The 46,335-nt window shown below is 58.0% G+C and carries 40 protein-coding genes, 1 tRNA gene and 3 pseudogenes; 24 read left to right on the top strand and 20 right to left on the bottom strand.

From position 1 onward, the window contains the following. Window positions 1–167: 167 nt before the first annotated feature. From ACVWZG_RS11375 to ACVWZG_RS11355, 5 genes are all read right to left on the bottom strand, one after another. Window positions 168–572, bottom strand: coding sequence for a universal stress protein (locus ACVWZG_RS11375; RefSeq protein ID WP_457407075.1), 405 nt, complete (start codon window positions 570–572; stop codon window positions 168–170). Window positions 573–787: 215 nt separating this feature from the next. Beyond that, entirely contained in the window at window positions 788–1,531 is a 744-nt protein-coding gene (locus tag ACVWZG_RS11370) for an alpha/beta fold hydrolase (protein ID WP_457407076.1), read from the bottom strand. A 237-nt stretch (window positions 1,532–1,768) separates the two neighbouring features. Continuing rightward, on the bottom strand, window positions 1,769–3,349 hold the full coding sequence (locus ACVWZG_RS11365) for a chlorophyll a/b binding light-harvesting protein (protein WP_414374509.1): 1,581 nt from the start codon (window positions 3,347–3,349) through the stop codon (window positions 1,769–1,771). A gap of 47 nt (window positions 3,350–3,396) precedes the next feature. After that, window positions 3,397–3,906: a flavodoxin FldA gene (fldA, locus tag ACVWZG_RS11360; protein WP_414407903.1), complete on the bottom strand. Its 510-nt coding sequence runs from the start codon at window positions 3,904–3,906 to the stop codon at window positions 3,397–3,399. A gap of 73 nt (window positions 3,907–3,979) precedes the next feature. Continuing rightward, a complete protein-coding gene (locus ACVWZG_RS11355; protein ID WP_457407078.1) occupies window positions 3,980–5,014 on the bottom strand; it encodes a chlorophyll a/b binding light-harvesting protein in 1,035 nt (344 codons plus the stop codon). Between the two features lie 390 nt (window positions 5,015–5,404). Here ACVWZG_RS11355 and ACVWZG_RS11350 point away from each other — a divergent pair, with 390 nt between their 5' ends. After that, window positions 5,405–6,637, top strand: a complete 1,233-nt coding sequence (locus tag ACVWZG_RS11350) for an imelysin family protein (RefSeq protein WP_011433843.1) — start codon at window positions 5,405–5,407, stop codon at window positions 6,635–6,637. 45 nt (window positions 6,638–6,682) lie between these two features. After that, window positions 6,683–8,056 carry a di-heme oxidoreductase family protein gene (locus ACVWZG_RS11345; protein ID WP_011433844.1) on the top strand — a complete coding sequence of 458 codons (1,374 nt, stop codon included), beginning with the start codon at window positions 6,683–6,685 and terminating at the stop codon, window positions 8,054–8,056. On the opposite strand, the gene ACVWZG_RS11340 is transcribed toward ACVWZG_RS11345, so the two are convergent. Next, complete coding sequence (locus ACVWZG_RS11340) at window positions 8,053–8,727, bottom strand: Fe2+-dependent dioxygenase (RefSeq protein ID WP_011431398.1); 675 nt, start codon at window positions 8,725–8,727, stop codon at window positions 8,053–8,055. The two genes, ACVWZG_RS11345 and ACVWZG_RS11340, sit on opposite strands and share 4 nt — an antisense overlap. Before the next feature lie 133 nt (window positions 8,728–8,860). Between ACVWZG_RS11340 and ACVWZG_RS11335 the strand changes: the two genes are divergently transcribed. After that, window positions 8,861–9,748 (top strand): TVP38/TMEM64 family protein, encoded by an 888-nt coding sequence (locus tag ACVWZG_RS11335; RefSeq protein ID WP_228375352.1) that lies wholly within the window; start codon window positions 8,861–8,863, stop codon window positions 9,746–9,748. Here ACVWZG_RS11335 and ACVWZG_RS11330 read toward each other — a convergent pair. Both ACVWZG_RS11330 and ACVWZG_RS11325 read right to left on the bottom strand, forming a co-directional pair. Further along, window positions 9,745–10,077: a cupin domain-containing protein gene (locus ACVWZG_RS11330; protein WP_011433845.1), complete on the bottom strand. Its 333-nt coding sequence runs from the start codon at window positions 10,075–10,077 to the stop codon at window positions 9,745–9,747. The two genes, ACVWZG_RS11335 and ACVWZG_RS11330, sit on opposite strands and share 4 nt — an antisense overlap. After that, window positions 10,077–10,853: pseudogene (locus tag ACVWZG_RS11325) on the bottom strand (SAM-dependent methyltransferase). The gene ACVWZG_RS11330 and the pseudogene ACVWZG_RS11325 overlap by 1 nt, the downstream one beginning before the upstream one ends. A 75-nt stretch (window positions 10,854–10,928) precedes the next feature. Between ACVWZG_RS11325 and ACVWZG_RS11320 the strand changes: the two are divergent. Then, a protein-coding gene (locus ACVWZG_RS11320) for an IS630 family transposase (RefSeq protein ID WP_414381552.1) occupies window positions 10,929–11,860 on the top strand; the annotation gives its coding sequence in 2 pieces (ribosomal slippage) (window positions 10,929–11,265 and window positions 11,265–11,860; 933 coding nt in all). A gap of 114 nt (window positions 11,861–11,974) precedes the next feature. On the opposite strand, the gene ACVWZG_RS11315 is transcribed toward ACVWZG_RS11320, so the two are convergent. Continuing rightward, entirely contained in the window at window positions 11,975–12,637 is a 663-nt protein-coding gene (locus tag ACVWZG_RS11315) for a DUF3386 domain-containing protein (RefSeq protein ID WP_011431401.1), read from the bottom strand. Between the two features lie 326 nt (window positions 12,638–12,963). Between ACVWZG_RS11315 and mutL the strand changes: the two genes are divergently transcribed. Next, a complete protein-coding gene (mutL, locus tag ACVWZG_RS11310; RefSeq protein ID WP_457407079.1) occupies window positions 12,964–14,700 on the top strand; it encodes a DNA mismatch repair endonuclease MutL in 1,737 nt (578 codons plus the stop codon). 36 nt (window positions 14,701–14,736) lie between these two features. Further along, window positions 14,737–15,588, top strand: coding sequence for a vitamin K epoxide reductase family protein (locus tag ACVWZG_RS11305; protein WP_457407080.1), 852 nt, complete (start codon window positions 14,737–14,739; stop codon window positions 15,586–15,588). Here the strand turns inward: ACVWZG_RS11305 and ACVWZG_RS11300 are convergent. From ACVWZG_RS11300 to ACVWZG_RS11280, 5 genes are all read right to left on the bottom strand, one after another. Next, the gene (locus tag ACVWZG_RS11300) at window positions 15,564–16,622 is read right to left on the bottom strand and encodes a diguanylate cyclase (RefSeq protein ID WP_457415382.1); all 1,059 of its coding nucleotides are present in this window, start codon (window positions 16,620–16,622) and stop codon (window positions 15,564–15,566) included. The two genes, ACVWZG_RS11305 and ACVWZG_RS11300, sit on opposite strands and share 25 nt — an antisense overlap. Before the next feature lie 76 nt (window positions 16,623–16,698). Further along, window positions 16,699–17,586, bottom strand: a complete 888-nt coding sequence (gene btpA, locus ACVWZG_RS11295; protein WP_457407084.1) for a photosystem I biogenesis protein BtpA — start codon at window positions 17,584–17,586, stop codon at window positions 16,699–16,701. A 31-nt stretch (window positions 17,587–17,617) separates the two neighbouring features. Next, window positions 17,618–18,763 (bottom strand): quinone-dependent dihydroorotate dehydrogenase, encoded by a 1,146-nt coding sequence (locus ACVWZG_RS11290; RefSeq protein WP_457407086.1) that lies wholly within the window; start codon window positions 18,761–18,763, stop codon window positions 17,618–17,620. Window positions 18,764–18,885: 122 nt separating this feature from the next. Beyond that, window positions 18,886–20,223: an O-antigen ligase family protein gene (locus tag ACVWZG_RS11285; protein ID WP_457407087.1), complete on the bottom strand. Its 1,338-nt coding sequence runs from the start codon at window positions 20,221–20,223 to the stop codon at window positions 18,886–18,888. Further along, entirely contained in the window at window positions 20,223–20,606 is a 384-nt protein-coding gene (locus ACVWZG_RS11280; RefSeq protein ID WP_457407089.1) for a 2Fe-2S iron-sulfur cluster-binding protein, read from the bottom strand. Before ACVWZG_RS11280 ends, ACVWZG_RS11285 begins: the two co-directional genes overlap by 1 nt. Before the next feature lie 193 nt (window positions 20,607–20,799). On the opposite strand from ACVWZG_RS11280, the gene ACVWZG_RS11275 reads away from it, so the two are divergent. Then, entirely contained in the window at window positions 20,800–21,243 is a 444-nt protein-coding gene (locus ACVWZG_RS11275) for a phosphomannose isomerase type II C-terminal cupin domain (protein ID WP_011433853.1), read from the top strand. A gap of 50 nt (window positions 21,244–21,293) precedes the next feature. Here the strand turns inward: ACVWZG_RS11275 and ACVWZG_RS11270 are convergent, their stop codons facing one another. Together ACVWZG_RS11270 and ACVWZG_RS11265 are read right to left on the bottom strand one after the other, a co-directional pair. Beyond that, window positions 21,294–23,675, bottom strand: coding sequence for a M48 family metalloprotease (locus ACVWZG_RS11270; RefSeq protein ID WP_457407091.1), 2,382 nt, complete (start codon window positions 23,673–23,675; stop codon window positions 21,294–21,296). 201 nt (window positions 23,676–23,876) lie between these two features. Next, on the bottom strand, window positions 23,877–24,323 hold the full coding sequence (locus ACVWZG_RS11265) for a Fur family transcriptional regulator (RefSeq protein WP_011433855.1): 447 nt from the start codon (window positions 24,321–24,323) through the stop codon (window positions 23,877–23,879). A 356-nt stretch (window positions 24,324–24,679) separates the two neighbouring features. On the opposite strand from ACVWZG_RS11265, the gene ACVWZG_RS11260 reads away from it, so the two are divergent. Together ACVWZG_RS11260 and ACVWZG_RS11255 are read left to right on the top strand one after the other, a co-directional pair. Continuing rightward, window positions 24,680–25,060 carry a hypothetical protein gene (locus ACVWZG_RS11260; RefSeq protein ID WP_457407093.1) on the top strand — a complete coding sequence of 127 codons (381 nt, stop codon included), beginning with the start codon at window positions 24,680–24,682 and terminating at the stop codon, window positions 25,058–25,060. 198 nt (window positions 25,061–25,258) lie between these two features. Next, the gene (locus tag ACVWZG_RS11255; RefSeq protein ID WP_457407095.1) at window positions 25,259–26,464 is read left to right on the top strand and encodes a D-alanyl-D-alanine carboxypeptidase; all 1,206 of its coding nucleotides are present in this window, start codon (window positions 25,259–25,261) and stop codon (window positions 26,462–26,464) included. Between the two features lie 56 nt (window positions 26,465–26,520). Here ACVWZG_RS11255 and ACVWZG_RS11250 read toward each other — a convergent pair. Continuing rightward, window positions 26,521–26,593, bottom strand: a tRNA-Ile gene (locus ACVWZG_RS11250). A gap of 98 nt (window positions 26,594–26,691) precedes the next feature. Between ACVWZG_RS11250 and ACVWZG_RS11245 the strand changes: the two genes are divergently transcribed. The 11 genes and pseudogenes from ACVWZG_RS11245 (at window position 26,692) to ACVWZG_RS11195 (ending at window position 35,420) form a co-directional block, all read left to right on the top strand. After that, window positions 26,692–27,231 (top strand): TMEM165/GDT1 family protein, encoded by a 540-nt coding sequence (locus ACVWZG_RS11245; protein WP_457407097.1) that lies wholly within the window; start codon window positions 26,692–26,694, stop codon window positions 27,229–27,231. A gap of 57 nt (window positions 27,232–27,288) precedes the next feature. Beyond that, window positions 27,289–27,624, top strand: a complete 336-nt coding sequence (locus ACVWZG_RS11240) for a TMEM165/GDT1 family protein (RefSeq protein ID WP_011433859.1) — start codon at window positions 27,289–27,291, stop codon at window positions 27,622–27,624. 115 nt (window positions 27,625–27,739) lie between these two features. Further along, the gene (locus ACVWZG_RS11235; protein ID WP_011433860.1) at window positions 27,740–27,889 is read left to right on the top strand and encodes a hypothetical protein; all 150 of its coding nucleotides are present in this window, start codon (window positions 27,740–27,742) and stop codon (window positions 27,887–27,889) included. Between the two features lie 98 nt (window positions 27,890–27,987). Next, window positions 27,988–28,749 (top strand): UMP kinase, encoded by a 762-nt coding sequence (pyrH, locus tag ACVWZG_RS11230; RefSeq protein ID WP_011433861.1) that lies wholly within the window; start codon window positions 27,988–27,990, stop codon window positions 28,747–28,749. 102 nt (window positions 28,750–28,851) lie between these two features. Continuing rightward, the gene (mltG, locus tag ACVWZG_RS11225; protein WP_457407098.1) at window positions 28,852–30,036 is read left to right on the top strand and encodes an endolytic transglycosylase MltG; all 1,185 of its coding nucleotides are present in this window, start codon (window positions 28,852–28,854) and stop codon (window positions 30,034–30,036) included. Window positions 30,037–30,168: 132 nt separating this feature from the next. Further along, window positions 30,169–31,398, top strand: a complete 1,230-nt coding sequence (locus ACVWZG_RS11220; RefSeq protein WP_457407113.1) for an RNA-guided endonuclease InsQ/TnpB family protein — start codon at window positions 30,169–30,171, stop codon at window positions 31,396–31,398. A 24-nt stretch (window positions 31,399–31,422) separates the two neighbouring features. Continuing rightward, window positions 31,423–31,896: a YqeG family HAD IIIA-type phosphatase gene (locus tag ACVWZG_RS11215; protein ID WP_414329713.1), complete on the top strand. Its 474-nt coding sequence runs from the start codon at window positions 31,423–31,425 to the stop codon at window positions 31,894–31,896. 450 nt (window positions 31,897–32,346) lie between these two features. After that, window positions 32,347–32,994, top strand: a complete 648-nt coding sequence (locus ACVWZG_RS11210; RefSeq protein ID WP_457392735.1) for a thermonuclease family protein — start codon at window positions 32,347–32,349, stop codon at window positions 32,992–32,994. 144 nt (window positions 32,995–33,138) lie between these two features. Next, window positions 33,139–33,322, top strand: a pseudogene (locus ACVWZG_RS11205) (hypothetical protein); the annotation flags it as partial. Between the two features lie 48 nt (window positions 33,323–33,370). Then, the gene (locus ACVWZG_RS11200; RefSeq protein ID WP_414383566.1) at window positions 33,371–34,321 is read left to right on the top strand and encodes a LysR substrate-binding domain-containing protein; all 951 of its coding nucleotides are present in this window, start codon (window positions 33,371–33,373) and stop codon (window positions 34,319–34,321) included. 184 nt (window positions 34,322–34,505) lie between these two features. After that, entirely contained in the window at window positions 34,506–35,420 is a 915-nt protein-coding gene (locus ACVWZG_RS11195; RefSeq protein ID WP_457407101.1) for an alpha/beta fold hydrolase, read from the top strand. A gap of 117 nt (window positions 35,421–35,537) precedes the next feature. Here the strand turns inward: ACVWZG_RS11195 and thrC are convergent, their stop codons facing one another. After that, window positions 35,538–36,617 (bottom strand): threonine synthase, encoded by a 1,080-nt coding sequence (gene thrC, locus ACVWZG_RS11190; protein ID WP_457407115.1) that lies wholly within the window; start codon window positions 36,615–36,617, stop codon window positions 35,538–35,540. A 149-nt stretch (window positions 36,618–36,766) separates the two neighbouring features. Further along, window positions 36,767–38,413, bottom strand: a complete 1,647-nt coding sequence (locus ACVWZG_RS11185; protein ID WP_457407103.1) for an isochorismate synthase — start codon at window positions 38,411–38,413, stop codon at window positions 36,767–36,769. A gap of 280 nt (window positions 38,414–38,693) precedes the next feature. On the opposite strand from ACVWZG_RS11185, the gene menA reads away from it, so the two are divergent. The 4 genes from menA to ACVWZG_RS11165 all read left to right on the top strand — a co-directional run bounded on the left by menA (window position 38,694) and on the right by ACVWZG_RS11165 (window position 46,255). Continuing rightward, window positions 38,694–39,635, top strand: coding sequence for a 2-carboxy-1,4-naphthoquinone phytyltransferase (menA, locus tag ACVWZG_RS11180; RefSeq protein ID WP_457407104.1), 942 nt, complete (start codon window positions 38,694–38,696; stop codon window positions 39,633–39,635). Between the two features lie 154 nt (window positions 39,636–39,789). Next, a complete protein-coding gene (locus tag ACVWZG_RS11175) occupies window positions 39,790–41,583 on the top strand; it encodes an LptA/OstA family protein (RefSeq protein ID WP_457407106.1) in 1,794 nt (597 codons plus the stop codon). Between the two features lie 77 nt (window positions 41,584–41,660). After that, window positions 41,661–42,839 carry an LptF/LptG family permease gene (locus tag ACVWZG_RS11170; protein ID WP_457407108.1) on the top strand — a complete coding sequence of 393 codons (1,179 nt, stop codon included), beginning with the start codon at window positions 41,661–41,663 and terminating at the stop codon, window positions 42,837–42,839. A gap of 44 nt (window positions 42,840–42,883) precedes the next feature. Continuing rightward, the gene (locus ACVWZG_RS11165; RefSeq protein ID WP_457415379.1) at window positions 42,884–46,255 is read left to right on the top strand and encodes a hypothetical protein; all 3,372 of its coding nucleotides are present in this window, start codon (window positions 42,884–42,886) and stop codon (window positions 46,253–46,255) included. On the opposite strand, the pseudogene ACVWZG_RS11160 reads toward ACVWZG_RS11165, so the two are convergent. Then, window positions 46,210–46,335, bottom strand: a pseudogene (locus ACVWZG_RS11160) (RNA-guided endonuclease TnpB family protein); the annotation flags it as partial. The gene ACVWZG_RS11165 and the pseudogene ACVWZG_RS11160 sit on opposite strands and share 46 nt — an antisense overlap.

Here is a 46,335-nt window from a genome sequence, read left to right as displayed (position 1 = left end):
TGAAGTCGTTGCACCGCTCAATCGTATTCTTGGCCTATGCGTGATGACAACGATATTCACATGGCCGGCACTGCGTTTTTAAAGGGCGTCGGCTACGGTCGGCGCTATCCTTCCCCGCCCTGAAGGACGGGGCTTGCCGCGCCTTTTGGTCAATGGGATCCCTCTCCTCAGGGCACGACCAACACCGGGCAGGGGGCAAGATCGATCACGCGGTGGCTGACAGAGTTATTCTGCCCCTCTCCGGAGAGGGTGAGGCCGCGGGATCCCATTACAATTAGGCTAATCTCCAGCTCGTCTGCCACATCACAGATGACAAAAGGCACCTTTCCCTCTCGATACTCACTCTTGACGCTGTTGAGGCCGATTTGATGCAGGCCAGACTCCGTTTGCTTGAGCAGGTTGCGGATGTTTTGCCGAGCTTGTTCCGCCCTCTCCGCGTCCAGCTCCGCGGCATCCAGTACAGAGAGCAAGTACACCTGACTTTTGTAGCGCTGCGCTATGTCTGCCACCAAGGGCAAGGCGTGGCTGGTCTCACGCGAGTTGTCGATGGGAAAGAGCAGCTTGTCGAACATAGTCGCGGATTCCGCGGTTAAGCCCATTCCCTATCCAAGTTGGGGGCTTGCCCTATTCTATCAATTTTACCGGGAGCTCAATGGCCTCATTCCACCCCTGCCCGTTTTCCTGTTGTCAGGGGCTCCACCTGGGCTGCTTCGCCCTAGCTGCAAACGGAGCTCCTCTGCTGTTTGGATGAGTAGCCATTCTATCATCCCGCGAAAGTCCAGCCGCCCTAAGCCATGCTGGGCTGAAGTTTACGCAATTCCTGCCAAAAATCCATTATTTTCAGATTGACCAAACTTGGAAAAGAATAATGAAAAAAGTGTCGCCCCCCAGGGCAAAACCACATTTGATCCCCTGGCTTTAGGTGGTTTCTCCACTTCTCGAGCGAAGCAGGATCCACAATGGGGTCATCCTTGCTGGCGCAAACCAACATCGGCACCGACACTTTCTGGGCTGGAATCGCTATCGCCTGAAATAGGGAGTGAGGTATGGGAGAAGTATCCAAATCTTTAGCCAGAGCATAGGAGAGTGAGCGTGCTCGCCACTGTTCTGAAGTAGGTAGAAGGCTCTGGGCTATACGCACCAAGAGTTGTTCCCGACTCCAGCAAAAGATTTTTCGCTGCACATAGAAATGGGCATGCCAAGTGGTAGCAGGCCAACCTCCCACGGCCAGCAAGGTCAGAGACTGTACCCGCTGTGGGTAACGGCAGGCAAAAAGATAAGCGGCCACCCCGCTCAAGCCGTGGCCGATAAGATGAACGGGTCGATCCCAAGCTTTGAGATATTCGTATAGCAGCGTGATTACAGTCTCCAGGCTACAAGGCTCATCCTGGGTTTGGTGGTACTCCCAGTAGGCTATCCGAAAGCATTTCCCCAGGGATCCTAATAAAGGCTGATCAAAGAGCTTGAGACTGGGAGAAATGCCCAGATACAGGGCCTCAAAAGCGAGCGCAGAAGCGGAGCTTAAACTCATATTCGCTATTCCATCTCGACTGTTAAAACCATCAAGGCTGCTAGCCAAACAAAAGATCTACAAAGTCCAGTAGCCAGAAACCAACCGGCAAAGTGCGGTTGAACCATGCAATTGTGAACAGTGCAATTGCCATTGGAAAATGCGGCCCAAAGGATCCGAGCCGATCTGGATAGAGGAGAGGGGACAATACCCCTCTCCTTTCTGCAGATCCCCGAACCAGGGAGCCTCAAACCTCATTCACAGCCCAGGCAAAATCTGGGCCAACACGTCCGCACTGTTCAGGAGCATGTAGGCAAACAGGGCACCGCCAACGCCGCCCACCAGAAACCCTCCCGCCAACTGGCTCCAGCCGGCACGGGTGCGCAAGTTTTCGGGCAAGTCCTCCGATCCTGCCGGTACTCGCACCGGCTGAGGGGATCCCTGCGATTCCGCCATCAGTTGCACTCCCGGCGTCGGATAGGCCACCTCTCCATAGGGGGTGTTCACCACCGCCACCAGCCGCGAGCGCGGAAAAGAGACTCGTCCATAGATCGAAAGACAAACCGTTAGGATCAGCACCAGACCAATGGCCGCCAGCGTACCTGCCGTCAGGGCTTGCTCCGAATTCCGCAGCGGACTCAACTTGTAAAACGGCCCCACCAGGAAGTACCCATGAGCCATGCCGATCTCCAAACCGCGCAGGAAAGGCGACAAGCCCTCCCGGTAGATGGGCAGGTTTTGCAGCAGCAGCAGGGTGAGATCGCCCTGGTTTACCGGCGTGTCCAAGTTGCCCACCTGGGGATCTGTGGCTCGCACCCAGCCCCCGCGCTGGAAGTCAAAGCCGCTGGCCGCCGCCCGCGCCCGGATGGCATGCCAGATGTGCCCCGCCAAAAACAGGATCCCCAAGACAAAGTGGGCTGTAGCCAACCAGGTACGGCTGCTTACAATTCCCCTTTCGTCAGCGGCCAGCCCCAGCGGCCCGTAAAAAGCCGCAGGGTAGGCGATCTCATTGACGCTGACAAAATAGGCCGCCAAGATGCCCATGTAAGCCAGGGCCCCCAGGCTGTAGGAGAGGTAGGCTTCGCCCGAGTAGATCAAGACTTGCTTGGCCCAGGCAAAGGGGCGCGTGGCTATGTGCCACCATCCCCCCAGCACGCAGAGCAGGCCCACGTAGATGTGTCCCCCCACCAGGTCTTCCAGGTTGTCCACGGCGGCCATGCCCTGCTGACCCATCAGCGGCGTCAAGTAGGCGAAGATCCGCAGCGGATTGAGGGTGGGATCCGCAACGATCCGCACGCGGCCCAGGTTGGCATCGTACAGCCCTCCCCAAAAGAGAGCCTTGGCCACCAGCAGCCATGCACCCAGCCCCAGCAGCAGCAGGTGGATGCCGAGGATGGTGGTCATCTTGTCGTCATCTTCCCAGTCGTAGCCGAAAAACTCGGCAAAGGTTTTCCCCTTGCTCAGCACCTCTGGTCCCAAAAGGGCATGGAAGATCCCTCCTGCCCCCAGCACTGCCGAGGCAATTAGGTGCAGAACGCCCACGACAAAAAAGGGATAGGGATCCGTAACCACCCCTTCTGCGTTGACGCCGATGCCCAAGCTGGCCAGATGGGGCAACAAAATCAGCCCCTGGCTGTACATAGGTTGATTTGGATCCCAGTGGGCCACCTCGAACAAGGTCATGCCGCCGGCCCACAGCATGATCAGCCCCGCATGGGCCACGTGGGCCCCCAGCAGCTTTCCGGATAGGTTGAGCAAACGAGCATTCCCTGCCAACCAACTGACCTGAGGGGATCCCTCAGCAGAAGTAGGCGATGAAGATAGAACTGCGCCGGTCATGACAAACTCCCACAGTATCAATGACAAGTTAAGAAGCCGGGTTTGAATTACAGATTGAAGAGCGTTTTTAGTTTAGCCGTCCACTCTTTAATTCGTTTTTCCGTCAGCTCTGGTTGGTTATCTTCGTCCAGAGCAAGGCCGACAAACTCACCGTCAACCACTCCCTTAGACTCGTTGAACTCGTAGCCTTCTGTAGGCCAGGAGCCGACATTTTTGCCGCCACGCTCGGCAATTTTTTCGGCCAGGATCCCCATGGCATCTTGAAAGTTGTCGGGATAGCCCAACTGATCCCCAACTCCAAAGTAGGCTACCGTCTTACCGGAAAAATCGATCTCATCCAAATTTGGGAAAAAACCATCCCAATCAGCCTGAAGCTCCCCAATATTCCAAGTTGGACAGCCGATGATTAAGTAGTCGTACTTCTCAAAGTCCTCAATGTTGGCCTCGGCAATGTCAATTAAATCTACATTGTCTTCGCCCAGCTCTTTTTGAATCATCTCGGCAGCTCTTTCGGTATTTCCGGTTTGAGTGCCGAAAAATAGACCTATTTTTGCCATTGCTCCTACCTCGAAACTGCAAGTGCGAAGCTCAAAATCAGATGGCTAGATAGTCAATGCCTTCAGCGTGCCGTTAGGCCTGCTGTGCAGCGAGCTCTACTCTGCCGGTACGGAAATTGAATCCTCGGGCTTTCAGGGCATGGAAAAGGTGGCCCTGAAGGAAGAAAAAGGCCAGCCAAAAGTGGGCATTGGCCAGCCAAACCCTAGACGTGAGAGCCTCTCCTTGCTCAAAAAAGGGATAGCGATCCAAGCCCACCTGAAGCAGCGGCCCATAGAAAACTTCGGGATAGACCACTGGGTTAACGGCAACGAAATAGGCGGCAATAAATCCCATCAAGGCCAAAGCTCCCAAGCTGTAGGAAAGATAAGCTTCCCCAGACCAGATAAAAATCCGTTCTGCCCAGGCAAAAGGCTTGGTCGCGATATGCCAAACCCCACCTGCCACCAGGAGCAAGCCCAGCCAGAGGTGGCCGCCCACCACGTCTTCTAAAGTGTCCACCCCGGCGATCCAGTGGCGCCCTTCTATGCCCAACAGGTGGCCAAAGGGGTTCCAGTTGGGAGACACCAGGCGCACCTCTCCTGCCACCGGGTCGAACAAGCCGCCAAACACCACTGCCTTGAGCACCAAAAGCCAGGCTCCCAATCCCAGCAGCACCAGGTGGATCCCTAGGATGGTGGTCATCTTGTTTTTGTCTTGCCAGTCGTAGCTAAACAGGGGAAAGGCTTTGGGATCCAGCACCGCCGGCCCGCGCAGGGCATGAAAAATGCCGCCAAACCCCAAAAAGGCAGAGCTGATGAGGTGGATCGCTCCCACCGCAAAGTAGATATCCGTATCCAGGACTTCCCCGCCGGATCCCACCCCCAGCCCCAAGCTGGCCAGGTGGGGCAAGAGAATCAGCCCCTGCTCATACATCGGTCGGCTGGGGTCAAACTTGGCCAACTCGATCAGGGTCATCGCCCCTGCCCAGAGAACGATCAGCCCGGCATGGGCCACATGCGCCCCCAGCAGCCGGCCAGAAAGATCGGTCAAACGGGCGTTGCCCGCCCACCACGGGATCTGTTGTTGCGAGCTAGATCCCCCTTCTTGCTTGAGTGTCGTCGCTGTCATCTCCGCTCCTCTTGCGTTTCTAAACAAGCTTTTCTAGGAAAAGGCCAGAGACCTTGCCCCAGGCCCGCCTCTGGCCGCACGGACACATCCTTTCGAGACACGTAACCAAATGTTGAGAGTAAATCTCAACAGCGAGCTGTGACCTACTCTAGGCTTCTTGCAAACAAATATCAATGTCTTTAGAGTTAAGTTTTGTTAAGAGTCGGACTTGTATCCGCCCATAGCCCCACCTGGGGAAGCTGCAGATGGAAGCTGGCCCGCAGAGGGACGAGCCGGGCGATCCGGTGGCAGCCGGTGATAAAAATCTCTCCCTTCTTAAGATTGAGTCGCAATAGCTGGATTACAATCAAGCCAAAGTTGGCCAAGTCGAGGGCAAAGGAGTCGGAGGAGATGTCGAGGTATCTGAAGCTGTGGACGGGGATAGGGCTTTATGTTCTGGTCAGCGGGGCCGCTTGCGGGGAAACCCAAAAGGATCCCTCGGCTGCGGGCGGCGGGGATCCACCGGCCCTGAGCCAGGCTTCGCCTCAGCAGGCAGCTCAAATGAACCCGGAGTGTCGGCCTATCCCGGTGGATGGCGGCGGCGAGGGTGGGGAAGAAGGGGCAGGCTCTCGCCGGCCAGCCGTTGTGCTCTCTCCTGAGCAGCGGTTTCAGGATCGGCAGATTTTGCTCGACTTTGCCGATCAGGTGGTGATCCCTGCCTATGAGCAGTTGGTCGCCGATACCCAGGCCCTGTCTCAGGCCATCCAGGCCTTCGTGCAAGATCCCAATGCCCAGACTTTGCAAGCGGCTCGCCAGGCTTGGTCTGTTGCCCGCATCACTTGGGAGGAGAGCGAGGCTTTTGCCTTTGGGCCGGCGGCTTATTTGGGGCTGGATGCGGATTTGGACGAATGGCCCCTGAACGAGGTGGAGGTGCTGGAAGTTCTCAACAGCGGCGATCCCCTCACTCCAGAGACCGTGGCCGAGTTGGAAAGCGGGCAAAAGGGATTTCATGCCGTGGCCTTCTTGCTCTTTGGCGTGGATAACAACAAGTCTTTGCAAGACTTTACCGAGCGGGATCGGGAGTACTTGGCTGCCCTTGGCCCAGTTTTGGCGGATACGGCGGCAAAGCTGCTCAAAAGCTGGACAGAGGGAGTGCAAGGGCTGCCTGCTTTTCGCGAAGAATGGGTAAAAGCCGGCGAGGGCAGCAAGAGTTATCTCACGCTGCAAGCTGCTGCTGAAGAAATAGCCCAAGGTATTCTCGGCATGTTGGACGAGCTGGGCAAGGTCAAAATTGGCGAAGCCTTCGCCCAGCAAAATCCTTTTCTGCTGGAAAGTCGCTTTGCCCACCATTCGCTGCCGGAGTTCCAGGCCAATGTGCGCAGCGTTCAGTATGCTTACTTGGGCGGATTTAGAGATAGAAAAGGTCGTGGCCTGAGCCAATTTGTCCGGGACATCAATCCCAATTTGGATAGTCAAATTCAGTCGGAGTTACAAGCAGCGGCGGCGGCTCTCCAGGGGATCCCTGCCCCTATCGAAAAAAGCCTTTGCGATGCCAATGCCCGTGGATCTATTACTGCCGCTATGGAAAAAATTGAAGACGCTTTCGACAGCTTTGCTCAGGAAGTTGTGCCGCTCCTGCAGTAGTAAGAAAGTCCCAAAAGAGCTGAGTTGCCGATATTTTGATAGCCGATGCGTCGTCTTCTCCAGATTTTCATGCTGGGATTGGCCTCTCTTTGGGCGGCGAGCTTTCTGGCTTTCCCCGCTGCCCCAGAGGGATCCCAGCCATTGCCCCCTCGAGCGGGTGGCGAAACAACCCTTTGGAACCGCACCTCAACAGCCTACGAGCAGCCGGCTCCCAACTTGGATCCCCGCTGGGCCAGGTTGCATGCCCTGGGGGACATCGCCTTTGAGGCTCGCTTCGTCACCGCTCCGGCGCCTGTTAACCCCGGCCTTGGGCCTCTGTTCAACAACAACTCCTGCGCCGGTTGTCATGTTAAAAACGGCCGAGGTTTTCCTGACAAGGGGCAGCGGGTCGTCAGAGTCAGCCAGGTTGGATCCCTGGATAGAAGCGGGGATCCCCAGCCTTTTGGATGGGAGGCCATTGCTCCTCATAGCAACACTCCCCCTGTGGCCGGCATCGGCACGCAGGTTCAAGAAAAGGCCGTTCGGGGCTATCGGCCAGAGGCCAAGGTGGAGTTGCACTGGGTAGAGCAGACCAGAGAGTACGCCGACGGAACTCCCTACAGGCTGCGTTCTCCTGTTGTAAAGCTGTTAACTCTGGAGGGATCGCCCATCGATCCTGTCCTCATCTCCCTGCGGATCCCCCAGCCGGTGTTTGGAGCGGGCCTACTGGAGGCCGTTCCCGCTTCTAGGATCCTGGCAGCAGCCGATCCTGACGACGCCGATGGGGATGGCATCTCTGGCCGCCCCAACTTGGTTTGGGATCAAGAGCAGCAGCGTCTGGTGCTGGGACGGTTTGGTTGGAAAGCCAATACCCCCAACCTCAGGCAACAAACTGCGGCCGCCTACGCCAACGACATGGGTGTCACGAATCCTCTTTTTCCGGCCGCGGATGGCAGCCAAGATATCGACGAGGCCACTCTCCAAGCGACAACCGTTTACGTGCAAACCCTGGCCGTGCCTGGCCGCGCCCTTTGGCAGGATCCCCAAGTTCAGCGAGGGGAAAAGCTCTTCGTCCAAGCCCAATGCGCCAAGTGTCACCGACCAGAGCTACAAACCGGCATTCATGAGATCCCTGCCCTGGCCAACCAAGTCATCCACCCCTACACCGATTTGCTGTTGCATGACATGGGCGAAGGACTAGCAGATGGCCGCGCTGACTTCGAGGCCACGGGCCGAGAATGGCGCACCCCCCCTTTGTGGGGCATCGGCTTGTCGCAGACAGTTCTGCCCTCCTCCGGCTATTTGCACGATGGCCGCGCCCGCAGCCTCGAGGAGGCCATTCTCTGGCATGGGGGAGAAGCTGAACGCTCCCGCGAGATCTTTAAAAATATGGCTGCTGAAGACAGAGAAGCCCTGCTCTATTTTCTTCGATCCCTCTAGAGCTCTGCCCATTTCCGCAGCAGGTTCGCGTAAACTTTGGAGATCAAATCAAAGTGGCGTGTCTTGCCCGATTCCTGAAACATCTGCTGCCGCACAGTCTGTAAATCAAAGAGGATCTCGCGTTCTTGCGGATCCCTAATTAGGCTTTGAACCCAACTGACGGCAGCATAGCGGATCCCACGGGTTACAGGCTCAACTCGGTGCAAGGTGGAAGCAGGATAGAGGATCAAAGCACCCGCCGGCAGCTTGTAGGCTTGCTCCCCCTCGCTACTCTCGATCTTCAGCTCACCGCCATCATAGTCTTCAGGGGCACTTAGAAATAGCGTAAAGGAAATATCCGTGCGCATCAGCTGATGCCGATCGAGCATCAGCGCATCGTCGGTATGAGTGCCATAGGACATTCCCGCTTCGTAGCAGCTAATTAAAATGGAATGAATGAGCTTGGGCCGGGCAGCCATCTGGAACAACAAATTACGCTCTAGAGCTGCCAAGATAATCTCCTCTATCTTCCGTTGCTGAAGGGATCCCTTTGGCATTTGCCTATTGTTTTTGACAAGCCTGGCATTCCAGCCTGCCGTCAGAGCACCATCCACAAATTCAGCATCGGCTATGAGGGACAGAATCTGTTGCAATTCTGCTAAACTAAGAACATCGCCAATACACAAGATCATTATCAACCTCTAAAAAGCAAAATACATGACACCTTCTACACTAGCAAAACAAGCCTTATGAAAATCATGCCTACTTCGAGCATCCCTCGGAAACCTTAAGCATCTAGCAGAGAAAGTAGAGATCTTTTGCCCTATGCAGCCACCTTCTGGTATTCGACAAAAAGAGCTCTGCGAGCTATTGGGCTTAGACTACAAGGCTGTTGCCACCGAGGCAAAGCGTCTGGGCTTGAGCACACATGCCTATCTGCAACAGAAAACAGGTTGGATCCTGAAGGATGAACTCTATTATCCGCCCGGCACTACCTTTGACAAGTCAGCAGATGGCGAGTCAGTAGGATCGTCCCCTACCCCCTCAGAGGATTTGTCCTCTAGCAGCAAAATCAATTCCAGAAAAAGGAAAGACATCCTCTCACTGCTGTTGTTGCTTGTTGTCCTGTTAGCTGCCATCTTGCTGGCCCGTCGCTTAGATCCAGAGGCAACTCGAGAATTTATAGCAAAACTAGGCCCCTGGGCACCCCTTGCCCTGATTGGATTACGCTCCCTGAGTATTATTATTCCTGCCATACCCAGCACCCTTTACTCCATCTTGGCAGGAGCCCTCTTTGGATTTGGATCGGGAATCCTTTACATTGCAATTGCTGATTTTATCTCTTGTACACTTAACTTCTACCTAGCCAGAAAGTTTGGTAGAGACCTAGTACAGCGAGTAGTTGGGCGACAATGGATGTACAAAGTCGATGCCCTTTCAGCTAACTATCTGGAAAACAATATTTTTCTTACAGCTGGTTTTTTAATGACGGGCCTATTCGACTTTGTCGCCTACGCCGCCGGCCTAACCCAAATAAAATGGCAGAACTTTCTTCTCGCCCTAGCTTTGGGCATTGCCGTCTCTACACCCCCAGTAGTGGCTCTGGGGGCAGGGATCCTAGAGCAGGGAAGGTGGCTGCTGGGCTTTGCTTTGCTGGGAATGTTTGCTTTGGCGATGTTAAGCGGCTGGCTGAGTAAAAGGCGGCGTTCTTAACTTGCCTTTGATAAAGTCAGAACAAAAGCAAGGTCAGCAGTGGCTTCTAACTCATGGGGAACATTTGCCGAAATTAAGACAAATATGCCCGGAGATAGAGAGATCTTCTCACCTGCAAGGGTTAAGACTCCAGTTCCTTCAATGACGTGGAGAGTAGCGTCCCTTGTGGAGGTATGCTCGGAAATACTTGTGCCTCCCGCCATACAGAAAAGAGTATGTTGGCAGACTTCACTTTTCCAAATGATCTTGCTGAGAACTCCTTCCACAGAATAAGCAATGTGATCTTTGAGCTGCAAAAAAGGTGACTCAGGGGAGACAAGAGACATCATTAAGCCTCCTTCTTGGCAATCAGTATGATGTAGCCTAGGTTATTTCGATATCGGCTAAAGATTTGCTTCATAGATAAGATCCGCTGCCGGATTACAGGACGTGTAAGCACATTCCACACCATAGTTAAGAGCGTCGGCAATCCTTCCTCTGTAGCAATAGCAACGGGATTGAGCAAAGTTAAGGGGCCGGTGGCATACTGGACAACCGTAAGATTTGCTTGCTGAACAGTTGCAAGCCAGCTGTCAGTAGATAAAGGATTGGCATTGACATGGATTACGGAGGATAACTCCTTGCGGATAGCGTCGCTGTTGGATCCCTCAACTCGCAGCTCATGGCTGAGGAACTTACCCCCTGGCTTGAGGCAATTGTAAATCCCTGACAAAATCTTAGATTTTCCTGCATCGGACTGCATTGTTAAAATAGCTTCCGCCAAGACATAGTCAAATTTCTGATCGATTTGATCTAGGTGAAAGATATTGCCCTCGAGGATCTCAACTTGGCCGGCTAGCCCTGCTGCAGAAACATTAGCGCGAGTGCGAGCAATGTTATCTGGATTTTTCTCAATGCCGGTAACATGTATGCCATAGCGCTTTGCCAATCGAATAGCCGTGTAGCCAAGGCCTGAAGCAAGTTCCAGCACAGTTTCTCCTCGACGGAACTCGGCAAACTTGAAGAGCCGTTCGGTAGCGCCAAAGCCCCCCGGTCAAAGTGCCTTTTTACCTGCCGCAGCCAGTACCTGGTGTCCAGGTGCATTTTTTGAGTCCAGCTTAGACATAGGTAACTCCAAAAAAGATACAGCCTTTTAATTTAAAAATAGGGTACAGGTATTCAAGAGGAAGGAGAGAAAGGAATGCCGACTCATTCTTTGGATTTGCGGCAAAGAGTTGTAGCAGCCTATCAGGCAGGTAACACCTCCATCCGCCAGGTAGCTAAACGCTTCATGGTTACCAAAAGAACAGTACACCGCTGGGTGCGACAGTACCAACAAACTCAAGATTTAGCCCCTAAGAAAGCAGGCACCAAGCGAGTGGGCATTTTGGAACAACATCGGCAGGAAGTGATGGCAATTATTACAGAACACCCAGACTTCTACCTGTGGCAGTATCAAGAACTGTTGCGCGAGCGCTTAGGAATCAATGTAAGCATCGTCACGATACATAATTTCTTGAAAAAGCAAGGAATGACTCTAAAAAAAAGACCTACCGCAGTGCAAAAGTCAAAGAAGAGGAGGTGCAAAGGGAACGACTAGCTTATAGTCAAGAAGTCAGGAATATTCCAGCGGAGGATTTGATTGCCATCGACCAGACGGGAGTCTGGGAGGGAATGGAGCGGAGAGTATCTCGGAGTTTACGTGGTCAAATGGCTTATCATTATCGTCAGAGATACAAGGGTGAAAAGTATACGGTTATTGGAGCTATTTCCTTGAGAGGTGTAGTTGGCTGTCGTGTCATCAAGGGTGGGATGAAGAAAGGAGACTTTTTGGAGTTTTTGAGAAGCGAGCTATGTCCGAAGCTAGATGCGAGGAAGGATTTAAATATCCACAAGAGTCGGGAAGTTGAGGAATTGATTAGGGGGACAGGAGCACGAATCCTATACCTGCCTGTGTATGCGCCGGAGTTGAATCCCATTGAGATGATGTGGTCGGTGTTGAAGCATTTTATTCGGCAGCTTTGCAGAATTGGGAAATATAGCATGGAGCAGATAGTGAAGACTTCTTTACTACTGATCAATCCATCCTCCTTCCGAAGTTGGTTTGCTAAGTGCTGCTATTGTACCCCTTGAGTCCTTAACAGGCTGTACCCTGTGGCCATCTGTTTTGAGCTTGGCTGTGAGCACCTCATCACCTTCTATAATGAGAGATGCCCACAGCCGCAAAGAAAAACTTATTTTTCTCAGCTATTCGAAAAATCGAATATTAGAGAAGAGGAAAAGTTGAGGGGATGAACTTTTTTGGCCATCCTGCTCTTCCCAAATTCTTCTCTCAACCAGAATCCAATACCGACCTATTTTTTGATAACGATCTTCGTAGATCATCTTTGCTTGAGTTTTTTCTCCAGTTCCTGGGCTACAATACTCAGCAGTGTAGTGAGTGGGTAGGTAGCCCTCACCTGTATCGTAAAACTCTTGAACTGAGACTGTAATTGTCCGATTGGCAAGATGGCGATGTACCATTTGAATGTGCTTGCCCTGAACCCAGTACCTATCGGTAGAAGATAAGCCCGAAACAAGAACTTCAGTGATGTCTGAATTTTGTGGCTCTCCATAGGCAAAGGTGTGGCCACCGTGTTCCTCGTCGAAGGAATGACGAACGCGATGCACCATGACTTCCCACATCTGTTCCCGTATTTTCTGGCGGATCTCCTCGTCCTCGACGCCGGCAACATCGATCTTCATGTTGCGGTCAATACTCACAACTCCTGAGAAGGAGAGGCTGCTGTCACCTTCTTTGGGAAAGTAGGTTATCTCAGCTCGGTAGCCAGGAAAGTCTTTGTCCCAGGTGTAGCGATTCTCAAAAGCCTCCTTGAATAGCTCTCGGGCCGGAGCTTGCTGTGCTGCCATAATCTCCTCCTTAATGAGAAATTTTACTATTTAAATCCTAGTAGAGGCTGATGGCTGGCCTTGGGATTTTAAGGTTTCCTTATGACTGGCCACCCGCTCAGCTCTCTTGTTCTCGAAGTTTCTCGAAGTTCTTGGCGGTTACCGATGGGCAGGAAGGCGGAACCTCAATCCTTCACTTGGCCTGAGGGGAGCCTTGAAGTTAATGAAAACCATTGGCAAGGCGCTGTCCACTGGCAACAGAGGGAGAGAGCTAAGCTAAAGCTCGGCGCTGTTGGCCTTTTGGCGACAAGCTGGCAGGAAGAGAGTCTGCTTTCTCAACTCACTCCATGTCCAAAATCCAACCCCTGACTCCAGAACGGATTGCCCGTATGGCGGCAGGAGAGGTGATCGACTCTCTGGGGGCTGCTCTGCGGGAATTGCTGGAAAATGCCCTCGATGCCCAGGCCACCCGCATTCAAGTGGAGATCTGGCCGACTTGCTGGCAGGTGCGGGTGGGGGATAACGGCCACGGCATCCCGGCTTCGGAACTGGAGCAGGTGGCCCGTCGCCATACCACCAGCAAACTGGAAGGTCGCAGCCTAGGGTTTCGTGGGGAAGCCCTGCACAGCCTGGCCCGCTTGGGATCCCTGGCTATCCAAACCCGCCACGTTTCTGATGCTCACGGCTGGCTGGCCGCCTACGACCGACAGGGGGAGCTGATCCACAAGCAGCCGGCAGCCACTGCCTTGGGAACGGTGGTCACGGTTGCGGATTTGTTTGCCGACTGGCCTCTGCGCCGTCGGGCCTTGCCCCAAACTCGCCCGCTCCTGACCCTGGTGCAAAATGCGGCCCTAGCCCATCCCTGGGTCAGTTGGCAGGTGCATCAGGAAGGGCAATTGCTGCTCAGCCTCTGGCCGGGAAAATCTCTGCAAGATCTGCTGCTGCAGGTGTTGCCGCAGTTGGATCCCACGGATCTGCGCTATCGGCGGATCCAGGATGGGGATAGCGATTGGGAAGTGGTGCTGGGCCTGCCGGATCGCCTGCATCGCCCCCACCCCGATTGGATCCGTGTGGCCGTAAACGGACGGTTTGTGCAGATGCCCGACTGGCAACGGCTGATCCAGTCGGTTTTTCACCACGCGTTGCCTCGCCACCGTCATCCACTGGTGGTTGTTCACCTGCGCCTGCCCCCAGAGCAGGTGGATTGGAACCGTCATCCTGCCAAAAGCGAGCTCTACCTGGAGAATCTGACGGCCCGCCAGGAGCAGTTGCGCCAACACCTGCACTCCCTTCTGCAATTGGGATCCGGGCAAGCCAGCCGCCGCTCTGTGCATCTGATCCGGGCCAGCGAGGCCAAGGTGGTCTATCGAGTCTCGCCCGATTTTCAGAGCCATCTTCCTCCCTCTGACCGCCCAACTTCTCTCCTGCCCCCCCTCAAGGCGCTGGCCCAACTGCATCGGACCTACATCTTGGCAGAGCACCCCCAGGGGTTATGGCTGGTGGAGCAACACCTGGCCCACGAGCGAGTTCGCTATGAGTACATCCAGCAGCATTGGCAACTGGTGGCACCGGCGACGCCCGTAACGCTGCAAGGACTATCGCCCCAAGCCCTGGAGCGGTTGGAGCAGTTGGGGCTGGAGCCAGAACCCTTCGGCCCCAATACCCATCTCATTCGACGCATCCCTCTGGCTTTAGGGTCGGAAGATCCAGAAGAGGTGCAGGGATCCCTGCTAGAGCTCAGCCGCTGTCAAGATTTGCAGGCAGCTCAGGTGGCGGTGGCCTGTCGAGGGGCCTTGCGCAATGGGATCCCGCTGACCTTGGAGCAGATGCAAAAGCTGTTGGAAGCTTGGCAGCGCACCGCCAATCCCCACACTTGCCCTCATGGTCGCCCGGTCTACCTGACCCTGGCAGAAAGAGATCTAGCCCGCTACTTCCGCCGCCGTTGGGGCCTCTGTGACCGGCCTATCTCCGACTCCAAACTGGGGTCCCTATGGGAGCTGGATCCGCTGGGAGATAGGTTTGCCGCCCAGGTGCGCTCTTCTGCGTCGGATCCCACGGACGAGCCCAGCTCCACCCCACTATAATCGGGGGTGTCCAACTGCTGAAGCCCCTGAAACTCCATGGCCTCCTATCTCAAACTCAAAGCCCAAGAAGAGACCTGGCTGCAGCGCCATTCCCGTCTGATCTTGGCGATCTTGGCCAGCCTGGGATCCCTGCTGACGGCCTATCTCACCTACACCAAGCTGACGGAGCAGCCCGCTGCCTTCTGCACGGGGGATGGGGGGTGTGACCTGGTGCTCTCCAGCCGTTGGGCAGAGTTTTTGGGGATCCCGACAGCGGCTGTTGGCCTGCTGGGGTTTCTGGGAGTCTTGGCGCTGGCGGTGCTGCCGGATGGGATCCCACTGGTGAAGCGGTGGCGCTGGCCGGCCCTGTTTGGCTTGGTTTCCGCCATGACCGCCTTTGAGATGTACATGCTTTACCTGATGGTGGCGGTGCTGCGGCAATTCTGCATGTATTGCACCACCGCGATCATCTTGGTGGCGGGGCTGGGGCTGGTGACCGTGCTGGGCCACCGCTGGTTGGATTGGGGCAAGCTGGTCTTTGGCTACATTCTCATAGGCTTTCTCACGTTGGTGACCACGATTGGGGTGTACGCCAACCAAGTTCCCCCGCCTAGCCCCCTGGCGGTAGGGTTGGCAGCCCACCTGCGGCAGATCGGCGGCACCATGTACGGGGCCTATTGGTGCCCCCATTGTCAAGATCAGAAAGAGCTGTTCGGGGCAGCTTTCGACCAAGTGCCCTACGTGGAGTGCTCCCCCAACGGCCCCGGCACTCCCCAAGCTCAAGAATGCACAGAAGCGGGGATCACCAGCTATCCCACCTGGATCATCAATGGCCGCACCTACACAGGCGTTCGCTCTCTGGAAGCCTTGGCAGTGGCCTCTGGCTATCCGCTGGAAGAGGGCAGATAAACCTCTGGGGTTGGGGTGAGGATGTGAACTCGGTTGCGCCCCGCCTGCTTGGCCTGGTAGAGCGCGCTATCCGCCTGCTGCAAGGCAGCTTCCGGCTCCAGGCGGTAGTCTTCGCTGAGCACGATCCCACCAATGCTGAGGGTAACCGGCAAGCTGCGCTTGGGGGAGATGTCAATGGGCCGTTTGGCGATAGCCTGCCGCAGAGACTCTGCGTAGCGACCACAGCGAGAGGGGCTAAGTCCGGGCGTAAGGCAAACAAATTCTTCCCCACCATAGCGGTAGAGCAGGCTGGAGGGCCGCAGTTGATTTTGCAGCCGCCCGACGATGGCCTGCAGCACACAGTCGCCAATGTAGTGGCCGTGGCTGTCGTTGACCTGCTTGAAATGATCCACATCCATCATCAGCAGGCAGAGATAGCGGTAGCGAGCCTCCCCGCGGGGCCCCACCTGCTTGAGCAAATGGGGCAGCGCCTGATCCAGAGCTCGCCGGTTCAACGCCCCGGTCAAGGGATCCGTCAAAGACAAAGACTCCAACAACTCATTGCGGGCTCGCAATTGCCGGTTGGCCTGGGCCAAAGCTTGGGTGAGCCGCTGGAGACGTAACCCTGCCCGCACCCGCGCCCGCAGCTCCTCAGGATCGACCGGCTTGGTGATGAATTCATCCGCCCCCGCATCCAGCCCCTCTACCCGAGCCTCAACTTCAGAACGGGACGTGAGCAAAATGAAATAGACGAACTGCCCTGCTGCGGATCCCTTGAGACGGCGACAGAACTCTACCCCCGACATCTCAGGCATGACCCAGTCGCAGATCACCATGTCGGGCCACTCGCTCTCTTCCAAGCTTTGCAAGGGATCCCAAGCTGCTCGGCCGCTTTCCCAGCTTTCCACGTGGTACTGGGAGCCTGTGAGAGCATCGACAATATAGCGACGGACTACTGGGTCATCATCGACAACCCAAATGCGGGGAGTCCGGGCCGGAACAGAGCTCCAAAAGGTTTCTTCTGCTGAACCAGAAGGGTGGTACGCAGAATCCAAGCCCTCCAGATCAAGGGATGGCATAGCTAAAGAGGAATCGCCCATTGTAGTCGGATCCCAATCTTAGCGCCAACAGCTAGTTGGAACCAGAACCGGGAGCGGCCAGACAAGCATGGTTGGAGGCCCGCTCACGGAGCGCAAGGTGCAGTGCTTCCACAAACTGCCGCACCCGAATCGGGTCGATCATGGGAAAGGGATCCGAATAGCCTGTCGGCATGCCTGCAGAACGGGAAGACCGCTTCAGAGAACTGGCCACAATTACTCCATCTGCCCGCCGGATCAGGCTGCCGATGTTTTCAGCAGTAGCCCCCGAGCCGATGAGCAGCGGCACCTGAGGAGCAACTTTGCGGGCCAGCTCCAGCTCCTCCAGAAGGGGTGGCTTGCCGGTGGCCCAGCCGGAAAGGATGATGGCATCGGCCAGGCCACGTTCCACCGTGTCGGTAATAGCCGCATCCAGGCTGATGGGACTTAGGGGTTGGGCGTGTTTCACCAGCACATCGGCGAAAATCTTGATGTTAGCCCCCAGCTCCCGGCGATAGCGCAGCAGGCGGTAGGCATTCCCCTCGATAATGCCTTGGTCGGTCACCATCGCCCCGCAGAGCACATTCACCCGGATGAACTGCGCCCCCACGCAGGCGGCAATTGCCAGAGCACTGCAGCCATCGTTGCGCAAGACATTGATCCCAACCGGCAGCGAGACCAGGGTTTTCAGCCGCTGGACGATGACGGTCATGGCGCTGACCACCGCTGCGTCCACCCGATCCTTGGCAAAGGGGGCATCGTAAAAGTTCTCGACAAGGATCCCGTCTACCCCTCCTGCAGCCAGGGCAGTAGCTGCCTGTTCTGCCTGAGCGATCACCCATTCCAAGTCCCCCCCCCAGCGGGGTGAGGTGGGCAGCGGCAACAAATGAACCACCCCAATGACCGGATGGGGGGTTTTGAAGAGGTGTTGCAGCAGGTTCACCGGCAAGCTTCCTCAGGGATCCCTAACGATCTTACGCCTGGATCTGACCCACAGGGGTATTCTCTGGGGGAAGTGTAACATCAGGGCTGGGGGGAGAAGAGCGGGCTAGGCCTCGGAGCAATTGCGGCACCATACCCGGCCCTTCGTAAACCCAGCCGGTGTAGACCTGCAGCAGGCTGGCTCCCGCTTCCAGTTTCTCCAAGGCGTCGGCCAAGGTGAAGATGCCCCCCACTCCGATGATGGGCAATTTTCCTTGGGTGGAGCGGTGGATGTAGCGGATGACTTGGGTGGAACGCTCCCGCAAGGGGGCACCGCTGATCCCGCCGGCTTCTGCAAGGATTGGCCTAGACTCCGCTGGTGCGAAGGGGATCCCGCGGCCAGGCAGGAAACGGGTTTTCAGGTTATCGCGGCGCAGGGTGGTGTTGGTGGCCACAATCCCGGCCAGTTGATGGTCTTGGGCCAGCTCCAGGATGCTGTCGATGTCGGGCCAGTCCAGATCGGGAGCGATCTTCACCAGAAGGGGTTTTCGCTTCTGATTTTCCTGCTGTAAGGCAGATAGGATGGGCTCCAGTTGCTCAGCAGCTTGCAGGGATCGCAGCCCCGGCGTGTTGGGGGAGCTGACGTTGACCACAAAGTAGTCCCCCAGATCCTGGAGCAGCCGGAAGCTGGCCAGGTAATCGGCAGCCGCTTCTTCTAGGGGGGTGATTTTGGCTTTGCCCAGGTTGATTCCGATGGGGATGGGACGTTGGTGTAGCCGACGCAACCGTTCGGCCAGAGCCGCCGCCCCTTGGTTGTTAAAGCCCATGCGATTGAGGGCAGCGCGATCTTGGGGCAGTTGAAACAGGCGAGGTTTGGGGTTGCCCGGTTGGGGCTGAGGAGTGACGGTGCCCACCTCTACAAAACCAAACCCCAGGCTGGGCCAGACGCCCAGAGCCAGGCCATCTTTGTCGAAGCCCGCAGCCAACCCAAGGGGATTGGGAAAGGTAAGGCCCCACAGCGACACCGATAGCCGGGGATCCCGGTAGCAAAACAGTCGCTCCAGAGCCGATAGGATCCCGGTGGCCTGGGTGGTATCGATCCAGTGCAAGGCGCGCAGCAGGGCCATCTTGACCGCTTCCGGGTCGGCTCTCAGCCCAGAAAAAAGCAGAGGCCACAACACATCTCGGTACAGGTTCACCGCAAAGACCCTCTACAGGTAAACTGCCCCTTGGCTGTAGCTTGCTTCCGCGTCGCAAAAATCGGTGAGCAACTGATGGACTCCGGGCTCACTGCCAGCTAAGGGATATCCCATTGCAGCACTCAACGGTAACCTCTCTGGGCTTGCTCTTTGCCGGAGATGGAGTCCCTTTGCCGCTCAAGGCTGGCTCCCCAAACTGCCCCCAAGAGTAAGGTTACCAGCAGGTGAATGCGGCCATCCAACATCACCACGTCCAAAAGCCCTGAGGCAAAAAATGCCGTCAAGGCCAGCAGCATCCCCAACAGGACGCTTTCTTGCGAGCGCCGCCAAGCTTGCCATCCCCGCGCCAAAATCCAGCCCCACAGGATCAGATGGCCCAGCAACAGCGGGATCCCACCCTCAGCCGCCAGGTGCAGGTACAAATTGTGGCAATGGCCCAGCAGCTCCGGCGGATCTTGAGCATTGTAAAGAGCGGCAAAGCTTTGCCAGCCCCAACCGGTCAAGGGCCGCTCTTGCACCATCTGCAGGGCGAATTGCCAAGCATCCAGCCGGTTGGCGGTGGAACTAAAGTAGAGCGCTTGAGGATCGAAGGTGTCTGCCAGACGGCTCCAAATCAATCGGGGCACTACGGCCCGCCAGCCCGGCCAATCCCAAGCAGCAGCCAAACCGGCCAATCCCAGACCGGCCAAGATCCCGATCCCCCACCAACAGCGCCGCAGGGCCAGCCCCATCATCAGCGCCAGCCCCCCCACTCCCCAGCCGTTGCGAGAGGCTGTCAGCAGCAACAAGAGGGATCCCAGCCCCAACACAGCTCCCAGCCCTACTGCCTGTGGCCAGTCTCTATCGGCTCGATCCAGCCACAGCCCTGCCGCCAAACACAGGTGGATCACCAGGTAGATGGCCAGGATATTGGGGGAAGTAAAAGCTGCCGCCGGTCGCTCTCCCCCGGCAACCCCCGTAATCCAAACCGGCCCCCAGAAGAAGTGCCCCTGCCATCCCCACAGCACTTCTCCCCAACCCAAAAGCAGCATCAGCCCGCTGCCCAGCACCAACACCTGGGCCAAACGCCGACGGCCTACAGGACAGGACTCCGTCCCGCTGACGCGAAAGGACTCCGTCCCGCTGACGCGATCGGCCAGAACAGCGGCAAAGGCCGGCAGCATCAATAAAAAAGGCCAGTAGTTGAACATCCCTGGCAGGCTCAGCCGCCAATCTTCCCCCAAAAAAGCCACTCCCACTGCCGCCAGGCTCAGGAGAGCCGCCAGTCCAAACAAGGGATCCCGCAGGATCGCCCCACCATAGCGGGTATAACCCTGAATCGTTCCCACCAAAGCCAACAGCAAGCTGGGGGCCAGATTCACCGGGATCAGCGCCGCTGCCGCCAGCAGCCAGCCCCTCGGCTGAGAGGGCAAGGGATCCGGCGACAGCTCGGGAGACAAAACCGGTGCCGAAGAAGACATCACTCATCCTCAAGGGGGATCCCTGGCCTTACCCGCGCCTGGCCGAAGTAACGCCCAAATTGCAGCTCGTACACCTCATCCTCATCCTGGGTTTCTACCCAGAGCTCCGAGCGGGCATAGCCCACGCACAGCAGCCCATACCCCTGCTCCTTCAGCTCCCGCGAGATGCCCATTGCCTCCGGCTGATACAGGGATCCCCGCCGTACCCGCACCGCACAGGTGGTACAGGCGCCATTGCGACAGGCAAAGGGCAGTTGGATCCCTTGGGCCTCGGCGCTGGCCAAAATGTATTGATCCGCCGGCACCTGGATCAGATAGTGGGTGTCCCGTTGGCGGTCATGGATGTGAACCGGGTAAGAAGGGACAGAAGAGAAAGAACGCATGGGGAAGTGGCCTTTTTGCAGAGATCTTTATTCATGATTCCACAGGATTCTAGCCACTGCCCTGGCAAGCCCGAATTGGCTGGGGATCCCCAGGAGCTGAAGCCGATCTGTTGGTGGTTCTAAAGATAAACAAACAGACTTCGAGTTGGTTGTTGAGATAAGCTACAGGTAGGCCTCCCAAGGAGAGCATCTCATGCTGGAAACCCCCAATGCCAATCTGGCCTCACCGGAAAAACCTTCGCCTTCCCTCTCTGCCGAAACCCTCAACAAGCTGATCGAGAGCAATGCTGAAAGTCGGCCTTGGGGCAGCTTTACAGTGCTGGAAGAGGGCCCTGGCTACAAAATCAAGCGGATCGTGGTTTTGCCCAAGCATCGCCTTAGCCTGCAGTTGCACTACCATCGCAGCGAACACTGGATCGTCGTTGCCGGCACCGCCAAGGTCACCTGCGGAGATGAAGAAAAGCTCATCACGGCCAACCAATCCACCTACGTGCCCCCTTGCACCAAGCATCGCCTGGAGAACCCTGGCGTCATCCCTCTGGTGATTATCGAGGTGCAAAACGGCCAGTACTTGGGCGAAGATGATATCGTCCGCTTCAGCGACGACTACGCCCGGGTTAACGGTGGGCAAAAGTAGCCAATCCCAATGGCCTAGGCGAGCTCTTCGCTGCTGAGGATCGCGATCCTCTAGAACAGCATCACCAGCAGGGCAACCACTAACAACAGCACAGCCCACATAGCCTGCCAGAAGGGATGGTAGCTGGTGATGAGCTGGCCATGGCGGGTTTGGAAGCGGGCCAGATCCAGGTAAGGGGCCACCCCCCGTCGGAACCACCCCACTGCGGATCCCTCTTGGCCGATTACCCCCCCTGCCTGGCGCGCTCCAAACAGGAAGTTGCCCAGCGGCCCAAAGCGGGAAGCATAGCGCAGGAAGATCATCCCTGTCTCATCCTGGAACTTGAGATCGGAGCCAAAGCGATAGCCCGGATCCCCTCGCCCAATCACCCGCCCTTCCAACTGCATCGGCAACCCGCGCAAGGGGCTGGCGTAGGGATTGCTCATGGCCTTCAACACGGTCAACGCTGGCGGGTTTTCTAAGCTGGGGTACATCACTGTCATCTTCAGCAGCAGGCCCAAGCCCACCCCCATCAGGGTCAGCCCGGCAAACATTTCATAGAAGCCCACCTGCAAGGCCGGGATCCCGAGCAGTGCCCCCGCAATTGCCCCCAGCCACTCGGCGTTCAACAGCAGTATATCCAGCAGAAAGTTCCCGTAGAGCTGTTGCCGGTTGAGCTGCTTGCCCTGGGCAACCACGCTGGCCATATCGAACTCCACCGGCAGATCCAGTTGCTCCGCATAGGTGCTCAGCGCCCGTACCCGTTTGCCCGTGAGGGGATGGGTGGAGTTCAGCTCCATCCACCAGGCCCAAGGGTTAAACAGATCCCACAAAAATACCCTGCCCACCTGGCCGGGATCCGCCGCCACCCGGTAGGCCGTCCCCGCCGTAACAGCCGCCTTGGCATCGTAGATCCCCAAAGCCCGCGTTCCTTCCAGCAGGCGAGCACTGCGCTGTCGGGTTTCCTCATCCCGCTCCCGCTCTCCCTCTTGCACAATGCCGTAGGCAATTTTCACCAAAGCCCGCGAGAGCCCATTGGGGTTGCCGGTGGTTTCGGCAGCAAAGTGGTCGGCAAAGTACTCCCGCACCCGCGACAGATAGAGCAACAAGTAGGAGCCGGCCACATAGAAAAAGTAGGCGACCAAGGCCAGGGAGCGGAGGCTGCCCCTTTTGCCGTTGTCGCGCGCATCCCGCATGTAGACGTAAAGAAGGTAGAGAATCTGCACCAGCGTGGAAGCCAGGGTCATGACGGCGAAATCCCAGTGGATCACATGCCCCAGCTCGTGGGCGTAAACTGTAGCCACCTCCTCATCTTCCAAGTAGGTGAACAACCCTTCGCTGACGACGATGCGGGCCGTATCCGGCAGGCTGCCGTAGGTAAAAGCAGTGGGGTTTTGGTCGCGGATCAGCCCCAGCTTCGGCTGCTTCAGCTTGTACTGGCGGCAAACCCGTTGAATCACCTCTGCACTCTCTGGGCTGCGACGCCCAATTTCCGCCAAGCTTACCCACTCGGTGCCATAGAGGCTGTGCTGGATCCAGTCCATCAGCCAAGGAGACAAAAAGAAGATCAGGGCATTGAAGGCGAGGGTGAGCAGAATGGCGAAGATGAAAGAGCCCAGAGAGAATCCCCCCTCTAAGCTGCCCAAGACGGTCAGGAAAAGCACAAACACCATGCCAAACAACAGGCTCAGAGTCACGCCTGCGGCCATTGTCAGGTTGCCGGCAAAGCTGGCCAAAATCAGCGAAACCCCCACCTGAGGGGCGCGGTAGCTGCGCTTGGTTTGCCCAATTTTGAGACCTGAGGTGGCGGGATCCAATTCCGCTAGGGTGCGGCTGGGGTTGAAGCAATAGCGGCTCAGCCAAACGCTCAGTAGACGCAGCTCGTGGGGATTCAGGCTTTTCAGAGGCTCCAGCCACAGGGCTGCCTCCACCGACAGCATCACCGTCGAGACGGTGCTGGGATTGCGAAACAAGGTGGGCAAGAGGGGCAGAACCTCCTGTTTTTGCCCAGAAGTGAGGCTGTGAAAACCCAAAACCGCCTGGCGGAGCAAACCAGGCGGCTGAGGAAGGTCGGCAGTAAGCAACTGGCGATCGCTGACAAAGCAGTAGCGGCTTAGATCCAGACTCTCTGAGAACTCCATCCCGGGATCCACCTTGTCTGTCGCCGGCTCCGGATCCAGCCTCACCTGAGTTTTCCAGTCGGCAGCCTGCTGGCCCATGGGGCGGCTGTAGAGGGCCAACCGTTTGACTTGGGGGTAGCGAGTGGGAATCGCCTTCTGGAACCAGGCCGTCAACTCCTCATAGTTGAGAGCAAGGCCGGCAGGGCGGTTGATCATAATGACGAGGGCATAAGCCTTGGGACTCTCCTGGAGCGGTTGGGCTTTGGCCTGTAACCTAAGGCGGGGATTGGCCAGCGCCTGCTCCAGCCACTGCACCACTTCCTGTTCGTTCATGGCCCTCTCCCGGATCTAGTGGGGTGAAGAAGATCAACTATTCATCAACCATTCAACTGTTGCCTCGGTTGCCGACTGCCGATTGGCCTCACGGGAGCTATTCTGGCATTTCCTCCCGTTGACGGGATCCCCATCCTTCCCCAGCCCAGTACGGTTCCCCTGCTGGGAAAGCATGAGAACCTGAGCTTTGGGAATTTTTGGCTACAAAATCGAGCGCTGCCCTTCTGGGCTGATACCAATAATGGTGAGCTGGCAATCCAACACTTTGAAACCGTACTTTTCTGCCACCTTCTGGGTGATGTTAAGAATGGCGTTGTTTTTGAACTCGATCACCTTGTTGGTCTTGACGCACACCAGATGGTGGTGGTGGTGGGGGGCCGGCTGGTTGATCTCGTAATGTTTGTGCCCTTCGGTCAGTTCCAGTTCTCGCAAAATGCCCATGCGGGACATCAGCTTGACGGTGCGGTAAATGGTGGAAAGGCTAATGTTGTGGCCTTCTTCCCGCAACTTTTTGTGCAACTCCTCCGCGCTCAGATGCGTGCCCTCAGGCAAGTTTTGAAACGTTTGCAGGATGATCTCCCGCTGCCGAGTGGCTCGCCAGCCTTTGGCATTGAGCTCTGCCTTGAACGCCTCTTCGGTGTAGACCATGATGCCGCCCCTCCGCTGTTGGGCAACGTCGCCGTAACAGTCAATAAGTTCTGTAATTGATAATAACTTCATTTATGACGACACCACCCGACTTGGTTGCTGAAGACATCGTTCAGGCTCAGTTCAGGCCCAATAGAACAGGGACGCAACTGAGGCGCATGGGCTGCCGGGAGAGCCTCGGGAAGGGTGCGGGAAACCCAATCCCTCATCCATCCGGGATGAGCTAGCCTACAGAGCAGAGCCATGTGGCGGACTGTTTCTGGTGTTCGGGCGCGCCTAGGCTAACATACTCAAGAAAAGGCCCGCGGCATCCTGACAGCGTTGGCAAGCGTAGTGATCGGGGAAGGAAAACGAAAATGCGGTTTGAGCAGCCCAAAACCTATTCCATTTCTCTGGGTGGCTGGGGGTTCTGGCTGGGATCCCTGGCGTTGGCAGCTTTGCTGACCAGTATCGGGCTGGGGTGGCTGGTCGCCGGATTGGTGGCTCTGTTGCTGTTTTTGCTGTCCTTGCCGGTATTGGTGCTCCTGGCCTTTCGCTGGTGGGCGCGCCGCTGGATTACCACCGATCGCTGCCCGGTGTGTGGGTCGGAATCGCAAGCCATTGAGGGCAGCCGTTTCTTTTGCCCCAATTGTGGAGAGCCGCTGTTTGTTGCAGACGGACGTTTTTATCGGCAAACGCCCCCCGGCACCATCGATGTAGAGCCTGTGGAAGAGGGTGGCTGGGAATTGACGAGCTGATGCCCCCTCGGTTGCCGGGATGTTTAGAGGGTGTTTTCCGTGAAAAGTGCTATGCCTGCGGCACCCCATGGTGCTACACAACACTGTTGCTCCGCAACGCTGACGCCACGGCACGAACGACATCTGTGGGGCTGGCCCGGTAGGCGGCTGGTTTCGAGCTGGGTTGGGCTGCTCTCGGCGGCCACTCTGTTGCTGGGTTTGTCTCCCACTTCTCAGGCGACGGAGCAGGGATCCCTGCAACCTCAGGTGGAAACTTATCTGGCTCAGTTGGCCGGTCGGGGGTTTTCGCCCACAGCTCAGGGGGTTTGGCTGCAGATGGAGGATCCTTCGCCTCAGCGGGACAGAATCCTTGTTTTGGGACAGCATCAGGGATCCACACCCTTGCCGGCTGCTTCTTTGACCAAGGTGGCAACGACACTGGCCGCTTTGCAGCACTTTGGCCCGCAGCACCGCTTTGTTACCACCTGGCTGGCCACTGGCCCCTTAACTGCTGAGGGAGTTCTACAGGGGGATCTCTGGGTGGTGGGGGGGGAGGATCCCTTGTTCGTCTGGGAGGAAGCCTTCTCCGTCGGCAACCTGCTCAATGCCTATGGGATCCGCCAGGTGCGCGGGGATCTGGTGGTGGTGGGCCGCTTTTACATGAACTTTTCCCGGGATGTGGCGCAATCGGGATCCCTGTTGCGGCAGGGGCTGGATGCGCGGCGCTGGCCGCCAGAGGCGGAGGCCCAATTTCAAACCTTACCCCCCGGCACACCCAGACCGCAGGTGGAGATCTTGGGTTCGGTGCGGGTTGCCCAGCAGATCCCGCCCGGCGCTCAGGTTTTGCTCAGACATGAGTCCCCCCCCCTCATTCACCTGGTCAAGCTGATGAACCTCTACAGCAACAACTCCATGGCCGAGATGTTGGCCGATGCGGTGGGGGGAGCAGACCAAGTGGCCCAAATCGCCCGGGCCATCGCCGGGATCCCGGCAGAAGAGCTACACCTGATCAACGGCTCCGGGTTGGGGGTGGAAAACCGCATTTCTCCGCGGGCCAATGTAGCTTTGCTTCGAGCGATCCAGTCTCTTCTGGAGGAGCAGGGGCTCTCTCTTGCCGATGCTTTTGCCGTCGTCGGCCAAGATGTGGGAGTGTTGGAGCGGCGTCTGTTGCCAGGGATCCTAATTGCCAAGTCGGGCACCTTGAGGAGCGTCAGCACCTTGGCGGGTGTATTGCCAACCGAGCAGGGGGACATCTGGTTTGCCCTGATGAATGGCGGATCCGATCTGGTCGGCTTTCGCACCCAGCAGGGACAATTCCTCAGCCAGCTCCAGTCCCAATGGGGATCCCCCACCACCTTGCCTGAGCGTTGGATCCCTCGCTCTGGGGATACGGGAGCCCGCACGGAGCTGAACCCCCGTCTTTGAAACTGGGCGTCAACAGCCCTCAACCCAGAAACCTCGTCCGGCAGGGATCCTCCCCATGGGGCGTACAGGGATCGAACCTGTGTAAGGCAAATTATGAGTTTGCTGCCTAAACCGCTCGGCCAACGCCCCTGATTCTTTTACTCTAGCGTTTACTCTAGCGCCCTTGTCTCCTCCAGAAGCGGCTGAAAACAGGATAAGCTGCATGTCGGTGGTTAGGATCTGACGCCATGGCTGCGCCGCGTTCTTGGCAGGGGCAAATGGCCCTGGGCTTGGGGTTGATTGCCTTGTCCTCGGCTCTCTGTTTTGGCTTCTTGGCCGTTGGGCAGCACTATCTTTACGGGGATGGATCCGCTGCGGATTTCCAGCCTGCCGGGGAGAGTTTGGCTTTGTCTCCCGCCCCCAGTACTGGGCCTCCGACGGCACTGCCCCTCACTACCCCCCCCTCTTCCGACAGCAATCTTCCTGAGGGATCCCCGCTGCAACTCTGGTTTGTTACTTTTTTAACCGTGTTTGTGGCGGAAATGGGCGACAAAACCCAGTTGGCAACCTTGCTCATGAGTGCCCAATCCCAATCTCCTTGGGCGATCTTTTTCGGTTCCGCCGGTGCCTTGGTGACCGCCAGTTTTTTCAGCGTGGTGCTGGGAGAAGGTCTGGGCCAAGTCATTCCCCCGGGCTGGCTACAATGGTTGGCGGGTGCAGGGTTCCTGATGATCGGGGGCTATGTATTATGGCAGGAGTGGCGGGGGAACAAGCTCCCAGAGGGCTAGCCTCCCTGAGCAGCCGATGCCAACCCGGCAGGACAGAGTGGAGAACAACCGAGGAACGTGTTGATCCAAGACAACGACAGCCGAACCCCGTCTTTTTTGCTGCGGCAAATGGCCGGACGGGCCGCCCTAGTGAGCTTTGGCTCGATTCTGCTGGCCGAAATGGGCGATAAAACCCAATTGGCGACCCTGCTCCTCAGTGCCCGCTCGCAAAACGCTGGGGTAATCTTTTTGGGCGCTGCTGCTGCTTTGATCAGCACCAGCCTAATTGGGGTGTGGGCAGGAGCTTGGGTGGCCCGCCTGATCCCACCTCGCTGGATCAAAACCCTGGCAGGCGTGGGGTTTGTTGTGATGGGTCTAGTCTTGTTGTGGGGATCCCTGCCCATAGCCGGCTGAGCAGAGGGCTTCAGGATGGCTTCGGCAAAGCGTGATAGGATTAAGAGCGCCTCACTTTGACACTTCAAACTGAGGACCTTCACTTGAGTCCGGACAACCGGTCAGGAAAACCAGCATGGCCAAAAAACGCAATCTGAAGCGGGAAAAAGCCGAGCGCAACCGCGAATATGCCAAACAGTTCCAAAAAAGTCGTGCTCGCAATGGCCGCCGCTTCCGTTCTGCCCCCCGCGACAACGAGGCCAGCGCTGGCGAAGAACAGCAGTAAGGTTGTTTTTGTCGAGATGCTCTGTCGGTCAATCCTGTGAGCGGAGCTAGTTCAACAAACCTGCTATCGTATGCAGGGGTGGGCCGGAGCGGATAAGCATGAAATATCGACGGATTCTACTGAAGTTGAGTGGTGAAGCCCTGATGGGGGAGCGCCCCTACGGGATCGACCCCGAGGTCTTGAAGTCCATTGCCGGCGAAGTGGCCTCAGTGGTACGGGCCGGTGTGCAGGTGGCGATTGTGGTGGGAGGGGGTAACATCTGGCGCGGGCGCAAAGAGGCGGCTGCCCAAGGGATGGATCAGGCTTCTGCCGACTACGTAGGGATGCTGGCCACCGTCATCAACGCCTTAACCCTGCAGGATGCCATTGAGCGAGCCGGGATCCCCACCCGGGTGCAGACGGCCATCGCCATGCAGGAGGTGGCGGAGCCCTATATTCGTCGCCGCGCCATTCGTCACCTGGAAAAGGGGCGGGTGGTGATTTTTGGGGCAGGATCTGGCAACCCCTTCTTCACCACCGATACCACTGCGGCCTTGCGGGCGGCGGAGATCGATGCCGAGGTGATTTTCAAAGCCACCAAGGTGGACGGAGTTTACGATGCGGATCCCAAGACTCACCCTCAGGCCCGCCGCTACGATGTCCTCAGCTATCAGGATGTGCTGAACCGCGATCTGCGGGTTATGGACAGCACCGCCATCGCCCTCTGCAAGGAAAATCAATTGCCCATCGTGGTCTTTGACCTGACTACCCCTGGCAATATTTATCGAGTGGTGCAGGGAGAGCCCATCGGCACTTGGATCGGACAGCGGACGGTCGAGAACAACGGGATCCCCAGCCCAGGAGAGTTGATCCCAAGTTAGGGGGGAAATCGGCCTTGAGAGTCCGGCGACGCCCTAGCCAGGATTGAGTCCGAAGGATAGCCTGGCTCAAGGGTGTGCTCAGGCCGTTTGGAGGGAAAGGCAATGACAGATCAGGTTCAGCATTCGGCCCAAAAGGATCCCGTCTTGCCCAAATGCTCTGCTGCCCAAGGCGCTATACCCAGGTCACCCCATGTTGCTACGCAACGCTTACGCGAACGCTGGGGTCGGCGTCTTTTGCAGAGCTTGATTTTCCTGTTGGTTCTGGTCGGGGGATTGGGCTACTGGCAGTGGCAGACCTGGCTCCAGCCGGTGGGCGGCCCAGAACCGATCCAAGTAACAATCCAGCCGGGCAGCAGCAACCGTCTGATCGGGCAAAAACTGCGCCAAGCAGGGGTGATTCGCTCAGCTCTGGCTTGGGAGCTGTGGAGCCGCACCTTCGGGCGCGACTGGGTGTTTCAGGCGGGCACCTACGCTTTGGATCCCAACCAGGACATGCTGGCCGTGGCCCAGCAACTGCGGCAGGGAAGGATCCTGCAAAGACGTCTGACCATTCCGGAGGGTTGGCGCATCGAGCAAATGGCAGAGGCTCTGGCCCAGCGCAACTGGCTGGCAGCCGATGCCTTCATTGCCGTGACCCGGGTGATTCCCCCCCTCGACTGGCTGCCCCCCAACTTGAGCTCTCTAGAAGGCTACCTGTTCCCAGACACCTATCTTTTCCCCATCGAACAGGTGGAGGGATCCCTGCCGGATCGGGAAAAGGCCCAGATGGTGGTCGACGCCATGCTGCAGCGATTTGTCGCGGTGGCCCTGCCCCTGTTTCGCCAGCACACCACTTCCCTGTCTCTGCACGAGTGGGTCACCTTGGCCAGCATTGTGGAGCGGGAGGCCGTGGTGCCGGAAGAACGCGCTTTGATTGCAGGTGTCTTTCTGAACCGGCTTAAGAAAGGGATCCCCCTGGGAGCCGATCCGACGGTGGAATATGCCTTGAATATCCGGCAAACCCCAGATCGCCGCCTCACCCTTGCGGAGGTGCGTACCCCCTCTCCCTACAACACCTACCTCAACCCGGGTTTGCCCCCCGGCCCCATCGCCAGCCCGGGCTTGGCCAGCCTAAAAGCCGTTTTGCAGCCTGAGCAGACCGACTATCTCTACTTCGTGGCCCGCTACGATGGCACTCACATTTTCAGCAAAACCCTAGCAGAGCACGAGGCAGCCCAATTGCAAATTATTCAAGAGCGTCGGCAAGCTGCCCAGGGATCCCACCATAGTCCTCAACCCAGTCCTTAGCCGAGGAGGGCTGACAGCAGTAGGCCGAAAACCTTACAGTAGTCAACATTGGCTACCTAAAGCTGGAAGAGGCTGGTAAGCGCCAAGCCAAAAGTTGCACGAAACTCATGGACGCTTTGCGGTGTGGCGGACATGTTACTGGGCTTCCAAACACAACTCATCCTCAACCACAAGCAAACAACTCTAGCAGCTCAACATGCTGGGGTAGCCCGCCACGCCTACAACTGGGGCCTAGAGGTCTGTCGGCAAGCCCTGGAGAACCAGCAAAAACTCCCCACCGCCATTGACCTGCACAAGCGCCTGGTAGCTGAAGTGAAGCAAGCGCATCCCTGGTACTACCAGGTCTCCAAATGCGCCCCTCAGCAGGCACTCCGCAACCTGGAGCAGGCCCCTAAGCGCTGGCGCAAGGGGCTAGGTCAGTTTCCCCGCTTCAAGCGCAAGGGGGTGCAGGACAGCTTTTACCTAGAAGGCAGCATCCGCATTTCTGGCGACCGCATCAAGGTGCCTATCTTCGGTTGGCTGCGCTGTGCAGAGCTGCTTCCGGCGACCACACCCAAGAACGTGGTCATCAGTCTTCGCGCCGGGCATTGGTACATCTCCTTCAAATATGAAGCTCCAGCGCCTCAGGTGGAGAAGACCGGGGAAGTTGTGGGAGTGGACTTAGGTATCCATCACCTGGCCACCTGCTCCGGCGGGGAAGTATTTGCGAATCCCAAGCCCTACCGCAAGGCCAGGCAGCGGCTGGCTAGGCTGCAACGGCGGCTGAGCCGCAAGCAGAAGGGATCCACCAACCGCAAGAAAGCAGTGGTGCAGTTGGGCAAAGCTCACAAGCGGGTGGCAGACATCCGGCAAGACAGTCTGCACAAGCTGACGACTTACCTGGCCAAGAGATACCGGGTGGTGGTGGTAGAGGACTTGCAGGTAAAGAACCTGCTCCAGAACCGCAAGCTGGCGGGATCCCTGTCAGACTGTGGGTTCTACGAGTTGAGGACTCCGTCCCGCTATCGCGAACGGCGACAGCTAGAGTACAAGGCCCAGCTCTACGGCTGTCAGGTGGTGGTGGCGGATAGGTTTTATCCGTCCAGCCAACTGTGTTCACGGTGTGGTCACCGACAGAAGATGCCACTGCAGGAAAGGGTGTTTCGCTGTCCATGTTGTGGTCTGGAGCTAGACCGCGACTTAAATGCAGCCCTAAACCTGTTGCGGTGGTACAAAACTACCTCAAGCTCTGGGGGAAGTGACGCCTGTGGAGACTCCTCTGGCGGGGTGGTGGGGGTGAACTCTGCCGCTAGTCATGGGTCGCTGAAGCAGGAAGGAAGCAGAAGCGCAGCAGGCACTGAACACTCTGGCAGTGTTTGTTAGCGTTTCGTAGGTCTTTCGGAGCGGATGGTACACAAACCTTGGTTCAAGCTCCTGCAACCGGATCTGGTGGTGGCCGGCACTGTCTTAAAGTTGCGGGCAGAAGACCTGTGGGCCTGGCAGGTAAAAGGCATCATCTTTGACGTAGACGGTACACTGGTGCCGAGCCGACAGGTTGAGGTGGATCCCGCTGTGGCTGCTTGGCTGGAGCAGTTGCGTCCGCACTTTCAAATTTGGCTGGTGAGCAACAACCTCAATCGCAGCCGCATCCAACAAATCGGAGAAAGCCTGAACCTGCCCTACATTCACCGCGCTGGGAAACCCTCACGGCGGGCCTTGCGGCGGGCCGTAGCCCAGATGGGCTTGCCGGTAGAAGCAGTGGCTATGGTGGGAGACCGCCTGTTGACGGATATTTTGGCGGGCAATCGACTGGGGTTGGTAACCGTGCTGGTCAACTCCCTCTTGTCCGAAGCAGTCGAAAAGAACCCTGCTACCCTCTAGGGGCTGCGCTTTTGAGAGATTTGAGAGTTGGACAACTGTAATTGTTTCAAACTGAATTGAAAAGGTTTCCAAGCACTCCCCCTTTCCTTCGCAAAGAGAGAAGACCAAAAGACAATCCTGCTGCTCGGAAGGACTTAGTCACTTCAGTTTAGGGTGAGACGCCTGGGCAGCTGAGAAAAGCCCTGTGGCCCCATGCATGTTTCATGCATGTTTTAGGTGTGGGTACAGTGTCCCAGTTTGAATCGAAATGACCAACCACAGGTTGTCAGCGCTGACAACTGCTGACCGGATGGGTAGCACATCTAAAAATCAAGACAAAAATCGAGAGAGATTTTCCAGACCTGACCCATCTGCCCCAATTTTTTGTAGAGTGACGGCAGGTGAGCCGGATCCCGCGTTGAAGCCCAGTAGGCGGCGGTGTGAGGGCGGTGTGAGATCCAAAGGTCAAGCATGCGAACCATCCCTATTGTCAAGTCCGCCATGCAACGGCTAAAGTCCATGCTGCAAAAATCCCTGCGTTCTGCTCCGACTTCCCCCGGCTCCAGATCCTCGCTTGTATCCAATGGACGGAGCCTGATCAAGCTGGGCAGCTTTCTGGCCTTGCCTTTGATATTCTCGACATTGCCCGGTTGGGCTTTAACATTGGTGGCGCGTCCAGATCTGCGCGACCTCAAACGTGCAGCCGTGGTTCGGGTGGTCAACTACAACACCCTGGTTGTCCAGCTTGAAGGAGACTTGAATTTGCGGCTGGTGCAACTGATTGGGATCGATCCCTTGCCTGACCCGATCAACCCCAACTGGACAGAGTTGCGCGGACAAACCCCTTTGGCAGTTTACAATGCCGGCCAATATTTGCAGACTGCTCTGCTGGGACGTGAGGTGTTTTTGGAGTTGGATCCTGCCCTAGCCCCTACTCCCACCTTGCCTGCCTACGTTTGGCAAGCCAATACCCTCATCAACCAGGAAATGCTGTTTTTGGGGCATGGCCTGTTGTCGCCACAAACCGATGGCTTGAAGTACGGCCCCATTCTTACTGAAGCTGCCGATGCAGCCAAAAGACAAGGACGCGGCTATTGGACAACCTACGGCCCTCGCTAGAGACCAAGCCAAACCCAGAGCTGGAATTGCCGGCCTGTTTGTTGAGAATAATCTCAACAGCCATCTTCCGCCGGTCGGTGAGAGCATGACTCTAGTCAATAATAAGCTCAACTATACTGAAAATAATGTATAATATATAATATGTTCAGTACGGATTACTACCAGTTGATCTTTCTGTTTACTTTCGAGTCTGCCAACATGGTAGCCAAAGCAAAGCAGAAAATTGGTAGTAAGACGACACGGAAACTGCGCTTTGGGTATTCTACTCAAAGCTTTGCGGGATACCGCCATTCTGGTTGGAAACAAACAGAATGCTATCGCTGCATAGTTGAACAGTGATGTTCAGCAGTGTTCAGCGTAAATGTATCAGTTCCCTATGGCGGATGAGTTGCCGTTTACTCTAGATCAGCTCCTCATCGTGCGGGCAATTGCCCAGCAGGGTAGTTTTCGCCGTGCTGCCGATAGCCTGTTTGTCTCCCAGCCTGCCGTCAGCTTGCAAGTGCAGAACTTGGAGCGACAGTTGGGAGTGGTGTTGTTCGACCGCAGTGGGCGCAAGGTGGAGTTGACGGATGCCGGGAAAGTGCTGCTGCAGTACAGCGAGCGCATCCTCAAGCTGTGCCGTGAAACCATCGAGGCGCTGGCGGATTTGCAAGAAATGGAGCGGGGGCATCTGGTTCTGGGGGCCAGCCAAACGGTGGGCACCTATGTAATGCCTTCTTTGATCGCCCAATATCACCGCCGCTATCCACAAATTTCCGTACAGCTCTTGGTGCAATCCACGCGGCGAATTGCCCAGAAGTTGGTGGACGGCCAATTGGACGTGGCCATTGTTGGCGGGGAGATCCCCTTTGAGCTGCAGCGGCACTTGAAGGTGATGGCTCTGGCGGAAGATGAATATGTGTTGGTCGGTGCCCCCGGCTGTGCCATCGACTCTCCGGCGCTTGTGGATCTGCTGGCTTTGCCCTTCATCACCTTGGATCCCCAGTCTTCCACTCGGCAAACCATTGATCGGGTGCTGAACCGCCACGGCATTAACCCGGCCCAATTGAACGTGCGGCTGGAACTCAGCTCGATTGAAGCGATCAAAAATGCTGTCCAGGCGGGTTTGGGGGTGGCCTTTCTGTCCATGGTGGCAGTGGGATCCGATGTGGAACAGGGGCGGTTCCGGAAGCTGGCGGTGGAAGGGCTACAGATACGGCGTACCCTCTGGCTGGCTTTTAACCCGGAGCGCTATCAATCGCAGGCGGCCACCCGTTTTCTCCAGGGGCTGCTGACCCGCCAAGACTGGCTGAAAACTCCCCCGCCCCATTTGCAGTTGATCGGCTAAGTTGCGATGCGTTACGGCCTTTTCCGAGTTGATGGGATCCCAGGTAGATTCCGGTGGATTGAGCAGGATCCCTGTTCAAAGAGATACGAGAGATATTTCCGTATAGGTGCATTCGCTGTAGCCAATGCTGCTCCGGAAGAAACTGCATCTGCTGAATCTGTCTGTGTCTACTGACCCCAAGCCGATGACCAGGCAAACGCTGTTGGAACGACTCCCCCTGGCCCAGCGCTTGGCGGAGTTACAGGCCCGCGTTCAAGAGATCCCGCTGCACAGGGTGAAATTGGAAGGGTTGAACATCGCAGGGGCAGAGTCCTGCTGGGCTGCCTATCGAGACTGGGGAAAAGGGATCCCACTGCTGTTTCTGCATGGCTTTATGGCCACTCACGCCAACTGGTGGCCGCTGATGCAAGGGTTGGGAGACGAATATCGCTGCATTGCCTTGGATTTACTGGGGTTCGGGCAGTCCGGCCAACCGGCCTTGCACTACGACATCGCTGCAGAAGTAGAGTTTGTGCGCGGATTTGTCCAAAGGCTGGGCCTAGCTGCTCCGGTTTTGGTGGGCCATTCCTTTGGGGGATGGGTGGCGGCAGCTTACGCCGTGCGGTATCCGCTGCGGGGGTTGGTTTTGTTGGCTCCTGCCGGGATCCGCGACGACAGCTTTGTGAGACGCTACAACCATTTGCGGCCCTTGCTCTGGGAAAGCGCTTGGGTGGATTGGCTGTTGCGGGCGATCACCCCCTTGGCCCGCTGGTGGCATTGGGAAGACAAGCTGGCCCAGCTCTTGTGGTTGCGGGGATCCCTGCGTCAGCAGCCGGTCGCTCGGCAATTTCTCCGACAACGTCTGCGCCCACAAGCTGCTGTCGATACGGTTGAACGTTATCTCAACTACATTCAGGCCCCCACCCTGGTGATCGCCGCCGAACAGGACGACACCATTCCCCTCTGGCACTGCCAAACCTATGCCGAAGGGATCCCTGGGGCTCAGCTCAAGATCCTGGCCGGGGCCGGCCACGCCATCCCTGCCTTGCATGGGGAACAGGTGCTGCCCCTAATTCGGGAATTTCTCGACACAGCCCTTTCCGCACAATGCGGGCTTTGAGCTGGGGCTGTAGCGTATGGCCGAGAGAGGAATGCCGCTTGCCAGATGGCGATGCCCGATAGGCGACGGAGCGCCGCCCAAGGGGAACGCCTGACCCTAACCAGCGGGCGGTTTCTGCTAGAAACCCATCAGACGAGCAACAGCGGACAGCTCAGGGACAACGCCGGTGTGGATAGGAGCGGATCCCTGGTGGCTGGCCGTGTCCGGATCCTTAAGGCCATTGCCCGTCAGCACGCACACCACCTGTGCTCCAGCAGGCACCTGCTCTCGCCATTTCAGCAATCCTGCCACCGAGGCCGCGCTGGCCGGCTCGCAAAAGATCCCTTCTTCGGATGCCAGGAGACGATAGGCTGCCAGAATCTCCTCGTCGGTGACGCTATCCACCTGACCGCCGCTCACCTGCACTGCCGCCTTGGCCTTCACCCAACTGGCAGGGTTGCCGATGCGAATGGCCGTGGCCACCGTCTCTGGGTGTTCCACCACCCGGTTCAACACCATGGGAGCAGCACCGGCAGCCTCGAAGCCGTAGAGACGAGGGCGACGGGTAGCCTTGCCCTGCTGGCGATACTGGCAAAACCCCATCCAATAAGCCGTGATGTTGCCCGCGTTGCCCACCGGAATACAGAGCCAATCGGGGGCATCCCCCAAAGCATCCACCACCTCGAAGGCGGCGGTTTTTTGCCCTTCTAAGCGGAAGCGGTTGACCGAGTTCACCAAAGCCACTGGGTAGGTTTCCGCCAGTTGCCGCACCATGGCCAGCGCTTGGTCGAAGTTGCCCTGAATGGCGATGATCTCCGCCCCATACATCAGGGTTTGGGCCAGTTTGCCCTTGGCCACATAGCCATCTGGGATCAGCACATAGGCCCGCAGACCCCCTTTGGCTGCAAAGGCAGCGGCAGCCGCCGAGGTGTTGCCGGTGCTGGCGCAGATGATCGCCTCTGCCCCTGCCTCTTTGGCCTTGGACACGGCCATCGTCATACCCCGATCCTTAAAACTACCGGTGGGGTTGAGGCCCTCCAGCTTCAGGTAAACTTGGCAGTCTCGCCCCAGCCGTTGGCTCAAAGCCGGGGAAGGCACCAGGGGCGTGTTGCCCTCATGTAGCGTGACCACAGGTGTGCTGGCGCTGACGGGGAGCCATTCCCGATAGTGCTGGATCAGGCCGGGCCAAAGCCCCACTTGCGCGCGGGATCCGGCCATACGAGGGGGATGGGTGGGATTTAGGGTCGCCATGCCGCAGAGAACACCGAGGCCAATCAAAGACCAGCTTTCTCACTGTAGCGGTTCGTGGAGCGGTTCGTATCCACCTCCCGCAGCGGCGGCAGAAACATCTTCCTGATCCCCTCTCTTCAGAAGCTGGGGAGCGGGAGAGCCGCAGGGCGTAGGGCCAGAGCCTGCACCAGAGAGCGCAGCTTCAGACGAATCTCGGCCAGCTCCTGCTCTGGGTTGGAGTCGGCCACAATCCCGGCACCGGCATACAGACGGGCTCGATCCCCCCGAATCAGGGCGGAGCGGATCCCCACCACAAACTCGCCATTGCCCTGTAAGTCTACCCAGCCCAAGGGAGCGGCATAGCTGGAGCGATCAAAGGGTTCCAACCGCTCTAGCCACTGCAGCGCCGCCTGTTGGGGATACCCTCCCACCGCTGCCGTCGGGTGGAGCTGGGCCAGCAGATCGAACAGATGTACATCGGCGGGGAGCTCCGCCTCGATCAAGGTTTGCAGATGCTGGATGTTGGCTAGACGGAGCAGCCGCGGTTGCGGGGAAATGCAGGGATCCATTCCCAACCGACTCAGAGCCTCCCGGATCGAGCGCACCACCCACTGGTGTTCGCGGCGGTCTTTGGGGCTGCGGAGCAGCTCCTCGGCCAACTGGCGATCCTGGACAGGGGTGGCGCCGCGGGCGGCGGAGCCGGCTAAGGCATCGATCTGCACCCGGCCTTGCCACACGGAAAGCAAGCGCTCCGGGGTGGCCCCCAAGAAAACCTGGGGAAAGGCCCCCTCTTGGACCAGGGGGAGAGGCCTGGCCGGCAAATTCCCCCGAGCATCTGCCTCCAAGGACTTCGGCCCGCTGACGCCAGCGGCAAAGGCAAAGATGCTGCAATCGGGATGATCTTTTTCCAGGTAGGCCAGCAGGGACGGGATTGACGGCGGGACAGGCAAGTGCAGATCCACAGCCTCTGCCAGCACCACCTTTTCTAAGAATCCCGCCTGAATCACCTGCAGGGCTTTTTGGATGCGCGCCAAGAGAGGGGCTTCCTCCAAGTTCACTGGCACAGGAGCTTGCAATTCCCACGAGGGCAAGGGGGATCGAGAAAGGCGCTCCATTTGGGCAAAAAAGGCGGTGATCTGCCCGGCCAAAGCCGCTAGGTCACTTTCGGGAGCAATTTCCAGATTGAGCCGCGCTACCGTCAGGGATCCCCAGGAGTCTGGCACCTGCAACAGTTGCCAGCGCGGCAGAACCAGCGCCGCCCCCCCATCACTCCTGGGGCTGAAACCAAGGCGACAGAAACACAGGGGGCGTTCCTGCCGGCTGTCTGGGAATCTTCCCACTTCCGAGGGCTCCGTTCTGCCAATGCAAGCGGTATGGACATGGGGCTGCAGCTCTTCCACAAAAATCCGCGCCGCCTGCAAGCCCCCTTCTCCCGAGAGATCGACCCGCCGCAGGGATCCCCACCCCAGCACCCGCACCCTTTCCCCGCGGGCCTTGTGGGAGAAATAACAGTAGCTCGGGAATCGGTTCGTGGGGAGAGAACCCAGCCTCTGGGCCAGCACCGCCAGCGGATCCAGCTCTGGGATGGGCTGGGACAAGCTGAGGATTTGGGGCACGCCCCGCGCCCGCGCCATCTGTTGGCAGGCGGTTAGGAAGGGATCCCAGTGGCGCCGATCCCTCGCCTCGTCCGTCCAGGTAGAAGTGCGAGTCGGCGGCCATGCTCTCGGCCACTCCAGGCACTCAAGCGTACCGTGGGCATTCCAAGGGGAAAGAGAAGAGGTCATGCGCAAGAAAAACAAGAAAAAGAAGACGATCCCACCTTGGCCGAAAACAGGACACCCGTCGATGGAGACCGGCAGAAGATGACTTTAGGATAAGAGATTAGGAGAAGGGCCGGCAGCCTGAGCTTCTGGGGGCCAGATCTGAGGAGCTTCTTCACGGACTGCAAAGTTTCTTAGCATCCTGGGGGATGCTTTCTCAGGCGCTCTACCCTACAGAGCAGATGGTTGTAGACAGATCCAGAGACAGGCCCCAGAGCAGGCTTGCTTCCCAAGGAGAACTCCCATGAATCCAGATGTCGGCCAAGTGCAGCCAGCAGCAGAGGTCGCATGGAGTGACCCCTCCCGCCGGCGATTGTGGATGGCTGCCCTCAAGCCCCCCATGTACAGTGTGGCGATCATGCCCATCTGGGTGGGATCCGCCATTGCCTATGCCCAGTCAGGGGTGCTGGACTTGGGGGTTTTGGGGGTGTTTTGGGGAGCCGCCATCTGCATCTTGGCCTGGGTCAACCTCAGCAACGACGTGTTCGATGCCCAGACAGGGGTGGACAAAAACAAACTCCACTCCCTGGTTAACCTGACAGGCAAGCCGGGGCGGGTGTTTTGGGTGGGGAATGCCTTTTTGGCTCTGGGGCTGCTGGGGATCCTGTGGCTGAGCTGGCGGCAATGGGATCCGACGGTGCTGCTGTTGGTGCTGGTGGCCTGTGGGCTGGGCTATGCCTACCAAGGGCCGCCCCTGCGCCTGGGCTACCAGGGCCTGGGGGAGATCCTCTGCTTTTTCAGCTTTGGGCCGCTGGCGGTTTTGGCCGCCCACTACAGCCAAAGCCAGACCTGGTCGCTGCCGGGGTTGGCAGCCTCACTGGTGGTGGGGATGGCGACCAGCTTGATCTTGTTTTGTTCCCATTTCCATCAAGTGCAGGATGACTTAGCCTGTGGCAAGCGCTCGCCGGTGGCCCGTCTGGGAACCTTGCGCTCGGCCCGCCTCATCCCCTGGCTCTGCGGCAGCCTTTTTGCCTTGATGCTGCTGTTTGTGGGGCTGGGGATCTTTCCGGCTTGGACACTGCTGAGTTTGGCGGGGATCCCGTTTGCGGTGCGGCTCTCCCGCCTGCTGGGGGCTTACCATGACCAGCCGCAGCGGATTAGCCATTCCAAGTTCATTGCCGTCGGCCTCCACTTTTGGCTGGGGCTGTTTCTGGGGCTAGGGTTCATCCTCAGCCGCTATGGCTGAAGGCTGAAAAGTCGGCTTAAGGCTAGGTGTGCGCGGGATCCCCCCGGTGCAGCCGGCAAAATGGGATAAGCTACAGCCTAGAGTGCTAGCTCAGAGCGTTGGCTCCAAGGGGAGTGATCAGTTCGGGTCGAGGTGAGGCGGCAGCGAAAACAGGATGCGGCGATTCTTCAATTCCAACCTGGGAGTGGCGCTGTTGGGGAGCAGCATCTTGGCTGCTTTGGTGGGCTGGGCCTTGTCGATCGACATCGAGGAAGTGAAGGTGGAGTCTCCTTCCCCCGATCAGCCCCTCTCGGTCAGCCGCAGGGTAGACATCTTGGGTCGTCGGGGAGGCCATCAGCGGTGGCGACTGATCGCCGAGCAGGTGGATCTGGCAGCCGGGCAACAGGTATTTGAGCAGGGGGCGCACGGCTACTTCTACGGAGAAAGCGCCGACCGACAGGAAGGGGTGCCGGATCCCTTTTTTGATAGCAGCGAGCAGATGACTTGGCGGGCCAAGCGAGCCCGCTACAATGCCACCGCCGACGAGCTGTATTTGGATGAGGAGGTGGAGGTGAGGAGCGGCGACGGCAGCCTGCTCTTGACCAGCGCCCTGAGAGTCACCCCCGAAGAACGCATCGAGGTGCCCGCGGAGTTCACCCTCAAAGGCCGGGAAATGGTGTTGCAGGGCCGCTCTGGCTCGTTTAACTTTCAATTTGCCCTTCTCAGGGCCGAGCAGGGCAAGCTGATAGTGTTGCCCCCAAACGGCTCGGCACCCACCTCCACCACCATCACCGCCGACCAGATCACCTACGACCGCACCAACCAGGTGGCCGAGGGGAAAGGGAACCTGCGCATTCGCGAACGCGGCATCGAGATTCGCGCTCCCCAAGGCACCTACCTGCGCCAGCAGGCCCAAAGCATTCTCTCCGGCGGTGTGGTGTTGCAAGAGGTGGCCGGCGACAGCAGCCGGGATCCCTTGTTGGCGGATCTGCGCTTGGCCCAGGCTTCCCCCGGCCCGGAGGCAACCCCCAACCGACAGGATCAAGAAGTCACTATCATTGCCGACCGCCTCACCTACGACCGCAACACGCAAATTGCCCAAGGGGAAGGCAACCTGGAGATCCAGCAGGGGGAAACCATCATCCGGTCGGCCCAGGGCACCTACCGCCGCCGCGAATCCCAAAGTTTGTTGACTGGAGGGGTCACCCTGGAAGAGCCCGGACGGGTGCTCACCTCAGCCCGCCTAGAGGGCAACCACCGCGACAAGATCTTCCTCTTTGAAGAGAACGTCCTTTACCGGCAGATGGCTGCCTCTACCCCCACGCCCAGCGAGGGATCCCTGACGGAAGAACTGCGCCAAGCCGAAACCGAAGTGCGGGCTGCCCGCCTGGTTTACAACTCCCGCACCGGTACTTCCGAGTTTAGCGATGCCGTCGAGTTTATCCAGCGGGGACGTAGGGCCAAGGCCAACCAAGCCACCATCACCCCTGAAAAGGTGGAGCTGCGGGGAGAGGTGGTGATCGAGCAGATCGAAGGGGACTGGCTGGCGCGGCGCTTGCAAAACTCAGAGACCCAGGCCGATGTGGATCAGCCGACGGTGATCTACGCCGACCGGGTGGAGATCGACCAAGCCAGCGGCGATGCCCGCTTCTTCGGCAATGTGGTTATTGTGCAGGCCAACCGCGCCATCGAAGGGGATCGCGCCGATTACTTCGACCGAGAACAAATTTTCAAAATCAGCGCCGAACAGGCTCCTGTGGTGCTCTGCGATCGGGGAGAGGTCAACCGCCTTCCCGGAGAGAGCACCCAAGCTCTGCCAGGCCGCAATGCGCTGGATCAGATGTGCCGGGGTGCCAATCGCCTCAGCGGCAAGCTGGTCACCCTGAACATGAAACGGGATGAATACACCGTCGAAGGGGACGGGCAACAGCAGGGCATGTTTCAGTTTCGCATCACCGACGCCCTCTGATGGGATCCCCCCTCGGGGAGCCATCTGTGGTTTTTGATCGTCCAGGTTTGGCTGAGAGTGTGATCCGAGGTGATGTAATGACTGCCCCACTCGCCGAGGGTAAACTGCGCAGAGCTCCTGCTCAAACGGGCAGCTTTTGGGGATCCCTGAAATTGGGGGCTGCCTTTTTGGAGTTTTATCTCTTCAAAGAGATGATTCGCCCCTTCTTTCTGGGAGTGGCCGGGGGGACGGTGCTGATGCTGGGCAACCAGCTCTTTATCTACGCTGATCTGCTGGTGAAAAAGGGCGCTCCTCCGCTAACCATTTTGCACATTCTCATCCTCAATTTGCCCGCCATTTTGGTGGTCACCTTTCCCATTGCCGGCCTCTTTGCCACCTTGCTCACCCTGGGCAAAATGGGAGCCGATAGCGAGATCATCGCCCTGCGCGCTGCCGGGATCCCTTACCGCAAGGTGTTTATTCCCGTGCTCTGTATTGGCCTGCTGATCAGCGGCTTGGCACTGTTGACCAATGAAGTCATTGTGCCGGAAACCAACCAAAAGGTGAAAACCCTGAATAAAAACCTCATCTTGGCTCAGGATGCCCTTTTGTTTAATCCAGAAGAGATCGTGCGGGTGGATGATGAGCTCTGGTTTCATGTGGGATCGATTGACCCGAAGACCGGCTTGATGCAGGATTTGTTGATCCTGGATCGCAAAGCTGAGACCGGCCACCTGCGCTATCCGCAGGTGATCTCCGCTCAAACCGCGCAGCAGGTGGGCCAATCGTGGCAACTGCGAGATGTGGTGATCCGCCGTTATGACGAGCAGGGGCGCACCTACTATGAAGGCCAGGTGGAAGAAATGCAGCTCAACATCGTCAACAAACTGGTGGGCCTGGTGTACGCGGAAAAGGTGCCCCAAGAGCAACGGGCGGGGGAGCTGTGGGAGCAGTGCCAGCGATATCGAGCGGAGCAACGTCCTTCTGCCGATGTGGCTCGCTGCCTGACGGAATACCACCTCAAGTTCGCCATTCCTTTGGCCAGCTTTTTCGCCATCTTGGTGGCTGCCCCCTTGGGCCTGCAAACGGTGCGGCGAACGGGGCGCTACGGCGGCGTGGCGCTAGCGATTGTTCTGGTGTTTATTTACTATGTACTGATGAGCCTGGGACGAGCGATGGGTCGAGTGGAGCATATCGATCCCTGGCTGGCTGCTTGGTTGCCGAATATGATTTTCGGTGGGGTAGGCCTTTCTTTACTGTGGCGGTTTTTACGGTGAAATCCTGCAACTTCCCCCCTGACTTCAGCCCTTGGGCAAAGTGGTTGGCTCTTTGCTGGGGCGGCTCCCTGTGGTTGGGGACGGGGGAGGCCGTCTTCGCCCAGTTGGACCCCCTGCCCACTGTTGGCGTCGGCGGGACGGAGTTCTCTCTGGAGGGCTACCAGCGCTTTCGGTCAGCGCAAACACTTGCTCAGCACCTGCAACTGGCCCGCCGGGCTTCCAGCCCAGAACCGATGGCTGCCGCCGATGAGGAGCCCATCACCTTGGCCGAGGCGCAATCTTCTCTGCCTGCTACAGCCTTGACTGCGGCAACCCCACCCCCTACGGCCCCGGTTTCAGACTTTGGATCCCCTCCCCTTGCCAACTCTCCTGAAAAGCCCCTCACGCCAGAAGAACTGAACCGACAGCGGCTACAACGGCTGTTGGCCGAAGGGGCAGCAGCCCATGCTCGGCGACAGGCGCAGCAGGCCCAGGCAACACCTTCTCCCCAACCCCCTTCACCGGCGACGCCCACCGCGGCAGTTCCCAGCCTGAACTCCCTTCGGCTTTCCCAGCCCATGACTTCTCAGGCTGAGGCCCTGCAGGTGGAAGAGCAACCCTGGCTGCGCCCCACCAACACTGTGCAGTTGCCTGCTCCCACCTCGGCACCCAATGCCGAGAACCCGGCTACGGCTCAACTGCAAGGTGAAGCTGGTTCAGAGGCAAGGTTAAATCGGATCCCAGCTTCGACGGTTCCTCCCTTGATCTCCCAAGCCGGTGGGAGCTTGGATTTGGGCGGTGTCCTGTTGGCAGAGGCCACCCCTGGGTCGGGGCTGACGGGATCCCCTCCAAGGGGAACGGAAGCCTTTATCCCCACCGCTGGCTCACCCCTGGCTCCTCAACTGCTGGAGCGGTTCCCGCTCCTACAGGATCTGGGCACTGGTGCAGATGCCGTTTCAGCGGCAGAAAATCTTGGCACCGGCAGCCAGGGATCCCAGATTCGCCAGCAACTCTCGGCCACCGCGCAGCGGCAAATCCCCCTCGACCCGGATCAAATCAACGTCAGCGGGGATGTCCTCAGCTACATCGCCGAACAAGACCTGGGCATTGCCGAGGGAAATGCTTCGATCCAACTGGCCGACGGCACCCGCATCACCGGCGACCGGCTGCTGTTTTATCGGCGGGAGCGACGCCTGCGCAGCGAGGGCCCTTTTCGCATGGAGCAGCCCCCTGGCCCCCAAGGGCGGGGGATCCGGCAAATCGAAGGGCGAAATTTGGATCTGGATATCCCCGGTCGCACCGCCCAATTTGAGAGCTCGCTGGTCATTCTGCCGGGGGAGGAGCCGGGCACCAAGGTTTTTGTGCGCAGCCAAGAGACCACCGCCATTTTGGGGGATCAGATCTTTTTCGAGAAAGCCACCGTCACCACCTCGCCAGAGCCGCCCATCACCCACTACGTGCAAGGGGATCGGGTGGAGGTGTTTCCCGATGACCGGGTGATCGTCTACGACGCCCGCGTGTTTGCCGGCGGCGAACTCACAGAAGCAGGGGATCTGCGGGCAGGCCTGCAGATTGCCTATTTCCCCCTGTTCATCTACAGCCTGCGGGATCACCAGTGGGTGCTGCCGGGGCGCAGCGAGACAGAGGGGGTGTTTGTCAAATCCAGTTGGGCCTACCGCTTCGACGAATACAACTTCGGCGGCCTGCGGCTGGATGCCATCCAGAAAAAAGGGGTGGGCATTGGTTTCTTGCATGACTACATCCTGCCCATCCCGGATAGCGTCAACTACGGGCGAGCCCAGTTTTACTTGGTTACCGAAGCCGACCAACAGCGCTTCTCCAGCCGTTTCCGCATCGACCACAACTTCGACTTCTACGCTGCCAACCTCTTTGGGCAGGAAGGCCAACTGCGGGGGCAGCTCAACCTCAACCTGGACAACACCTACCGTCCTGCCGGCGGACGCAACGACAACGCCGATCTCCGCCTCAACGCCACCTTTCAGGGGGATCTCTCCACCACCACCCTCAACATCAGCCGCACCGGATCCCAGGAGCGGGGCATCTACAGCTTCCCCCTCACCCTCAGCCACACTCAGCGCTACGGGGGCGTGCACTGGCTGCAATCGGATCTCCGCTTGGACTACAACCAGCGGGTGAGCGTCAAAGATGGCCCCGACTTTGCCGATGCGCGGTTGACGCTGGGCACTCAACTGACCCCACCCGGCTGGGGAGGTACCTATCGCCTGGCCTACCGTGCCTACAGCAGTTCCAATGGCGACAACGAGCCGCGTCGCAACTTCGAGCTGGCCTTTAACCCCGACCTCGTTCGCATCACGCCCGATATTGCTCTCAGCAGCGCCCTCACCCTAACTCAAGAGCAACAGCCGGATCAGGAGGTGGGGGCGGGCCTCCACTTTTTCAATCGCTACGAGCTGCGCTCCAGCCTCCAGTTCAACGATATTCAACCGGCTCCCTGGATCACCTTCATGCCGGGTTCTATCGATTACACCCAAGTTCTCTACTCCACTCCTGACCAGGAGTCTACTGTCAGCCTCAACCCTCGCCTCAGCCTCAGACCTGCCGACTGGAATACCATCGACCTGCGCTACAGCCGCACCTTCTACGGCAACAATTCTGTGCCCTTCCAAACCCTCTCTACCAGCCCCAGAGATGTGGATCGCATCAATGCCAACATCAGCTTCTTTACGCCCCGCGATCCCCTACCCGATGTGCCCCCAGGCTACATTGCCTTTGAAGATGACCTGCCCGGCGAGCTGCCGATAGCCCTGACCTTCCCCGACGATACCCCGGAGGATTTGCAGGCCATTGCCTCCCGCAACTTGCAGGAGCTGCAGGCAGAGGTGAAAAACCTGGTGCGCCTGGACACCAGCCTTGGCTACGACTTCGTTGCCCAGAAGTGGGACACCCTCAACGCCAACTTCACCTGGAACACCGCTCCCGATCTGTTCAACATTCAGTTGCAGACGGCCTACGACCTGAACCAGGGACAGCTCCAACCCGTTCGTCTGGAGTATCGGGGACGCAGCAGCACCACATTTAACCGGGATCAACGCTCCGGCCTGGATGTGTATGAGCCGGGGATCAGCTATGCGCTGCAGGCGGTTTACGATCCCCGGTTGGGCCAGATCTCTACCTATGGTCTGGAGCTGGATGCCACCCTCGGCACGCGATGGCAAAATCACTGGCGGCTGCGCTTGGGCCTGACGGAAGAAGGGATCCGCCGGGTGGAAGTTCGCCGTGACCTGCGGGATTTTGAGCTGCGCTTTGCCTACGATCCGGTGGCAGAGTCACTGCGCTTGGAAGGGATCCTGGTGGCTTTCCCCAGTCGCCCGGTGGGCCTCACCCAAGAGCGGGGAGATTTTCAAGTAAACTACCCGACCCTGACTGCTTCGCAGTACAGTGCGGGCTTTCGGTAGCCCTGCAGTTGGCAAGCCAACCACGAACCTCTAGGCTGGTTTACAGCAGCCCCCAAAAGCGCAATCACATTCGCACCATT

It is taken from the genome of Thermostichus sp. OS-CIW-33, from assembly GCF_054059615.1.
This window is presented reverse-complemented; position numbering and strand designations above follow the sequence as displayed.

What these genes read in the sequence shown, in the direction of transcription:
- ACVWZG_RS11260 (WP_457407093.1), top strand. Translation starts at nt 24,680, where the DNA reads ATGCGGTTTGAGCAGCCCAAAACCTATTCCATTTCTCTGGGTGGCTGG.
- ACVWZG_RS11355 (WP_457407078.1), bottom strand. Translation starts at nt 5,014, where the DNA reads ATGACAGCGACGACACTCAAGCAAGAAGGGGGATCTAGCTCGCAACAA.
- ACVWZG_RS11365 (WP_414374509.1), bottom strand. Translation starts at nt 3,349, where the DNA reads ATGACCGGCGCAGTTCTATCTTCATCGCCTACTTCTGCTGAGGGATCC.
- pyrH (WP_011433861.1), top strand. Translation starts at nt 27,988, where the DNA reads ATGAAATATCGACGGATTCTACTGAAGTTGAGTGGTGAAGCCCTGATG.
- ACVWZG_RS11270 (WP_457407091.1), bottom strand. Translation starts at nt 23,675, where the DNA reads ATGAACGAACAGGAAGTGGTGCAGTGGCTGGAGCAGGCGCTGGCCAAT.
- ACVWZG_RS11170 (WP_457407108.1), top strand. Translation starts at nt 41,661, where the DNA reads ATGACTGCCCCACTCGCCGAGGGTAAACTGCGCAGAGCTCCTGCTCAA.
- ACVWZG_RS11215 (WP_414329713.1), top strand. Translation starts at nt 31,423, where the DNA reads ATGGTACACAAACCTTGGTTCAAGCTCCTGCAACCGGATCTGGTGGTG.
- ACVWZG_RS11315 (WP_011431401.1), bottom strand. Translation starts at nt 12,637, where the DNA reads ATGGCAGCACAGCAAGCTCCGGCCCGAGAGCTATTCAAGGAGGCTTTT.
- ACVWZG_RS11195 (WP_457407101.1), top strand. Translation starts at nt 34,506, where the DNA reads ATGACCAGGCAAACGCTGTTGGAACGACTCCCCCTGGCCCAGCGCTTG.
- fldA (WP_414407903.1), bottom strand. Translation starts at nt 3,906, where the DNA reads ATGGCAAAAATAGGTCTATTTTTCGGCACTCAAACCGGAAATACCGAA.
- ACVWZG_RS11305 (WP_457407080.1), top strand. Translation starts at nt 14,737, where the DNA reads ATGGCCTCCTATCTCAAACTCAAAGCCCAAGAAGAGACCTGGCTGCAG.
- ACVWZG_RS11335 (WP_228375352.1), top strand. Translation starts at nt 8,861, where the DNA reads ATGCAGCCACCTTCTGGTATTCGACAAAAAGAGCTCTGCGAGCTATTG.
- ACVWZG_RS11350 (WP_011433843.1), top strand. Translation starts at nt 5,405, where the DNA reads ATGTCGAGGTATCTGAAGCTGTGGACGGGGATAGGGCTTTATGTTCTG.
- mltG (WP_457407098.1), top strand. Translation starts at nt 28,852, where the DNA reads ATGACAGATCAGGTTCAGCATTCGGCCCAAAAGGATCCCGTCTTGCCC.
- ACVWZG_RS11220 (WP_457407113.1), top strand. Translation starts at nt 30,169, where the DNA reads ATGTTACTGGGCTTCCAAACACAACTCATCCTCAACCACAAGCAAACA.
- ACVWZG_RS11370 (WP_457407076.1), bottom strand. Translation starts at nt 1,531, where the DNA reads ATGAGTTTAAGCTCCGCTTCTGCGCTCGCTTTTGAGGCCCTGTATCTG.
- ACVWZG_RS11265 (WP_011433855.1), bottom strand. Translation starts at nt 24,323, where the DNA reads ATGGTCTACACCGAAGAGGCGTTCAAGGCAGAGCTCAATGCCAAAGGC.
- ACVWZG_RS11175 (WP_457407106.1), top strand. Translation starts at nt 39,790, where the DNA reads ATGCGGCGATTCTTCAATTCCAACCTGGGAGTGGCGCTGTTGGGGAGC.
- menA (WP_457407104.1), top strand. Translation starts at nt 38,694, where the DNA reads ATGAATCCAGATGTCGGCCAAGTGCAGCCAGCAGCAGAGGTCGCATGG.
- ACVWZG_RS11245 (WP_457407097.1), top strand. Translation starts at nt 26,692, where the DNA reads ATGGCTGCGCCGCGTTCTTGGCAGGGGCAAATGGCCCTGGGCTTGGGG.
- ACVWZG_RS11375 (WP_457407075.1), bottom strand. Translation starts at nt 572, where the DNA reads ATGTTCGACAAGCTGCTCTTTCCCATCGACAACTCGCGTGAGACCAGC.
- ACVWZG_RS11280 (WP_457407089.1), bottom strand. Translation starts at nt 20,606, where the DNA reads ATGCGTTCTTTCTCTTCTGTCCCTTCTTACCCGGTTCACATCCATGAC.
- ACVWZG_RS11200 (WP_414383566.1), top strand. Translation starts at nt 33,371, where the DNA reads ATGGCGGATGAGTTGCCGTTTACTCTAGATCAGCTCCTCATCGTGCGG.
- ACVWZG_RS11330 (WP_011433845.1), bottom strand. Translation starts at nt 10,077, where the DNA reads ATGATGTCTCTTGTCTCCCCTGAGTCACCTTTTTTGCAGCTCAAAGAT.
- thrC (WP_457407115.1), bottom strand. Translation starts at nt 36,617, where the DNA reads ATGGCCGGATCCCGCGCGCAAGTGGGGCTTTGGCCCGGCCTGATCCAG.
- ACVWZG_RS11235 (WP_011433860.1), top strand. Translation starts at nt 27,740, where the DNA reads ATGGCCAAAAAACGCAATCTGAAGCGGGAAAAAGCCGAGCGCAACCGC.
- ACVWZG_RS11210 (WP_457392735.1), top strand. Translation starts at nt 32,347, where the DNA reads ATGCGAACCATCCCTATTGTCAAGTCCGCCATGCAACGGCTAAAGTCC.
- mutL (WP_457407079.1), top strand. Translation starts at nt 12,964, where the DNA reads ATGTCCAAAATCCAACCCCTGACTCCAGAACGGATTGCCCGTATGGCG.
- ACVWZG_RS11185 (WP_457407103.1), bottom strand. Translation starts at nt 38,413, where the DNA reads ATGACCTCTTCTCTTTCCCCTTGGAATGCCCACGGTACGCTTGAGTGC.
- ACVWZG_RS11275 (WP_011433853.1), top strand. Translation starts at nt 20,800, where the DNA reads ATGCTGGAAACCCCCAATGCCAATCTGGCCTCACCGGAAAAACCTTCG.
- ACVWZG_RS11340 (WP_011431398.1), bottom strand. Translation starts at nt 8,727, where the DNA reads ATGATCTTGTGTATTGGCGATGTTCTTAGTTTAGCAGAATTGCAACAG.
- ACVWZG_RS11345 (WP_011433844.1), top strand. Translation starts at nt 6,683, where the DNA reads ATGCGTCGTCTTCTCCAGATTTTCATGCTGGGATTGGCCTCTCTTTGG.
- ACVWZG_RS11285 (WP_457407087.1), bottom strand. Translation starts at nt 20,223, where the DNA reads ATGTCTTCTTCGGCACCGGTTTTGTCTCCCGAGCTGTCGCCGGATCCC.